The 55,398-nt window shown below is 65.2% G+C and carries 54 protein-coding genes and 2 tRNA genes (2 of these 56 running past the window's edge); 27 read left to right on the top strand and 29 right to left on the bottom strand.

Going from position 1 to position 55,398, the window contains the following annotated elements; genetic code table 11:
- On the bottom strand, positions 1–211 hold the beginning of the coding sequence (locus tag B2585_RS05635) for a type II toxin-antitoxin system RatA family toxin (RefSeq protein WP_292020896.1). 236 nt of this gene lie to the left of the window's left edge; 211 of the gene's 447 nt are visible here — the first part of the coding sequence; it begins with the start codon at positions 209–211; its stop codon lies off the left edge, out of view.
- Positions 212–281: 70 nt separating this feature from the next.
- On the opposite strand from B2585_RS05635, the gene hpt reads away from it, so the two are divergent.
- Positions 282–833 carry a hypoxanthine phosphoribosyltransferase gene (gene hpt, locus B2585_RS05640; protein WP_292020898.1) on the top strand — a complete coding sequence of 184 codons (552 nt, stop codon included), beginning with the start codon at positions 282–284 and terminating at the stop codon, positions 831–833.
- A complete protein-coding gene (locus B2585_RS05645; protein WP_292020899.1) occupies positions 830–1,018 on the top strand; it encodes a hypothetical protein in 189 nt (62 codons plus the stop codon). Before hpt ends, B2585_RS05645 begins: the two co-directional genes overlap by 4 nt.
- On the opposite strand, the gene B2585_RS05650 is transcribed toward B2585_RS05645, so the two are convergent.
- Entirely contained in the window at positions 1,008–1,871 is an 864-nt protein-coding gene (locus B2585_RS05650) for a LysR family transcriptional regulator (protein ID WP_292020901.1), read from the bottom strand. The genes B2585_RS05645 and B2585_RS05650 overlap by 11 nt on opposite strands.
- A gap of 93 nt (positions 1,872–1,964) precedes the next feature.
- Between B2585_RS05650 and B2585_RS05655 the strand changes: the two genes are divergently transcribed.
- Positions 1,965–2,438: a c-type cytochrome gene (locus B2585_RS05655; RefSeq protein ID WP_292020902.1), complete on the top strand. Its 474-nt coding sequence runs from the start codon at positions 1,965–1,967 to the stop codon at positions 2,436–2,438.
- A gap of 70 nt (positions 2,439–2,508) precedes the next feature.
- Positions 2,509–3,396 (top strand): c-type cytochrome, encoded by an 888-nt coding sequence (locus B2585_RS05660; protein ID WP_292020904.1) that lies wholly within the window; start codon positions 2,509–2,511, stop codon positions 3,394–3,396.
- Positions 3,397–3,401: 5 nt separating this feature from the next.
- Here the strand turns inward: B2585_RS05660 and B2585_RS05665 are convergent, their stop codons facing one another.
- Complete coding sequence (locus B2585_RS05665; RefSeq protein WP_292020906.1) at positions 3,402–3,818, bottom strand: PaaI family thioesterase; 417 nt, start codon at positions 3,816–3,818, stop codon at positions 3,402–3,404.
- Positions 3,815–4,765, bottom strand: coding sequence for a lipoyl synthase (gene lipA / locus B2585_RS05670; RefSeq protein ID WP_292020908.1), 951 nt, complete (start codon positions 4,763–4,765; stop codon positions 3,815–3,817). Before lipA ends, B2585_RS05665 begins: the two co-directional genes overlap by 4 nt.
- 235 nt (positions 4,766–5,000) lie before the next feature.
- On the opposite strand from lipA, the gene B2585_RS05675 reads away from it, so the two are divergent.
- Together B2585_RS05675 and B2585_RS05680 are read left to right on the top strand one after the other, a co-directional pair.
- Positions 5,001–5,546: a peroxiredoxin gene (locus B2585_RS05675; protein ID WP_292020910.1), complete on the top strand. Its 546-nt coding sequence runs from the start codon at positions 5,001–5,003 to the stop codon at positions 5,544–5,546.
- A gap of 145 nt (positions 5,547–5,691) precedes the next feature.
- Positions 5,692–6,834 (top strand): hypothetical protein, encoded by a 1,143-nt coding sequence (locus B2585_RS05680; protein WP_292020921.1) that lies wholly within the window; start codon positions 5,692–5,694, stop codon positions 6,832–6,834.
- A gap of 88 nt (positions 6,835–6,922) precedes the next feature.
- Here B2585_RS05680 and B2585_RS05685 read toward each other — a convergent pair whose 3' ends face one another.
- The 4 genes from B2585_RS05685 to B2585_RS05700 form a co-directional block, all read right to left on the bottom strand.
- Complete coding sequence (locus B2585_RS05685) at positions 6,923–7,618, bottom strand: DUF4167 domain-containing protein (RefSeq protein WP_292020923.1); 696 nt, start codon at positions 7,616–7,618, stop codon at positions 6,923–6,925.
- Positions 7,619–7,842: 224 nt separating this feature from the next.
- Entirely contained in the window at positions 7,843–8,682 is an 840-nt protein-coding gene (gene prmC, locus B2585_RS05690; RefSeq protein ID WP_292020925.1) for a peptide chain release factor N(5)-glutamine methyltransferase, read from the bottom strand.
- Positions 8,679–9,734: a peptide chain release factor 1 gene (prfA, locus tag B2585_RS05695; RefSeq protein ID WP_292020927.1), complete on the bottom strand. Its 1,056-nt coding sequence runs from the start codon at positions 9,732–9,734 to the stop codon at positions 8,679–8,681. The genes prmC and prfA overlap by 4 nt, the downstream gene beginning before the upstream one ends.
- Before the next feature lie 264 nt (positions 9,735–9,998).
- On the bottom strand, positions 9,999–10,421 hold the full coding sequence (locus B2585_RS05700; RefSeq protein WP_292020928.1) for a DUF1499 domain-containing protein: 423 nt from the start codon (positions 10,419–10,421) through the stop codon (positions 9,999–10,001).
- A gap of 56 nt (positions 10,422–10,477) precedes the next feature.
- Here B2585_RS05700 and B2585_RS05705 point away from each other — a divergent pair, with 56 nt between their 5' ends.
- Positions 10,478–10,822: a hypothetical protein gene (locus B2585_RS05705; protein WP_292020930.1), complete on the top strand. Its 345-nt coding sequence runs from the start codon at positions 10,478–10,480 to the stop codon at positions 10,820–10,822.
- Between the two features lie 149 nt (positions 10,823–10,971).
- On the opposite strand, the gene speB is transcribed toward B2585_RS05705, so the two are convergent.
- Entirely contained in the window at positions 10,972–11,931 is a 960-nt protein-coding gene (gene speB / locus B2585_RS05710) for an agmatinase (protein WP_292020932.1), read from the bottom strand.
- 109 nt (positions 11,932–12,040) lie between these two features.
- Between speB and mazG the strand changes: the two genes are divergently transcribed.
- Positions 12,041–12,871 carry a nucleoside triphosphate pyrophosphohydrolase gene (mazG, locus tag B2585_RS05715; RefSeq protein WP_292020933.1) on the top strand — a complete coding sequence of 277 codons (831 nt, stop codon included), beginning with the start codon at positions 12,041–12,043 and terminating at the stop codon, positions 12,869–12,871.
- 73 nt (positions 12,872–12,944) lie between these two features.
- Positions 12,945–13,946 carry a Fe(3+) ABC transporter substrate-binding protein gene (locus tag B2585_RS05720; protein ID WP_292020935.1) on the top strand — a complete coding sequence of 334 codons (1,002 nt, stop codon included), beginning with the start codon at positions 12,945–12,947 and terminating at the stop codon, positions 13,944–13,946.
- Between the two features lie 121 nt (positions 13,947–14,067).
- Here the strand turns inward: B2585_RS05720 and B2585_RS05725 are convergent, their stop codons facing one another.
- The 3 genes from B2585_RS05725 to B2585_RS05735 form a co-directional block, all read right to left on the bottom strand.
- A complete protein-coding gene (locus tag B2585_RS05725) occupies positions 14,068–15,423 on the bottom strand; it encodes a cytochrome P450 (protein WP_292020937.1) in 1,356 nt (451 codons plus the stop codon).
- The gene (locus B2585_RS05730) at positions 15,423–16,661 is read right to left on the bottom strand and encodes a hypothetical protein (RefSeq protein WP_292020939.1); all 1,239 of its coding nucleotides are present in this window, start codon (positions 16,659–16,661) and stop codon (positions 15,423–15,425) included. Before B2585_RS05730 ends, B2585_RS05725 begins: the two co-directional genes overlap by 1 nt.
- A 162-nt stretch (positions 16,662–16,823) precedes the next feature.
- A complete protein-coding gene (locus B2585_RS05735; RefSeq protein WP_292020941.1) occupies positions 16,824–17,576 on the bottom strand; it encodes a cytochrome c biogenesis CcdA family protein in 753 nt (250 codons plus the stop codon).
- Positions 17,577–17,672: 96 nt separating this feature from the next.
- Between B2585_RS05735 and B2585_RS05740 the strand changes: the two genes are divergently transcribed.
- On the top strand, positions 17,673–17,900 hold the full coding sequence (locus B2585_RS05740; protein WP_292020944.1) for a sulfurtransferase TusA family protein: 228 nt from the start codon (positions 17,673–17,675) through the stop codon (positions 17,898–17,900).
- Positions 17,901–18,121: 221 nt separating this feature from the next.
- On the opposite strand, the gene B2585_RS05745 is transcribed toward B2585_RS05740, so the two are convergent.
- From B2585_RS05745 to pdxH, 6 genes are all read right to left on the bottom strand, one after another.
- A complete protein-coding gene (locus B2585_RS05745; protein ID WP_292020945.1) occupies positions 18,122–18,412 on the bottom strand; it encodes a hypothetical protein in 291 nt (96 codons plus the stop codon).
- An 11-nt stretch (positions 18,413–18,423) separates the two neighbouring features.
- On the bottom strand, positions 18,424–22,125 hold the full coding sequence (locus tag B2585_RS05750) for a vitamin B12-dependent ribonucleotide reductase (protein ID WP_292020947.1): 3,702 nt from the start codon (positions 22,123–22,125) through the stop codon (positions 18,424–18,426).
- Positions 22,126–22,775: 650 nt separating this feature from the next.
- Positions 22,776–22,852, bottom strand: a tRNA-Pro gene (locus B2585_RS05755).
- A gap of 41 nt (positions 22,853–22,893) precedes the next feature.
- Positions 22,894–23,361: a DUF192 domain-containing protein gene (locus B2585_RS05760; RefSeq protein WP_292020949.1), complete on the bottom strand. Its 468-nt coding sequence runs from the start codon at positions 23,359–23,361 to the stop codon at positions 22,894–22,896.
- A 2-nt stretch (positions 23,362–23,363) separates the two neighbouring features.
- Complete coding sequence (locus B2585_RS05765) at positions 23,364–23,894, bottom strand: cold-shock protein (RefSeq protein WP_292020951.1); 531 nt, start codon at positions 23,892–23,894, stop codon at positions 23,364–23,366.
- A 113-nt stretch (positions 23,895–24,007) separates the two neighbouring features.
- The gene (gene pdxH, locus B2585_RS05770) at positions 24,008–24,613 is read right to left on the bottom strand and encodes a pyridoxamine 5'-phosphate oxidase (protein ID WP_292020953.1); all 606 of its coding nucleotides are present in this window, start codon (positions 24,611–24,613) and stop codon (positions 24,008–24,010) included.
- A 119-nt stretch (positions 24,614–24,732) separates the two neighbouring features.
- Here pdxH and fabI point away from each other — a divergent pair, with 119 nt between their 5' ends.
- Both fabI and gpt read left to right on the top strand, forming a co-directional pair.
- A complete protein-coding gene (gene fabI / locus B2585_RS05775; protein ID WP_292020955.1) occupies positions 24,733–25,542 on the top strand; it encodes an enoyl-ACP reductase FabI in 810 nt (269 codons plus the stop codon).
- 13 nt (positions 25,543–25,555) lie between these two features.
- Positions 25,556–26,062 (top strand): xanthine phosphoribosyltransferase, encoded by a 507-nt coding sequence (gene gpt / locus B2585_RS05780; protein WP_292020957.1) that lies wholly within the window; start codon positions 25,556–25,558, stop codon positions 26,060–26,062.
- Positions 26,063–26,229: 167 nt separating this feature from the next.
- Here gpt and B2585_RS05785 read toward each other — a convergent pair whose 3' ends face one another.
- From B2585_RS05785 to B2585_RS05795, 3 genes are read right to left on the bottom strand one after another with little or no spacing between them, the layout of a single operon-like run.
- On the bottom strand, positions 26,230–26,751 hold the full coding sequence (locus B2585_RS05785) for a gamma carbonic anhydrase family protein (protein ID WP_292020958.1): 522 nt from the start codon (positions 26,749–26,751) through the stop codon (positions 26,230–26,232).
- The gene (gmk, locus tag B2585_RS05790; protein WP_292020960.1) at positions 26,748–27,389 is read right to left on the bottom strand and encodes a guanylate kinase; all 642 of its coding nucleotides are present in this window, start codon (positions 27,387–27,389) and stop codon (positions 26,748–26,750) included. The genes B2585_RS05785 and gmk overlap by 4 nt, the downstream gene beginning before the upstream one ends.
- Before the next feature lie 9 nt (positions 27,390–27,398).
- On the bottom strand, positions 27,399–28,289 hold the full coding sequence (locus tag B2585_RS05795; protein WP_339718204.1) for a YicC/YloC family endoribonuclease: 891 nt from the start codon (positions 28,287–28,289) through the stop codon (positions 27,399–27,401).
- Between the two features lie 134 nt (positions 28,290–28,423).
- Here B2585_RS05795 and B2585_RS05800 point away from each other — a divergent pair, with 134 nt between their 5' ends.
- A complete protein-coding gene (locus B2585_RS05800; RefSeq protein ID WP_292020962.1) occupies positions 28,424–29,098 on the top strand; it encodes a PAS domain-containing protein in 675 nt (224 codons plus the stop codon).
- An 85-nt stretch (positions 29,099–29,183) separates the two neighbouring features.
- Here the strand turns inward: B2585_RS05800 and B2585_RS05805 are convergent, their stop codons facing one another.
- The gene (locus B2585_RS05805; protein WP_292020964.1) at positions 29,184–30,554 is read right to left on the bottom strand and encodes a class II 3-deoxy-7-phosphoheptulonate synthase; all 1,371 of its coding nucleotides are present in this window, start codon (positions 30,552–30,554) and stop codon (positions 29,184–29,186) included.
- Between the two features lie 179 nt (positions 30,555–30,733).
- On the opposite strand from B2585_RS05805, the gene B2585_RS05810 reads away from it, so the two are divergent.
- The gene (locus tag B2585_RS05810) at positions 30,734–31,720 is read left to right on the top strand and encodes a GlxA family transcriptional regulator (RefSeq protein WP_292020965.1); all 987 of its coding nucleotides are present in this window, start codon (positions 30,734–30,736) and stop codon (positions 31,718–31,720) included.
- A 9-nt stretch (positions 31,721–31,729) separates the two neighbouring features.
- Here the strand turns inward: B2585_RS05810 and B2585_RS05815 are convergent, their stop codons facing one another.
- The gene (locus B2585_RS05815; protein WP_292020967.1) at positions 31,730–32,839 is read right to left on the bottom strand and encodes a PQQ-dependent sugar dehydrogenase; all 1,110 of its coding nucleotides are present in this window, start codon (positions 32,837–32,839) and stop codon (positions 31,730–31,732) included.
- A gap of 168 nt (positions 32,840–33,007) precedes the next feature.
- Here B2585_RS05815 and B2585_RS05820 point away from each other — a divergent pair, with 168 nt between their 5' ends.
- From B2585_RS05820 to B2585_RS05860, 9 genes are all read left to right on the top strand, one after another.
- Positions 33,008–34,204, top strand: coding sequence for an ABC transporter substrate-binding protein (locus tag B2585_RS05820; protein ID WP_292020969.1), 1,197 nt, complete (start codon positions 33,008–33,010; stop codon positions 34,202–34,204).
- Between the two features lie 77 nt (positions 34,205–34,281).
- Complete coding sequence (locus B2585_RS05825) at positions 34,282–35,064, top strand: ABC transporter ATP-binding protein (protein WP_292020971.1); 783 nt, start codon at positions 34,282–34,284, stop codon at positions 35,062–35,064.
- The gene (locus tag B2585_RS05830) at positions 35,061–35,555 is read left to right on the top strand and encodes a hypothetical protein (protein ID WP_292020972.1); all 495 of its coding nucleotides are present in this window, start codon (positions 35,061–35,063) and stop codon (positions 35,553–35,555) included. Before B2585_RS05825 ends, B2585_RS05830 begins: the two co-directional genes overlap by 4 nt.
- Positions 35,552–36,370 (top strand): ABC transporter ATP-binding protein, encoded by an 819-nt coding sequence (locus B2585_RS05835; RefSeq protein ID WP_292020973.1) that lies wholly within the window; start codon positions 35,552–35,554, stop codon positions 36,368–36,370. The genes B2585_RS05830 and B2585_RS05835 overlap by 4 nt, the downstream gene beginning before the upstream one ends.
- 4 nt (positions 36,371–36,374) lie before the next feature.
- Positions 36,375–36,734: a hypothetical protein gene (locus B2585_RS05840; protein WP_292020974.1), complete on the top strand. Its 360-nt coding sequence runs from the start codon at positions 36,375–36,377 to the stop codon at positions 36,732–36,734.
- Positions 36,731–37,090, top strand: coding sequence for a hypothetical protein (locus B2585_RS05845; RefSeq protein WP_292020975.1), 360 nt, complete (start codon positions 36,731–36,733; stop codon positions 37,088–37,090). The genes B2585_RS05840 and B2585_RS05845 overlap by 4 nt, the downstream gene beginning before the upstream one ends.
- Complete coding sequence (locus tag B2585_RS05850; protein WP_292022742.1) at positions 37,090–38,100, top strand: branched-chain amino acid ABC transporter permease; 1,011 nt, start codon at positions 37,090–37,092, stop codon at positions 38,098–38,100. Before B2585_RS05845 ends, B2585_RS05850 begins: the two co-directional genes overlap by 1 nt.
- A complete protein-coding gene (locus tag B2585_RS05855) occupies positions 38,097–39,401 on the top strand; it encodes a branched-chain amino acid ABC transporter permease (protein ID WP_292020977.1) in 1,305 nt (434 codons plus the stop codon). The genes B2585_RS05850 and B2585_RS05855 overlap by 4 nt, the downstream gene beginning before the upstream one ends.
- Complete coding sequence (locus B2585_RS05860; protein WP_292020979.1) at positions 39,398–40,003, top strand: nucleotidyltransferase family protein; 606 nt, start codon at positions 39,398–39,400, stop codon at positions 40,001–40,003. The genes B2585_RS05855 and B2585_RS05860 overlap by 4 nt, the downstream gene beginning before the upstream one ends.
- Here B2585_RS05860 and B2585_RS05865 read toward each other — a convergent pair whose 3' ends face one another.
- From B2585_RS05865 to B2585_RS05875, 3 genes are all read right to left on the bottom strand, one after another.
- A complete protein-coding gene (locus B2585_RS05865; protein WP_292020981.1) occupies positions 40,004–40,696 on the bottom strand; it encodes a Hint domain-containing protein in 693 nt (230 codons plus the stop codon). It lies immediately after the preceding gene.
- Positions 40,697–41,256: 560 nt separating this feature from the next.
- Positions 41,257–50,205 carry an Ig-like domain-containing protein gene (locus B2585_RS05870; RefSeq protein WP_292020983.1) on the bottom strand — a complete coding sequence of 2,983 codons (8,949 nt, stop codon included), beginning with the start codon at positions 50,203–50,205 and terminating at the stop codon, positions 41,257–41,259.
- A gap of 1,035 nt (positions 50,206–51,240) precedes the next feature.
- Positions 51,241–51,326 (bottom strand) — tRNA-Leu (locus B2585_RS05875).
- A 169-nt stretch (positions 51,327–51,495) separates the two neighbouring features.
- Between B2585_RS05875 and B2585_RS05880 the strand changes: the two genes are divergently transcribed.
- Both B2585_RS05880 and B2585_RS05885 read left to right on the top strand, forming a co-directional pair.
- Positions 51,496–52,074 (top strand): YqaA family protein, encoded by a 579-nt coding sequence (locus tag B2585_RS05880; protein WP_292020986.1) that lies wholly within the window; start codon positions 51,496–51,498, stop codon positions 52,072–52,074.
- Entirely contained in the window at positions 52,071–52,535 is a 465-nt protein-coding gene (locus B2585_RS05885) for a disulfide bond formation protein B (protein WP_292020988.1), read from the top strand. Before B2585_RS05880 ends, B2585_RS05885 begins: the two co-directional genes overlap by 4 nt.
- A 119-nt stretch (positions 52,536–52,654) precedes the next feature.
- Here B2585_RS05885 and B2585_RS05890 read toward each other — a convergent pair whose 3' ends face one another.
- On the bottom strand, positions 52,655–53,404 hold the full coding sequence (locus tag B2585_RS05890; RefSeq protein ID WP_292020989.1) for an RNA methyltransferase: 750 nt from the start codon (positions 53,402–53,404) through the stop codon (positions 52,655–52,657).
- A gap of 46 nt (positions 53,405–53,450) precedes the next feature.
- On the opposite strand from B2585_RS05890, the gene B2585_RS05895 reads away from it, so the two are divergent.
- Positions 53,451–53,789, top strand: a complete 339-nt coding sequence (locus tag B2585_RS05895) for a TfoX/Sxy family protein (protein WP_292020991.1) — start codon at positions 53,451–53,453, stop codon at positions 53,787–53,789.
- A 53-nt stretch (positions 53,790–53,842) separates the two neighbouring features.
- Positions 53,843–54,463, top strand: coding sequence for a thiamine phosphate synthase (locus B2585_RS05900; RefSeq protein ID WP_292020992.1), 621 nt, complete (start codon positions 53,843–53,845; stop codon positions 54,461–54,463).
- Here B2585_RS05900 and B2585_RS05905 read toward each other — a convergent pair.
- Both B2585_RS05905 and B2585_RS05910 read right to left on the bottom strand, forming a co-directional pair.
- Positions 54,460–55,290: a lysophospholipid acyltransferase family protein gene (locus B2585_RS05905; protein WP_292020994.1), complete on the bottom strand. Its 831-nt coding sequence runs from the start codon at positions 55,288–55,290 to the stop codon at positions 54,460–54,462. The two genes, B2585_RS05900 and B2585_RS05905, sit on opposite strands and share 4 nt — an antisense overlap.
- Positions 55,287–55,398, bottom strand: the end of a protein-coding gene (locus B2585_RS05910; protein ID WP_292020995.1) for a GNAT family N-acetyltransferase. It continues 674 nt past the right edge of the window; 112 of the gene's 786 nt are visible here — the last part of the coding sequence; its start codon lies beyond the right edge, outside the window; the stop codon is at positions 55,287–55,289. The genes B2585_RS05905 and B2585_RS05910 overlap by 4 nt, the downstream gene beginning before the upstream one ends.

A 55,398-nucleotide genomic window follows, 5' to 3' on the forward strand; every position in this document is an offset into this window, starting at 1 on the left:
CATGGCTCCCGAACCGCTCGCGAAACACCCGGAACGAAATGACCAGATCGGCCTTCATCACCTTGGTCCCGTCGGGCTGTTCGTCCACGCTGCGCACACGGGCCGCCGAGTTCCACGGGAGGAACTCCGGATACCGTCCGACATCGGCCACGAGGTCATACATCTGCTCGGCCGTGTAGGGCATGACGCGCTTGTCGCTATGTGTCGGCATGTCGCCCTTTCGCTGCGTGACTCGGGGCGCTAATTCCATAGGATGCGCACAAGATGCAAGGGGGCGAGCCATGTCGCGGCCATATGTCATAGACGAGTTGATCTCGGCCAAGTCGATCGCAGCGCGGATCGAAGCGCTCGCGCGTGAGATCAAGACCAAGTTCCGGGGCACCGACAAACTGGTGGTCGTGGGCCTCCTGCGCGGCTCCTTCGTGTTCATCGCGGACCTTGTGCGCGAGCTCGACCTGCCGGTGGAGGTCGATTTCCTCGAAGCCTCCTCCTATGGCAATTCGACCGAATCGAGCCGCGAGGTGCGCATCCTCAAGGATCTGCGTGGCGAGATCGGGGGGCGCGACGTTCTGGTGGTCGAGGATATCGTGGACACCGGCCACACGCTCAAACACGTCATCTCGCTCCTGAATTCGCGAGAACCCGCGCGGCTGGCCTGCTGCGCCCTGCTGGACAAGCCGTCCCGGCGCGAGGTGGACGTGAAAGCCGACTGGATCGGGTTCGAAATTCCCGACGAATTCGTCGTGGGCTACGGCATCGACTTCGCGCAGCGCAATCGCAACCTGCCCTTCATCGGCACCGTACGCTTCACCGATACGCAGGACGAAACATGAACTGGAACATGCGCCATTTCTTCCGGATGGCGAAATGGGCGCGCAAGCCGCCGGGCGAGAAGCAGGTGAAGATGCTCTTCGCCGTGATCGCCGTCTGCCTTGCGCTTTTTGCCATCGAACGGCTGTTCGGCTGGCCCGACTGGCTCACGGTCGACGGGGCGCCGCGCACCACTCTCACGCGTTAGAGCCCAGAAGCCGGGGGCCTGCGCGCTCCAGCCCCGTGATGATGAGGTCACGCACGGCGCGGATGCGCGGCACTTCGGCCAGATCGACGTGGGACGCGACCCAGATCGGCACCGATGTCGGCGGAATGAGCCCATCCAAACGAACAAGCCGCGCATCGGCGTCACCAAGAATACACGGCAGGATCGCGCGCCCCTGCCCGGCCGCCGCCATTTCGCGCAGCACCGGAAAGCTGTCGCTGCGTGCGCCGACCCGCGCCTCGCCCGTCAGTTCCCCGATCTTCGCGCCCAGCGTTACCCGCGCGATACTGCCCGACAGGCCCAGCCAGGCGTCCGCGCCACCCGGTGCGGCATAGACCGACACGCCCAGATGCCCGGCAATCACCCCGGTCAGCTCCGGCGGCAGCTTGTCGGCCGGGCGCACCGCGATATCCGCATCCAGCCGCGCGAGGTCCGCGTGCTGGTTCTGCGAACTCAGCTCGATCTCCAGCCCCTCGGCCTGAAGCTGAAGCCCTGCAATGATCTCGGGCAGGATGCCGAGGCAGAAGGTATCGGTGGAGGTCACGCGCACCACACCCGCAAGCGGTGATCGCGCCGCCGTGATCGCGCGCTCGACCTTCAGCGCGGCCTCCTCGACCCCCCGCATCGCCTCGATCACCCGCCGCCTGCGCGGCGCGATCCGGTAGCCCCGTGCGGTCCTGTCGAAGATGGCCAGCGCCATGTTTTGCTCGAATCCGTTGACCCTGCGTAACACCGTCGCGTGGTTGACCCCCAGCTTGCGCGCGGCCCCGGACAGTGATCCCTCGTCCGCCACGGCAAGGACATAGCGCAGGTCCTCCCAATCCATCTGTTTCATTTTGCACAGAGCCTTTGCGATTTTCCTGACTTCCTCCAAGATACCTAACAGGTAGCGTGGCAAGCAGCCAACAACCCAACGGGAGAGACAGCCATGAAATCCGTCCGCACGATACTCCTCGGCCTTGCCGCCGCCGGCACGATCGCCGGGGGCGTGACTGCCGCCAGCCACGAGGCCGGCGTGCCCGCCTCGGTCAAGGCACGACAGGCCACGATGCAGCTTTACGCCTTCAACCTCGGCACCATCGGCGCGATGGCGCAGGGGAACATGGACTACGACGCCGAGGCCGCGACCGCCGCCGCGCAGAACCTCGTCAAGCTGTCCAGCATGAACCAGGGGCCGATGTGGGCGCCGGGCACCTCCACCGACGACATCGAAGGCACCCGCGCCCTGCCCGCCATCTGGACCGATATGGACGGCGTCATCGAGAAGGCCGTCGCGCTGAACGAGGCCGCCGCCGCAATGGAGACCGCCGCGGGCGAAAGCCTCGAATCCCTGCAAGGCGCGATGGGCGCTCTTGGCGGCGCCTGCGGAGACTGTCACAAAGCATACAGGCAGCCCGAGTAAGCTGCGCCAGTTTCGTTAACGCGGGCCGGGGTGGCGACGCCCCGGCCCTGCCCCTGTCCGGGAGTCCCCGATGCGCCTCGTCCTTCGCCTGATCGTCCTCGTCGTGATCGTCGCAGCCATCGGCCTGTGGTTCACCCGACCCAAGACCGACGGGCCAGAGGTGCTCGCGGGCCTGACCGCGGACCCCGCCCATGGCGAAACCGTGTTCACTGCTTCCGGCTGCGCCTCATGCCATATGGCCAAGGGGTTCGAGGGTGAGGCTAAGCTGGTGCTTTCAGGCGGTCAGGAATTCCCCTCGCCCTTCGGCACCTTCCATGCCCCCAACATCTCGATGGACCCGGACGCCGGGATCGGCGACTGGACGGCCATCGACCTCTGGAATGCGCTCCACCACGGCACCTCGCCTGATAACCAGCATTACTACCCGGTCCTGCCCTATGGCGCCTATATCCACCTCGACCCGCAGGACGTGGTGGACCTGCACGCCTACATGCAGGATCTGCCCGCCGATGCCACGCCATCGCAGCCCCATGACATAAGCTTTCCCTTCAACATCCGCCTCGCTCTGGGCGGATGGAAGCTCCTGTTCCTGAACGAGGGCTGGGCGATGGAGGGCGACCTGTCCCCCGAACTGACCCGCGGGCGCGAACTGGTCGAAGCGATGGGCCACTGCGCCGAATGTCACACGCCGCGCAACGCGCTGGGCGGGCTCAAGGAGGGTGCGAACTGGCTCACCGGGGCGCCGAACCCCGCCGGGCGCGGCACTTTCCCCGACCTCACGCCACCGGAAATGTCGTGGTCCGAGGCCGAACTGGTGGAATATTTCACCTCCGGCTTCACCCCGGAATTCGACACGGCGGGCGGGCATATGGCTTTGGTGGTGGAAAACCTCGCGGCGCTCCCGGAGGAGGATCGCGCGGCCATCGCGGCCTATATCAAGGCGTTGCCGATCCGGTAAGCGCGTCAGCGCGCGGCGCGCATGATGGTCCCCTGCGCGGTGGCGCAAAGCTTCTCCGCGCCACCCTCGACCGACAGCACATCAGCGCGCACGACGGCTTGGTTGCGCCCCGAGCCGACCACTTCGGACCGCGCAACCAGCGCCTCGCCCTTGCCGGGGCGCAGGAAGTTGATCTTGAACTCCTGCGTCACGCTCCCCTCACCCATGAGCAGCCCGCCCGCGAAGGCGAGCGCCATATCGGCGAGCGACGCCACGACCCCGCCATGCGCCATGCCCAGATGCTGGGTGTGCCGCTCCTCGAGCGGGAGCCGCAATGCGCAGGTGCCAACGGTGAGCGAAACGATCTCGACCCCGAGTGCGTTCGAGAACGGCTGCCGGGCGAGGATATCCTGCCCGATCGCCTCCGCCTCTTCAGGGGTCATGCGCGGCCGAGCTTGGCGTTGCGGGCATCACGCAGCCGCGCGAAGTCGTCGCCGGCGTGATAGGACGACCGGGTAAGCGGCGTGGCCGACACCATCAGGAAGCCCTTGCCATAGGCCGCGTTCTCATAGGCCTTGAACTCGTCCGGCGTCACGAAGCGGTCCACGCGGTGATGCTTGGGCGTCGGTTGCAGGTATTGCCCGATGGTGAGGAAATCGATGTCGGCGGCCCGCATGTCGTCCATGACCTGCGACACCTGCGCGTGATCCTCGCCCAGACCCACCATGATCCCCGACTTGGTGAACATGCCGGGGTCCAGCTCCTTCACCCGCTGCAAGAGCCGCAGGGAATGGAAATAGCGCGCACCCGGGCGCACCTCGGGGTAAAGACCGGGGACGGTTTCAAGGTTGTGGTTGAACACGTCCGGCTTGGCCGCGACGACCACTTCCAGCGCCTCGGGGGCGCATTTGAGGAAATCGGGCGTCAGGATCTCGATCGTCGTGTCCGGCGCATGACGGCGCACGGCCCGGATGGTCATGGCGAAATGCTCCGCCCCGCCATCTTCCACATCGTCACGGTCCACGCTGGTGATGACCACATGGTTCAGACCCAGCTTCTTCACCGCATCGGCGACCCGCCCCGGCTCGAACGCGTCGAGCGCATCGGGCCGCCCCGTGGCCACGTTGCAGAAGGTGCAGCCCCGCGTGCAGATCTCGCCCATGATCATCATGGTCGCGTGACCCTGGCTCCAGCATTCGCCGACGTTCGGACAGCCAGCCTCTTCGCAGACTGTCGAGAGCTTGTGCTCGCGCATGATCTTGTGCGTCTCGGCATAGCCCTTGCCACCCGGCGCGCGCACGCGAATCCAGTCGGGCTTCTTCGGCTGGGCGTTGTCGGGGCGATGGGCCTTTTCGGGGTGCCGGCCCTGCGGCGTCGTCAAGTCACGCATGTCATCCTCCGTCTCGGCCCACATATAACTTTTCCGCCACGATTGTCACCGCGAAATCCCGTTATCCGACATGACCGCGACACATGGCTCACGCCACGCAAGGCAGGTTTGCACTCGCTGCATACGAGCCATGACGCGCTGCGGCATTGTTTCTGCGGTTGCAGTATGTATCTACGGTCCATACCCCGGCGGGCCCGCCCGACCGGGCCGAATTTTGTCCAGACTGGAGAGACTCATGAACATCGGTGACCGCGTTCCCGCCTGCACCTTCCAGACCCGCGTCCGCGACGAAAGCGTCGGCGGACCCAACCCCTTCCGCTGGCAGGAAATGACCTCGGACGACTACTTCGCCGGCAAGCGCGTCGTGCTCTTCTCGCTCCCCGGCGCCTTCACGCCGACCTGCTCGACCTACCAGCTTCCGGGTTTTGAAAAGGGTTTTGGCGACTTTCAGGCCGAAGGGATCGACGACATCTACTGCATGTCGGTGAACGACAGCTTCGTGATGAACAAGTGGGCCATCGACCAGAAGCTCGAGAACGTGAAGGTCATTCCGGACGGCTCCGGCGCCTTCACCAAGGCGATGGGCATGCTCGTGGCCAAGGACAACTTGGGCTTCGGCGCGCGTTCGTGGCGCTACGCCGCCGTCGTGAACGACGGTGTGATCGAGGCGCTCTTCGTCGAGCCGGGCATGTCCGACAACCACGCCGACGACCCCTATGGCGAAAGCTCGCCCGAGAACGTGCTGAAATGGCTCAAGGAAAACGCGACGGCCAACGCCTGATCGCCCTGCCATCCCAGACGAAAGGCCGCCTGCGAGGGCGGCCTTTTTCGTTGGGGCCACCGCCTGCCTCGACCGGCCAGCGCCATCACGCTACGCTCGTGACAGCGAAGCGCGGATTTGCGGGCGGGGGGGCGAAACGGGCGACATGGACGCTGCCAGACATCGACTGATCGCCGCGCTGGCCTGCCTGATCCTCGTGATCTGCACGCCGGTCCGCGCAGAAGTCGAGGTTCACGTCATCGCCATCGGCAAGGGGCGCCAGACTGACGATTTCTACGCCCTGCCCGAATCCCGCGTTCTCGTCGATCGCCCGGATGCCGATGTCGCGCTCGTTCTGCTCGACGGGGGTGAGACGCACTGGCGGATCGAGACCACGCCGGAGACGCGGCTGGTCGAGGTTATCCGGGGCGGGCGCGAAACCGGGAACAGCCGTGTCACCCTGTCGGGCATCCCGATGGTCGGGGTCGCCACGCCGGACCTCCCCCTCGTCTACAAACCGGTGGGCGTCCATTTCCGCGCCCTGCTCACCTCCCTTACCCGGCGTTTCGGCACCGACCGGATCGCCAGCTTCCACGGGATGCACCGGGCCGGGTCCGCGCCGCTCCGGGTGGACCGGCTCGACACTGGGGCCGCTGCCCTGTCGCACGACTACCTCGCCACGCAAATCGGACGCACCGACGACCTGCCCGCCGCGCTGCGCGACAGGCCGGGTGCCACCGACACGGTCGGACACACCCTGACCTTCGACCAAAGCGGCATCACACTCACCGACCCCACGGGGGTCCGACACTTTCCCGTGCCCGACACGGTGCCGCCCGTTCTGCTGCCAGCCGCCAGCGTCCACGACCCCGCATCCGGCATGATCTACGCCCTGACCTACGGCGGCGTCGGGTATATCTACGGGGTGGACGGCCGAACCGGCGCGTGGCGCGTCGTGGCCGCGCTCGACGACTACGATGCTTCCGGCCTGATCTTCGATCCCGCGACGCAAACGCTCATCACCACCGGCGCCTTCTCCCGCCCCGGCGACATCCGAACCTTCTCGCTCGACGGCGCGCGGACCCAGGTGTTCGTCCCGACCACCCGGTTGCCCGGTCTCACGGACCTTTTCGACTACGGCAATGAGCACAGCCCGCCCCTGCGACCGCATCTCTATCGCGACGGCTGGCTCCTCGCCTCCGCCACCGCCGATCCCGCGCAGGCATATCCAGACGCGACCAGGTTCCGGCTCTACGCGTTCCACACGACGACCGGCGAGGTGCGTTTGCTGGCCTACGGGGACGATTGATCGCCGTTACGTCCGGCGACACACAAGCCCGGACCCCAAACGAAAAAGGCCGCCAGAAAGGCGGCCTTTTCTCGAACTGTCGGAGAGGTCACTCCGCCGCTTCGGTCGCGCCACCGTCGGGCGAGTCCTGCTGCGGCTGGGCCTCATCGCCGGCCTCTGCCTTTTTCGCGCGGGGTTTGCGCGGGGCGCGGGGCTTTTTCGGTTTCTCTTCCGAGCTCTCGCGCTTGCGCGCCTCTTCCGGCGTCTCGACCAGACCGCTGTCGGCCTCGGCCTCGATCACGTCGGGCTGGGGCGTCGCACCGGGATCGTCGTAATCCCTCTGGCGCTTCTGCTTTTCGTTGCGGCGCTGGGCGTCACGGTCCTTGCGCTCATTGCCACCGGACTGGCCGTTGTTGCCCTGCCCGTTGTTGCCCTGACCGTTCTGGCCACCGGTGTTCTGGCCGCCATTGTTCTGGCCGTCACCATTCTGACCGGCATTGTTGTTGCCGCCCTGGTTCTGAGGCTGGCCCTGCCCCTGCTGCTGACGCTTGCTTTCCGCGTCACGCTGGGCTTCGGACAGCAGGCGCGCATAATGCTCGGCGTGCTGTTGAAAGTTCTCGCCGGCCACGCGGTCGTTGCCCAGAAAGGCATCGCGCGAAAGCTGCGTGTACTTGTCGATGATCTGCTGCGGGGTCCCGCGCACTTTTCCCTCCGGACCGGACGAGTCGAACACCCGGTTGATGTTGTTGGAGGGGGAGCGGTTACGGTTGTTCTTCCCGCGCGAACGTGATTTCGAAGATCTCATAAGGTCCTGTATCCAGCCTGTTTTCTGGCTCTCGGTCCGCGCAGCTACTCCGCTGCGTCTCTGCGGTCCGGCTTGTCGGCTTGTCGCACCGAGAGGACGGGTCCTCGTCAGGTGCTGTCCTTGAGTAAACACGCAGATGCCTGCATGACAAGGGCATTTTCGGCGTTTCCGAACGATAACCGGGGAATCTTGCCACTTTGTGGCGTGAAAACCCTGAAATTTCGTTAGGAAGCGCCGTGACGGGCCGAAACGACCCTGTCTCTGTTATCCATGTCGGGGTGAACGCGCACGTCTTCAAGGCCTGCCTCGGTGAAAATCCCGGCCACGGCCGGACCCTGCCGGTGACCGATCTCGACCAGAAGACGACCGCCGGGCGCAAGATGCGCCCCGGCCCCGGCCGCGATCGCCCGATAAGGCCCAAGCCCGTCGCCGCCGGGACTGAGCGCAAGATGGGGATCGAATCCCAGAACCTCGGGCGCGAGCGACGGCATCTCGGAGGCCGCGATGTAGGGCGGGTTCGACACGATGAGTTCGAAAACGCCGTTCACCCGGTCGAACCAGTCCGACACCGCGAAAGATACCCGCCCGCCGACGCCATGCGTTGCAGCATTCGCCCGCGCAACCTCCAGCGCCGGGGGCGACAGGTCGGTCGCCATGACGCGCGCCTGCGTCCATTCGGCGGCCAGCGTCACGGCGAGGATGCCGCTCCCGGTCCCAAGGTCGAGCACACGCGCCGCCGGCCCGCCCTCCAGCGCCAGCGCGATCAGGCTTTCCGTCTCGGGCCGCGGGTCGAGCACGTCGGGCGTCACGGCGAAGTCACGCCCCCAGAAGGCGCGGTGGCCCAGGATCTTGGACACAGGCTCGCGTGCTTCGCGCCGGGCGAGATAGCCGTCGAGCCGCGCCGACGCGTCCTTTGCAACCGCCATGTCGCGCTCCAGCGTCAGGCGCAGAGCATCCAGACCCGTCGCATGTGCCACGAGCCGCTGGGCATCGCGCGCCGCGCCCTCGATCCCCGCACGGCGCAGCCGGTCGGTGGCCGCGGCCAGCGCCTCGCCCAGGGTCATGCGTCGAGTTCCGCCAGTTTCGCGGCCTGATCCGCTTCGATCAGCGCATCGATGATCTCGTCCAGCGCCCCCGCCATCACATCCGCCAGCTTGTAAAGCGTGAGGTTGATGCGGTGATCCGTCATCCGGCCCTGCGGGAAGTTGTAGGTGCGGATGCGCTCCGACCGATCACCCGTCCCCACCTGCGCCTTGCGGCTGGCGGCGCGTTCGTCATGCGCCCGCTCGCGTTCCATGTCGAAAAGCCGGGTCTTGAGCACCTGCATCGCGATCTCGCGGTTGCGGTGCTGGGATTTCTCGGAGCTGGTGACGACGAGGCCGGTCGGAATATGGGTGATGCGCACAGCGGAATCGGTCGTGTTCACATGCTGTCCTCCGGCCCCGGAGGAGCGCATCGTGTCGATGCGCAGGTCGTTTGCGTCGATCTGGATATCCACGTCCTCGGCCTCCGGCAGCACCGCCACCGTGGCCGCCGAGGTATGGATGCGCCCGCCGCTCTCAGTCTCCGGCACCCGCTGCACCCGGTGCACGCCGCTTTCGAACTTCAGCCGCGCGAAAACACCGTCACCGGAGATACGCGCGACCATGTCCTTCACGCCGCCGACTTCGGACAGGCTCTGCTCCAGAACCTCGAAACGCCAGCCCCGCGCCTCGGCATAGCGCTGGTACATCCGGGCAAGATCACCGGCAAAGAGCGAGGCTTCGTCGCCCCCGGTACCGGGCCGGATCTCGATCAGCGCCGGGCGCGCATCGGCCGTGTCCCGCGGCAGGAGCGCCACGCGCATCGCCTGCTCCATCTCCGGCAGACGGTCCTTGAGGCCCGGCAACTCGTCCTCGGCCAGCTCGCGCATCTCGGGATCGGCCAGCATCGCCTCGGCCTCGTCGATGTCGGACAGAAGCTGGCGAAAGGCCGCGATCTCCTCGACCACCGGCTTCAGCTCGGCATATTCCCGTCCGACCTCGGCGATCTGGTCGCCCGACAGGCCTTCGGACATGCGCGCCTCCAGATACTGGAAGCGCTGCGTGATCGCGTCGAGTTTGTCGAGAGGCACCATGCGGTCTCGTCGCCCAAAGCCGTGATTTGGTCAAGGGCGTGTTACGCGCTAGCATGATGCATGAACAGGTTTCTGGCCCTCTTCGCCCTCATCGCGGCGCCCGCTGCCGCCGACCCGGATTGCTTCTGCACCGACCGGACCGGCACACGCGTCGAGCTCGGTCAGGAGATCTGCCTCACCGTCGACGGCCGGGCCTTCATCGCGCGCTGCGAAATGACGCTGAACACGCCGTCATGGAAACCCACCGGCGCGGACTGCGTGACCTCAGGACTGGGACGCGAGCCGGTCGAACCACCGGCTGACCCGCGCCGCGTTCACGCCCATGTCGCCCTGCCCGAAAACGAGGTGGGAATAGACATGGAGATTGCCGCCCTCCACCCAGATCGTCGCGATATCCGGGAATGCCCACAGCTTTGACCGGGTGACAAAGGCCGCCGGGTCGTCCCCGTCCCCCACACGCTCGGTCCGGGGGGTGGCGGCGGCGATGGACGTCAGCGCCTCGAACGCATCCGGCGGCAGGTCGGCCAAGGGGCGCACCACCTTGATGCCCCCCGTCATCGGATGCGCGCCGGGCTCATTCGGCCCCGGTTTCTCGGCGAACCGGTCCGCCGGCAGCGGAGAGACGCGCACCCAGATGCCGAAAACGATAACAAGGGCGATCAGGACGGCGATGATTTTCAGGAGCATGAAGCCTCCGGGCTGTTAAGGTGCACCACAGGGTAACCGGAATTTCGGAGATTGGAATGATGATACGCGGCATATTGGTCGCCTGCTGCCTGCCCGGCCTCGCCGTGGCGCAGGCATATGACGGCATCTACAGACCGGCCGGCATGGATTGGTGGGATTGCACCAGCATCGGCATGGACGGCGGGGCGGTCGCCATCGGTGGCGGCGAGCTTCAGGGTGTGGAAAATGCCTGTACTCTGTCGGACCCGGTCGACGTGCGCGCCATGAGCGCGACGCTGTACGACATGGAATGCATGGGCGAAGGCATGTCCTCCACCGAGCGGGTGATGCTGATGACCTCGGATGCCGGGGTCTACGTCATCCGCGACGGGTTCGTCGCCGAGTGGGAGCGCTGCGAGTAGGCGGTGCCAGATCGTGCGGGCTGACGCCCGCGCAGGGTTTGCGCATCCCCGCCTTCGGCGGGCACACGCGGCGGGGGACCAGTCCCCCGGGGCCGCATTTGCAGGCAAATGCGACCTCCCCCTGAAGTATTTCGGGAACGAAGAAGGGGTCAGCGGCGCGTGTAGCCCCAGAGGCTGAGGATGTCCGTGGCCACATGCGCGGCGGCAATGGCCGTCGCGCCGGTTGTGTCGAATGGGGGCGACACTTCCACCACGTCGCCGCCCACGATGTCGAGTCCGGCCATGCCGCGCAGGATCGCCGCCGCCTGTCCAGACGACAGCCCGCCCCAGACCGGCGTTCCCGTCCCCGGCGCGAAGGCCGGGTCCAGCCCGTCGATGTCGAAGGTGAGATAGGCCGGGCCGGCCCCCACCGTCTCGCGAATACGCTCCACAACGGCGGCGGGCCCGATGCGGTGCACCTCCGGCGCGTCGACGATGGTGATCCCCATCGGATCCTCGTTCGTGGTGCGGATCCCGATCTGGATCGAGCGCGGCACGTCGATCAGCCCCTCCTTCACCGCCTTGTAGACGAAGGTGCCGTGATCCACGCGGGACGGGTCGTCATCCGGCCAGCTGTCCGTATGGGCGTCGAACTGCACCAGCGCGAGGGGGCCGTGTTTCGCCACATGGGCCCGCAGGATCGGCAGGGTGATCGAATGGTCCCCGCCCAGTGTGACTACCGCGCAGTCCTGTGCGAGGATGCCGGCGATATGCGCCTCGATCCGCTGCGGCACACCGGCGGGATAGGCATAGTCAAAGGCCATGTCGCCGTAGTCCGCGATGGCGAAGTCGCTCATCACGTCATAGCCCCAGCCATAGGGCGCATCCGGGGACTGGAGCGCCGATGCCTCCCGGATCGCGCGCGGGCCAAGGCGGGTGCCGGGCCGGTTGGTCACCGACTGATCGAACGGGATGCCGGTCACCGCCGCATCGGCCTGCGTCAGGTCCTTGGTGTAGCGGCGGCGCAGAAAGCTCGTCGCCCCGGCAAAGGTGTTCTCGAACCCCGGCCCCTTGAGGTCCGACCGGGTGAAGGCCGCGTCCACCTCGTTCTTTGCATCTTCGAGCGCCATGTCGCCTCCCATTCTCGGTGCGGCCACGTTGCCACCGCCCCTGCCCGCCCGCAAGCGCTGGCAGCGCCGCGCGCGCTTTGCTAGGCCTGTGGCGACCAAGGAGGTGCCCATGACCCGTTCCGACGACCTCATCCACGACCCCAAGGGCGGGATGCCCCGGCTGATCGAGATCATGCGCCGCCTGCGTGACCCCGAGACGGGCTGCCCCTGGGACATCGAGCAGGACTTCGCGACCATCGCGCCCTACACGATCGAGGAGGCCTATGAGGTCGCCGACGCGATCGAGCGCGAGGCGTGGGACGACCTCAAGGGCGAGTTGGGCGATCTGCTGTTCCAGTCGGTGTTCCACGCCCAGATGGCGGATGAGCGCGGCTGGTTCGACATCGACGACGTCGCCAACCAGATGTCCGACAAGATGGTGGCCCGCCACCCCCATGTCTTCGGCACGGAAAGCCGCGACAAGTCCGCCGAGCAACAGACCGCGGACTGGGAGACGATCAAGGCCGCCGAACGCGCCGCCAAGGCCCGAACGGGCGTGCTGGATGACGTGGCGTTGGGCCTGCCCGCCCTCCTGCGGGCGATGAAGCTCCAAAAGCGGGCCGCCCGCGTGGGATTCGACTGGCCCGAAATCGATCCCGTGCTGGACAAGGTGGCCGAAGAGGCGCGCGAGGTGGTCGAGGCGCGCGAAAGCCTCACCCATGCCGAGGTGACCGAGGAGATCGGGGACCTCCTGTTCGTGCTGGCCAACGTGGCCCGCCATCTGGACGTCGACCCGGAGGCTGCCCTGCGCGGCACAAACGCGAAATTCGTGCGCCGGTTTGGTCAGATCGAGGCCCGGCTCGCCGCGGCGGGCAAGCGGCCGGAAGACAGCGACCTCGCCGAAATGGACGCCCTGTGGGACGCCGTGAAAGCCGAGGAGCGGGCAGCGAAAAAAACCTGATTTCTTCACTCGGGTATTGACCCGACCAAAACACTCAGGTTTAACCGCCACCGAAAGCAAACGGGAGATTTCGATGCTTCGCACAACCATCACAACCGCCTGCCTCGCCGCCACCGCGCTCCCCGCCATGGCAGAGGTCAACGTCTATTCCTATCGCCAGCCCGAGCTGATCCAGCCGCTGGTCGACGCCTTCACGGAGGAAACCGGAATCGAGGTCAACGTGGCCTTCCTCAACACCGGCATGGTCGAGCGCCTTCAGGCCGAGGGCCAGCGCTCCCCCGCCGACGTCGTCCTGACCACCGACATCTCGCGCCTGTCCGAGCTGGTCGAGGCGGATGTCACGCAGCCGGTCGAGAGCGACGTGCTCGCCGACCAGATTCCGGCGGAATACCGCGATCCGGGCAACGAGTGGTTCGGCCTCACCCGCCGCGCCCGCGTCGTCTATGCCTCCCAGGAGCGCGTGGATGAGGGCGAGGTGACGACCTATGAGGACTTGGCCGACCCCAAATGGGAGGGGCGCATCTGCACCCGCTCCGGCACCCATGCCTACATGGTCGCCCTGACCTCCGCCGCGATCCATCACCTGGGCGAAGACGGTGCCAAGGAGTGGCTCGAAGGCCTAAAGGCCAACCTCGCGCAGAAGCCTCAGGGCAATGACCGCGCGCAGGTCAAATCCATCTGGGCCGGCGAATGCGACATCTCCATCGGCAACACCTACTACATGGGTGCGATGCTCGAGGACGAGGAACAGACCGAATGGGCCAATTCCGTGCGCATCGAGTTCCCGGAGTTCGAAGGCGCAGGCACCCATGTCAACGTCTCCGGCATGGCGCTGACCAAGGCCGCGCCGCACCGTGAGGACGCGGTCGCCTTCATGGAATTCCTCGCCTCCGATGAAGCGCAGGCGATCTATGCCGAAGCGGTCTACGAATACCCGGTGGCCGAGGGCGTGCCGAACTCCGACCTGGTTGATAGCTGGGGCGAGTTCACGGCGGACGACGTGAACCTCATGGACCTCGCGAAACTGCGCCCCGACGCGCTGCGCATCACGCAGGAAGTCGACTACGACGGCTGATCCGCCGACGGATCGACACAGAAAATCAGACGCGCCCCGAACGGACCGGGGCGCGTTTTTCGTTGCGAAGCAGGGAAATGGCGGCGAAACCCGACGCGCGCACACGCGGCGACCCCGCGCCTCAGCGTCGCGAGACTTTCAGCCAGATCCCGTCCCGCCCCCGCACCGTCAGATGCGCGACCGGCATCGCGGGTTTCTCCGCCACCAGCTCGAACCGGCAGGCGCGCAGGAGCATGGCGATGAGGAGCGGCCCCTCCACCATCGCGAAGCCCGCCCCGGTGCAGACCCGTTGACCTGCGGAAAACGGCATGAACGCCTCGCGCAGACAGGTCTTGCCATTCTCGGTCGCAAAGCGCCCCGGGTCGAAATCGTCCGGCCGGTCCCACAGCCGCTCATGCCGGTGCTGGTGCCACGGGCTCAGGACGATCTGGCTGCCCTTGGGCACCTCCCGGTCGCGGAAATGTTCCGGACAGGCGGCCTCACGCACCATCATCGGCACCGGCGGATAGAGCCTCAGCGCCTCGCGAAACACGTCGCGCGCCACGCTCAGCTTCGACACGACACCGAACTCCGGCGCCGTCCCCAGCCGCTCTGTCGCCTCCGCCGCCACCCGGTCCTGCCAGTCGGGAAACATGGCCAGCAGGTAGAGCGTCCAGGCCAGCGCCGAAGCCGACGTTTCATGTCCGGCGAGGAAGAAGATCGCGACCTGATCGACCATTTCCTCGGTATCGAAGGTCTCGCCCGTCACCGGGTCGGCGGTCGTCATGATCTTGGTGGCCAGATCGTCGGGCGCGGTCCCCGCCGCGATCTCGTCCATCCGGTCGGCCGTCAGCCGGGTAATGAGCGCCCGGATATCACGCGCCGTGCGCTTCGTCTCCCGGCTGTGAAAGCGCGGGAACCATTTGGGAAGGGGCAGCACGGCCCCGAGGTTCAAGACCGGCTGCGCGCGCTGGTGCTCCCGGAATTTCTCGAACACCGCGCTCGCCGTCTCATCCTCGATCGGAATCGAGAACAACGTGCGGAAAATCACGTCCGCCGCCGCATGGCTGGTCTCGGGCTCCACGTCGATCGATTCCCCGGCGCGCGCCGCCATCCGCGCCGCCGCGGCCTCGCCCGCCGCCCACATTGCCGGGAAGGTATCGCGCAGCCGCCCGCCCTCGAAGGCCGGGTCGATGATGCGCCGCTGCCGCTTCCACGTCTCGCCATTGGTCACGAAAACCGAATTGCCCAGAAGTGGCGCAAGCCCCTCGCGAATCCGGTTGGACTTGGGAAAATCGTCCGGCCGCTCCTTCAGCACCAACCGCGTCAAGACGGGATCGTTGCACAGGTAAGACCGGAAGAACGGCGTTCGGAATTCCGCCATCCAGGCGCGGTACAGATGCCCTGGCTGGGCCGACAGAATGTCCTGCCGAAACAGCCGCGCATAGCGGCGCAGCGACACCTTGCCGGGCCGGGGTGTTGGCTTTGGCGGCTGCATCACGGCGCCATGCTCGTGAATTTCGACGCCGCCCGCGTGATCCGGCTCTGCGACGGCGCGCGTCCCGCGTATCTTTCAGCCAGCGTCCTCGGCCCCGCCGTGATCCGGAAATAGTCGTAGTCGCCGGGCCGGTCGAAGGCGCAGAGATACTGGAAATGCAGCCGGAAAAACCGCCACCGCAACTCCGCCCACCGCTCGGGCGAAAGCGTCTGCGTGAAGGCGGCCGAGATGACCAGGGGCCAGCGCTGGCCCTCGGGCGCCACGCCCGACACGGCAACCGGGTCGCACAGCGCAAAGGCGCAGCCATCCCCCGGCGCGGTCACGTCGAGCCAGAACAGGCTGTCCGAGGTGGACAGATCATGCAGGTCGCGCCGCAGCCGCCCCGCATCGCGCAAAAACGACACCATCGGCACCACCTGCCCCAATGACAGAAACCCGAGCGCCGGGCCGTCCGCCGGAATCCGCCCCGCCCGGTCGAGGTCGGCCAGGATCGACACCCCCAGATGCGCACCCGAGGAATGGCCCACGACCAGCACCTCGTCCACGTCCTCCTCCAGCGCCGCCGCGATCTGGTCGGCGAAGACCGCCATCCGCCCCTCCAGCTCCGGTGGATTGGCCCCCTTGGAGCGCGCCGAATAGGCATAGTCATGCATCAGGTAGTAGACGAACAGCTTGTTGTCATAGCGCCGGAACGCGCGCAGCACCACGACGAGGACCGCTACAAAGGCCAGCCAGAACAAAAGGTTGGGCAGGACCCCTGCGACCAGAAGCCCCGCTGCCCAATGCAATACCTGCCCGACGATCCACCCGCCGAGACCGGCCACGACCATTTGCAGGATCAGCATCGCCACCGGATAAAGCGCCGCCAGCACCGGCCCCTTGCGCAGCCGCATCAGCCGCCACAGCGCCCCCGACCCGATATAGGTCCAGGCGGTGCGCGCCATCAGCAGATAGGTCTGGGGAATATTCAGCTCCATCGAATCGCGCACGATGTCTGACCAGACGAGCACGTCGAACTCCGCCTCGACCTCGCCCCCCTCGATCGCGCCATCAACCTGCCAGCCATAGGTCGCGCCACCCTGCCGGCCCACCAGCCCGATCCCATAGCCGGAAATCCCGGCCTGGGCCGCGCCTTCGCTCCGGTAAAGCTCGCGGTAGCGGCGCGGATGAATCGGATCATAGCCGGGGATGTAGAACACCCGCCGCCGCCTGACCGTCTGTCCCTGCCCGTCCGTCATGTCGCCTTGCCTCTCGCCGAAACGATACCCATCGTTTTCGACGAAAATAAGCCCCAACGGCGACAATCCGGGCGCGCGTCCCCTCTTCTTTGGTCCGAAAATACCTCGGGGGTGCGGGGGCAGCGCCCCCGCGCGGGTCGGCGCGCGCCAGCGCGGCGAAACTCAGCCCAGAACCGCGAGCGCCGGGAAGGTTTCGAGCAGCCAGTAGGAGAAGGCCGAGAAGCCGCCCGTGAGCATGAGCAGCCCGATGGTCCACAGAAGCAGCCCCATGATCCGCTCGATCCGCTCCATGTGCCGTTTCATCCATCCCATGACGCGCGTCATGCGGGGAAAGAACGCGGCGACCAGCAGGAACGGAATGCCCAGCCCGGCGGCATAGACACCGAGCAGCAGCGTGCCCCGCGCCACATCCGCCTCCGAAGCGGCAAGCGACAGGATCGCCCCCAGTTGCGGGCCGATGCAGGGCGTCCAGCCAAAGGCGAAGGCGAGACCCAGCAGATAGGCGCCAAAAGCCGATCCCCCCTGATCGCCCGCATCCAGCCGCGCTTCGCGGTTGAGGAAGGGAATCGTGAAGATGCCAAGGAAATGCGCCCCGAACACCATGACCACGATGCCGGCCACCGCGTTGAAAACGCTTTGGTTTTGCAAGAAAAACGCGCCAAAGGCCGACGCAGCGAATCCCATGAACAGGAACACCGTCGACAGACCCAGAACGAAAAACAGCGCCGCCAATGAGGCCTTGCGGGAGGCTTTCTGACCCTCCGACAACTCCGTGACGCTCACCCCCGACATATAGGCGAGGTAAGGCGGCACGATGGGCAGCACACAGGGGCTGAGGAAACTCAGAAGTCCCGCGACGAGCGCGATGAGGAGCGCGGGCAGAAGGCTCGCGTCGATGAGGTCTATCCCGAACATGGCCGATCCCTACCGCGCGCCGCGCGCGACGTCACCTGTCAAAGCGTCACATCCGGGCGATGGACTTGTAACACGCGCTGCGCTACGGACCGGGCCATGAAATTCGACGTGGAGATCGACGCGACGGGCCTCATGTGCCCCTGGCCCGTGCTGAAAGCGGGCAAGGCCCTGCGGTCGATGGCCGACGGCCAGATCCTGCGCCTTCTGGCCACCGACCCCGTGGCGGTGATCGACGTGCCGCATTTCTGCGCCGAACAGGGCCACGAGCTGATCGACACGCAAGAGGACGATGGCACAACCGCCTATATCATCCGCAAACGCTGACCCTCATGCGTCGCGCCAAACCGCGCCGACAAACCTTTGTCATTATTGGCAAATTCCGCCCGGACCTATCGCAATAGGTCGCCTGCGCCAAAGAAAAAGGGGAGCCCGAAGGCTCCCCAGTTTCGCTGATAAGGCTCATCGTTCGTACCGCCCGGTATCTTTCTGCCTGCGGCCCTATCCGCGTCAGGGGCGAGCGCACCCGCCCCGTGTCTCGTTCTCGTCTACCCGGCGTCGCGCGCCCTGGGCAGCGCGGGCACCTCGCCCTCGGTCAGGAAGTAGGCCACCCCCTGCGTCAGGTCGAACTCCCGCACGACGACGGTGATCTCGTCACCAGCCTCGGTCACGAAGGTCAGCGGACCGCCCGTCTCCGTGCCGATCATCGCGGCAGGCACGCGGAACGCGCCCGACCCGTGGGTTTCACCGCCGCCGATGGTGAGCAGGATGCGAAGGTCCATCCGGTCCGTCTCGCGACCGTCGATCCGGAAGGACCCCCTGAAATCTCTCAGCTCCATCGCCCGGCTCCTCAGCTGCACCCGCTCGTGGAGCCGCAGGTGTTGCACTTCATGCAGGTCCCGTTGCGCACCAGCGTGTAGTTGCCGCATTCGCCGCAGGCCTCGCCTTCATAGCCCTGCATCTTGGCCTTGGTGCGCGCGTCCATCGTCTGAACCCCGCCCGAGGCGAGCGCAGTGGACGAGCCCGAGAGCATCGTGCCCCCGGCCATGCCCGAAGAGGTCTCGGGCACCAGCGTGTGCAGCGCCGTCACCGGATCGCCGCCCGTGCCCGTGGCCTCCATGCCGCCTTGCAGGACGACAAGCTCCTGCGGAAGCCGCTTGCGCAGATAGCCGGTCGAGGACACCTGCTTGAGCATTTCGAGCGACCGGCTCGCCGCGGTCTCGGACATTTCCTTGACGTTGGCGACGCCCTCTTCCTGCCCGCGACCCAGATCGTCGAAGGTCGAGCCTTCGGGCTTCACATGGGCGAGGTCCGTGCGGTCGAGATAGGACACCGCAAGCTCGCGGAAGATGTAGTCGAGGATCGAGGTCGCGTTCTTGATCGTCTCGTTGCCCTGCACCATCCCGGCCGGCTCGAACTTGGTGAAGGTGAAGGCGTCGACGAATTCCTCCAGCGGCACACCGTATTGCAGGCCCACGGACACGGCGATGGCGAAGTTGTTCATCATCGCGCGGAAGCCCGCACCTTCCTTGTGCATGTCGATGAAGATCTCGCCCAGCTGGCCGTCTCCGTATTCGCCGGTGCGCAGGTAGACCTTGTGACCACCCACGATGGCCTTCTGGGTATAACCCTTGCGCCGTTCGGGGAGCTTTTCGCGCCCGGCCCGTGCCACTTCCTTGATGACCACCTTCTCGATGATCTTCTCGGCCAGCACTTCCGCCTTCTGCTGCGGCGTGCCGGTGGCGAGGGTCTCCTCGGCCTCCTCGTCGTCCTCGACAAGCGCGGCGGCGAGCGGCTGGGACAGCTTGGAGCCGTCACGGTAGAGCGCGTTGGCCTTGATGCCGAGGCTCCAGGACAGCTCATAGGCGCGCTGGCAATCCTCGATCGAGGCGTCGTTGGGCATGTTGATCGTCTTCGAGATCGCGCCCGAGATGAACGACTGGGCGGCAGCCATCATGTAGATATGCGCGTCCGTGGACAGGAACCGCTTGCCCTTCTTGCCGCAGGGGTTGGCACAATCGAACACCTTGTAATGCTCTTGCTTCAGGTGCGGTGCACCCTCCAGCGTCATGGTGCCGAGCGCGTGGTCGTTGGCCGCCTCGATGTCGCCCTTGGAAAAGCCCAGATGCTTGAGCAGGTCGAAGGCCGGATCGTTGAGCTGCGCATCGGTCAGGCCGAGGTCGTTCTTGCAGAATTCTTCGCCCAGCGACCACTGGTTGAAGATGAAGCGGATGTCGAAGGCCGAGGTCAGGCCTTTCTCGACCTTCTCGATCTCCGCCTGCCCGAAGCCCTTGTTCATCAGGGCCTGCGTGTTGATCCCCGGTGCGTTGCCAAGGCTGCCGTGGCCGACCGCATAGGCGATGATTTCCTCGATCTGCGCCGAGCCGTAGCCGAGCTTTTCAAGCGCCGCCGGCACCGACTGGTTGATGATCTTGAAGTAACCGCCACCGGCGAGCTTCTTGAACTTCACCAGCGCGAAGTCCGGCTCGATCCCCGTCGTGTCGCAATCCATGACCAGACCGATGGTGCCGGTCGGCGCGATGACGGACACCTGCGCGTTGCGGTAGCCGTGCTTCTCACCCAGCGCCAGCGCCTCGTCCCAGGCGGACATGGCGAGGTCGACGAGCTTGCCGTCCGGGCAGCCCGCGTGATCCAGCGGCACGGGCTTCACTTCCAGCCCTTCGTAACCGTCCTCGGCGCCGTAGGCCGCCGTGCGGTGGTTACGGATGACGCGCAGCATGTGCTTGGCGTTGCGCTTGTAGCCGTCGAAGGCGCCCAGCTCACCGGCCATCTCGGCGGAGGTGGCATAGGCCACACCCGACATGATCGCGCTCAGCGCCCCGGTCAGCGCCCGGCCCTCTTTCGAGTCGTAGCCGTAGCCCATGTTCATGAGCAGCCCGCCGATATTGGCATAGCCCAGACCCAGCGTGCGGAAGTCATAGGACAGTTGCGCGATTTCCTTGGACGGGAACTGCGCCATCGTCACCGAGATTTCCAGCGTCACGGTCCAAAGACGCGTGGCGTGCATGTAGTCCTCGGCCTGGAACTCGCCGTCCTTGAGGAAGGTCAGCAGGTTCATCGAGGCGAGGTTACAGGCGGTATCGTCGAGGAACATGTATTCCGAGCACGGGTTCGACCCGCGGATCGCCCCGTCTTCCGGGCAGGTGTGCCAGGCGTTGACGGTGTCGTGGTACTGGATGCCCGGATCGGCACAGGCCCAGGCGGCGTGACCGATGGTTTCCCACAGGTCGCGCGCCTTGATCGTCTTGGCGACGGACCCGTCGGTGCGCCGGATCAGCTCCCAGTCGGCGTCGTCCTTGACCGCCTTGAGGAAGGCGTCCGTCACGCGCACCGAGTTGTTGGAGTTCTGGCCCGAAACCGAGGCATAGGCTTCCGAATCCCAGTCCGTGTCGTAGGTCGGGAACTCGATGGAGGCATAGCCCTGCCGCGCATAATCCAGCACGCGCTTGATGTAGGTCTCGGGGATCGCGATCTTTTTCGCGGCCCGCACGGCCTCTTTCAGCTGCGGGTTCTCCTTGGGGTCGGTGGCGGCGTCGATGGAGCCGTCCCAGCCCTGGATCGCGGCGAAGATGTCGTTGAGGTGACGCTCATGCATCTTGGAGCCGGCGACGAGGCTCGCGACCTTCTGCTCCTCTTTCACCTTCCAGTTGATGTATTCCTCGATATCCGGGTGATCGGCATCGACGATGACCATCTTGGCCGCGCGGCGCGTGGTGCCGCCCGACTTGATCGCGCCCGCCGCGCGGTCACCGATCTTGAGAAAGCCCATGAGGCCCGAGGACTTGCCACCGCCCGAAAGCTGTTCGCCCTCGGCGCGCAGCGACGAGAAGTTGGTGCCGGTGCCGGAACCGTACTTGAACAGACGCGCCTCGCGGACCCACAGGTCCATGATGCCGCCGTCACCCACGAGGTCGTCACCGACCGACTGGATGAAACAGGCATGGGGCTGCGGATGCTCATAGGCCGAGGCCGACTTGGTCAGTTCCTTGGTCTCGAAATCGACGTAGTAGTGGCCCTGCGACGGGCCGTCGATGCCATAGGCCCAGTGCAGGCCGGTGTTGAACCACTGCGGCGAGTTCGGCGCGGCCTTCTGCGTGGCCAGCATGAAACGCATCTCGTCGAAATAGGCGTGCGCATCTTCCTCGGTCGAGAAATAGCCACCCTTCCAGCCCCAGTAGGCCCAGGCACCGGCGAGGCGGTCGAACACCTGCTTGGACGAGGTCTCGCCCGTAAACCGTTCATCGGCATCCATTTTTTCCAGCGCGGCCTCATCGGGAACCTGGCGCCACAGGAATTCGGGCACGCCGTCTTCCTTGACCGGCTTCAGCGCGGCGGGCACGCCGGCCTTGCGGAAATACTTCTGTGCGATGACGTCGGAGGCCACCTGGCTCCACGTCTCGGGCACTTCCATACCCTCGAGCTTGAAGACGACAGAGCCGTCCGGATTCCGAATTTCGGAGGTCGTCCGCGTGAAGGTGATCGCATCGTATGCGTCTTTGCCTGCCTCGGTGAACTTGCGTGCGATTTTCATCTTGGCCCCTGTATCTCAATCTAGCCGCTACTGGATGCAGATCCCTGCTCGCGCTGACCTGCGGTTCAATTCGTGCTGGCCGTGGCACCGGGAAAAGGAATACCCTCACGACAAGCGCAAATGTGCCTGCCGCAAATGATCCCCAACATGTGGGGCTCTGAATTGGGTAAATTGTCCCTTCCCGTCGGCTACCACTATATGTTGTGGCTTTCCGACCAGCACCAACAACCTGACGTGTCCGGCCCGAGGGGTCAACGGGATTTACCGCGCCGTTAACCTCTTTTTTCCGTTGACGATGCGCGAAGTCTTTTGGCCGGCAAAAGGTTAACGATTCATTCCCGAAAAAAGCCCTCGTTTTTTCAGGGCCTTCCCGCGACAAGCTGGCGTGTCGGGTGAAACCGGACCGTCATCGAAGTGTTACAAATGACCTATGGCAAGCGGGTCACAGTCCAGCACGGAGATGTTCGAAAAAGCATCGAATCGCGCAAAATTCACGCGAGGGCAGCACCAGATATATTGGGATCGGACGCGTCTACCCACCAGATATGGGTAGGTTGGAGGGCGGGGAACCCTGACCCCCAGAGAATCGGGGGGCGCGCCGCAAAGGCCGCCAGCGGGACTCTGCGGGTCACCGGCGATGTGTGGAGGAATGGTCGGGGCGGCGAGATTCGAACTCACGACCTTCTGTACCCAAAACAGACGCGCTACCAGGCTGCGCTACGCCCCGACGAGCGCCTCTCTACAAAGAGCGGCGCGCGATGGAAAGAGCTATTGCGCGCCGCAGGGCCAGACGCCGTCTTCGCCGAAGGCCGGATGGCGCATTTCGGCGCCCGCCTCGATCCCGATCGCACCCGCCAGCCCGCCCCGGATCTCCAGCACGGCGAGGATCTCGTCGCCGCCGAAGATCGGCGACAGGTCGCCGGGCACCGCGTTCTCATGCACGGAATCGACCACGCCATCCGCGCCGACGAACACCATGTCCAGCGGGATCAGCGTGTTCTTCATCCAGAACGACGCGGTGCGCGGCGCTTCGTAGATGAAAAGCATTCCCTGCCCGGACGGCAGGCTTTCGCGGAACATCAGCCCCTGCGCCCGTTCGGCGTCGTCATCGGCAATCTCGACCGAGAACCGCGCTGTCCCGAAATCGCCGCGCAGGTCCACCTGGTCAGGGCTGCACTCCTGCGCAGCCGCGGGGGCCGCGATGAGCGCGGCAAACAGAACACTCGAAATCTTCACGGTCACTCTTCTCCATCCAAAGCCGCGTCCCACGCGGTCACGAGCAGTGCCATACGCCCCCGCTCCCCCTTCGCCGCGCGAAGTCCGATAGCCTCGCCCGCCTGAAGATCGGCCAGACCGGACCGGCGCAGCACTTCGACATGTATGAACACATCTTCGGCCTTGCCAAAGACATTGGCAAACCCGAACCCCTTGCCCTTGTCGAACCACTTGACCCGCGCCGGCTCCAGCGGGTCGGCGCGCGACAGGTCGAGGTCTTCGGAAAACGTCGAAATATCTTCATCGTCGATGTCGGGTGCCGAGATCGACACCACTTCCACCGCCTGCATCCCGCGCGGCGTCTCCTGCACCACGATCTCGATCCGCGCCTGATCGGCGACCGAGCTCTGGCCGTAGTTGCGCAGGACGTTGGCGTGCAGGAGAATGTCCGGGCCGCCGCGGTCGGACACGACGAACCCAAATCCCTTCGAGGGATCAAACCATTTCACAAATCCCGTCAGCCTCAGCTGGCCCGACGTGTCGTCGTCATCCATCCTGAAAAGTTCCCAAGTCCGGCATCCCCGCTTGGAATGTGGCGCAGCCGGCTGTCCGACACAAGCCGTCCAATCCAGACTTTTTGGTCAGGTCTTCGCATATTGCGAAATCCTCAGGGATGTAAGCGCTGGATATTCCACGAACTTTGCAAATCGGCACGAGTCCAGCGGAACCGGTCGTGCAAACGAAATGCGCCATCTGCCCAGAATTCCATCTCGACGGGACGGATGCGGAAGCCACCCCAGAACGGCGGCCGCTCCGGATGTGTGCCGTGCTTCGCCGTCACCCGCGCGACTTCGGCCATCAGCGTCGCCCGGCTGTCGAGCGGCTGGCTCTGGTGCGAGGCCCAGGCCCCCAGCCGGCTCTTGAGCGAGCGCGAGGCGTAGTAGGCATCCGCCTCGGGCCCGTCTGCCCGCTCCACATGGCCCCGCACCCGGACCTGTCGCCTGAGCGACTTCCAGTGCATCACGAAGGCCGCTGTGCCCGCCGCGTCGATCTCGGCCGCCTTTGCCGAGCCGTAGTTGGTGTAAAAGACGAACCCGTCCGCCTCGATTTCCTTGAGCAGGACCATGCGCACATTGGGCATCCCGTGGGCATCGACCGTCGACAGGGCCATGGCGCTGGGGTCGTTCGGCTCGGACACCTCCGCCTCTGTCAGCCACGCCCGCGCGATGGCGAAAGGGTCGTCGCCCGCGAAAATTCCCGTCCTGTCAGTCATGCCGGTCCGTTCCCGTTTTGCGTGCCGCGTGGGCACCCTGCCTGTCCGGCAGGCTTGCGACCCTCCGGGCAATCTCATAAACCGGGCTAACACGAGAGCCACGGGACGGGGAACAGGCAATGTCGAGCGGATTGATGGACGGAAAGCGCGGGCTGATCATGGGGCTCGCCAATGAGAAGTCGATGGCCTGGGGCATCGCGAAGGCCTGCGCCGGGGCCGGCGCGGAACTCGCCTTCTCCTATCAAGGCGACCAGATGAAAAAACGCGTTCTGCCGCTGGCGGAACAGCTCGGCACCGATTTCGTCGTGCCCTGCGACGTGGCCGACGAGGCGTCCATCGACGCGCTCTTCGCCGAGATCGAGGAAAAGTGGGGCAAGCTCGACTTCATCGTCCACGCCATCGGGTTCTCCGACAAGTCGCAGCTGCGCGGGCGCTATGCCGAGACGACGCGCGAGAATTTCACGATGACGATGGACATCTCGGTCTATTCCTTCACCGCCGTCGCCCGGCGCGCGGCCGCCCTCATGCCCGACGGCGGCTCGATGGTAACGCTCACCTATTACGGCGCCGAACAGGTCATGCCGCATTACAACGTGATGGGCGTTGCCAAGGCCGCACTCGAAGCCAGCGTGCGCTATCTTGCCGAGGATTTCGGCAAGGACGGTATCCGCGTGAACGCGATCTCCGCCGGTCCGATCAAGACGCTGGCCGCCTCCGGCATCGGGGACTTCCGCTATATCCTCAAGTGGAACGAGCTGAACTCGCCGCTCCGGCGCAACGTGACGACGGACGACGTGGGCAAATCTGCGCTCTACCTGCTGTCCGACCTGGGCTCCGGCGTGACCGGCGAAACGCACCACGTCGACGCCGGCTACCATGTCGTCGGGATGAAGGCCGTGGACGCCCCCGACATCGACGCGACCAACTGACGGAACAAAGCACATGATCGACAACCGCCTGCCCCACGAAAAGGGGTTCCACGTCTCGTGGGACCAGATCCACCGCGACAGCCGGGCGCTCGCCTGGCGGCTCGACGGCAAGGGGCCGGACGACGGCGGCTGGAAGGCCGTGGTCGCGATCACCCGCGGTGGGCTGGCCCCGGCGATGATCGTGGCGCGCGAGCTCGACATCCGCACCGTCGATACGATCAGCGTGAAAAGCTACAACCACCAGACCCAGGCCGAGCCGGTGGTCATCAAGTCCCCGGACATGGAGGTCGTCGGCGACGGCACCGGCGTTCTGGTGGTCGATGACCTTGTCGATACCGGCAAAACGCTCGAAGTGGTCCGCGCCCTGATGCCGAATGCCCATTTCGCGACCGTCTATGCCAAGCCCAAGGGCAAGCCGATGGTGGAAAGCTACATCACCGAGGTGAGCCAGGATACGTGGATCTTCTTCCCGTGGGATATGGCGCTGCAATATGTCGAGCCGTATCGCGGCACCGACTGAGACGGGGCGCAGACAACGCGCAACGCCGCCGGGAAATCCTGATATTTCGTGAATGCCCCGACAACGGGCGCTGTGCACACGATCGTATGTACAGCGTGTGCACAGGGTGTGCACACATTGTGCCTCGCCCCCAAACTGCTGCGTAGGGTCACAAAGAAATCAGCGGGTTAGCCGATGGATTTCAGGCCTGACCTGAAGCGGCGCATGTTGTCCTGGTAGTGTTCGGCCGAGGCGATGAGCGCCTTGCGCTGCGCCTCGCCCAATTCACGCGCCACCTTGCCCGGCGATCCCAGCACCATCGACCCGTCAGGAATCTCCTTGCCTTCCGTCACCAGCGCCCCGGCCCCGATCAGGCAGCCCTTGCCGATCTTCGCGCCGTTCAGCACCGTGGCCCCCATGCCGATCAGGCTCCCGTCGCCCACCGTGCAGCCGTGAAGCATCGCCTTGTGGCCCACCGTCACGTTTTCGCCGATGGTCAGCGGAAAGCCGATATCTGTGTGAAACACGCAGTTTTCCTGCACGTTCGAGCCGCGCCCGACGGTCAGCCGTTCGTTGTCGCCGCGAAGGGTCGCGCCGAACCAGACGCTCGCCCCAGCCTCCAGCACCACGTCCCCGATCACGTTCGCATCCGGCGCGATCCAGGTATCCTCGTCGATCTGCGGGGCGATACCGTCGAGTTCAAAGATCATGTGTCTGCCTCCTCGAATTCGGTTTGCAGCCTGCGGATGAAGGGAAAAAGATCGGGCTGCTGCGCCTGACGTAGACGCTCCGCCTCGATGATGGTGGTGAGCTTGGCGAAGGTGGTGTCGAGGTCGTCGTTGACGAGCACATAATCGTAGCCGTGCCAGTGGCTTATCTCGTCCCAGCTCTTCTGCATCCGCTTGGAAATCGTCTCGGGCGAATCCTTGCCCCGGCTGACCAGACGGCGGTGAAGCTCGTCGATCGACGGCGGCAGGACGAAGACCGACAGCACATGGTCCTTGAGCGCCGACATCTTGATCTGCTCCGCCCCCTGCCAGTCGATGTCGAACAGCACGTCCCGCCCGCCTTCGATCGCCTCGCGCACCGGGGCTTCGGGCGAGCCGTAGAAATGACCGAAGACATGCGCATGTTCGAGCATCTGACCTTCGTTCACCAGCGCCCGGAACCCGGCCTCCTCCATAAAGCGATAGTCCTTGCCGTCCACCTCGCCCGCACGCGGCGGCCGGGTGGTGGCCGAGACCGAGAAGGTCAGCGTCGGGTCCCAGTCCATCAGCCGATGGGCCAGCGTGGATTTTCCCGCGCCCGAGGGCGAGGACAGGATGATAAGAAGACCGCGACGCTTCATGGTGCCACCTTATTCGATATTCTGAACCTGCTCACGCATCTGGTCGATCAGCGCCTTGAGGTCCAGCCCGATCCGCGTGAGTGGTTGAAATCCGGCCTTGGAGCAGAGCGTGTTGGCCTCGCGGTTGAACTCCTGCATGAGGAAATCGAGCTTGCGCCCGCGCGGCTCGTCCCCGTCCAGAAGGCTGCGCGCCTGCGAGACATGGGCCTTGAGACGGTCCGTCTCTTCCCGCACGTCCGATTTGACGGCGATCAGGGCAAGCTCCTGCTCCACCCGGTCAGAATCCACCCCGTCAGTATGGTCCATCACGCGGGCCAGCGCGGCCTTGAGCGTCGCGGCCTGATCCTCGGTACGGGCGTCGAGCAGCGCCTCGGCCTCTGTGACCAGCGCTGCGACCTGGTCGAGTTGGGTGGTGATGATGTCGCGCAACGAGGCCCCTTCATGGGCGCGCATCGCGTCGAAGGCGTCAAGCAGGGCGGGCAGTTCCGCCGTGAGCGCCTTAACGAGCGGCGCCGCGTCATCGTCGCCCTGTGCCGTTTCGACCACGCCGCGCATCCCGGCGATGTCCACGGCGCGACTTGGGGCCAGTTCCATACCGTTGCGCGCAGCGGTCGCGTCGATCTCGGCCAGCATCCCGAGCGCACGCTCCAGCGCGGCGGGGTTGAGCGCCAGCGCCCCCTCCTCAGAGTCGCGCTGAACGCGCAGCGAAACAGTCACGTTGCCCCGCGCGACCGAGGCCGACACCGCCTTGCGCACCGCAGGCTCCAGCCCGTCGATCCAGTCCGGCACCCGGATACGCATGTCCAGCCCGCGCGCGTTCACAGAACGGATGTCCCAGCTCCAGCTCCATGGCGGCAGCGCCCCCTTCAGCGCCGCGAACCCCGTCATCGACTTGGTCACGCGTTAACCCTTTCTTCAGGTTTCGCCCCAATTTGGACGAGATTGTGGCAAATTAAGGCATCGGTAAGGAACACCGACCATTCGTTAACAGAGGGTGCATCAGGGGGCAATAAAGCCCCGGCACGAAGGAAACCATGAAGATCGACACGAACTCCGGGTCCAACGTCATTTCCATCGGCGCGATGCGCGCGGAGGTGCATTTCCCCTCGATCGCGCGGGTCGAGGCCTATTGGGACGCGCTTCGCAACGGTCGCCTCATGCCCTCGCGCGGCGATGTGGACCCGCGCGGTATCTCGGACGTACTCGAATTCGCTTTCATCCTCGAAAAGATAGCGCCCGGTGTGGCGCGGCTGCGGCTTGCTGGAATGCATCTCAACGACATCATGGGGATGGAGGTGCGCGGGATGCCGATCACGGCCATGTTCCTGCCGGAGGCGCGGCGCGCGCTGCAATCGACGCTGGAATCGGTGCTGGAAAGCCCGGCGACCGCACGGCTCACGCTGGAGTCCGACAGCGGCCTGACCCGGCCCAAGCTGGAGGCGCAGATGGTGCTCCTGCCGCTCAAGGACGAACAGGGCCGGCCCACACGAGTGCTGGGCGCGTTGCAGGCCAAAGGCAAGATCGGCCGCGGACCGCGCCGCTTTCACATCACGTCGAAACAGATCGACCCCATACTCGGTGACATGCCAGACCGTTTCCCGGCCCCCGAAGAGGGCGCGGCCCAGCCCCGCGGCGCGACGAAAAAGCCCCAAGCCGACAGCGCACCCTTTCTGCGCCTCGTGCATGACGCGGAAGGCAGCGAGGGGTAAGAACCTCCGCACCCGAAAAAGCTGAACCCCAAAGAAAAAGCCCCGCGACCTGCGCGGGGCTTTCCTCATTCGAGTGCTGCGAGGCTCAAGCCGTCGCGGCCGCCGCCTCGGCCTTGCCCCGGTTCGACAGTTCCTCGGCCACGAGGAAGGCCAGTTCCAGCGACTGCGACGCGTTGAGGCGCGGATCGCAGGCCGTGTGGTAGCGATCCGAAAGATCCTCGTCCGTCACGGCGCGCACGCCGCCGGTGCACTCGGTCACGTCGCTGCCGGTCATCTCGAAATGCACGCCACCCGGCACGGTGCCGTGGTCGCGGTGAACCGCGAAGAACTCCTGCACTTCCGACAGAACCGCGTTGAACGGGCGCGTCTTGTAGCCCGAGGGCGACTTGATCGTATTGCCGTGCATCGGGTCGCAGGACCAGACCACGTTGGCGCCTTCGGATTTGACCGTTTCCACGAGACGCGGCAGATGCTCCGCCACCTTGCCCGCGCCGAAGCGTGCGATCAGGGTCAGGCGCCCGGCCTCGTTCTCCGGGTTCAGCTTTTCCATCAGGACCTTGAGGTCCTCTTCCGTCGTCGTCGGCCCGCATTTCAACCCGATCGGATTGATGACGCCGCGCGCAAATTCGACATGCGCGCCGTCCGGCTGCCGCGTGCGGTCGCCGATCCAGATCATGTGACCGGAGCCCGCGACCACCTGGCCGGAGGTGGAATCGACCCGCGCCAGCGCCTCTTCATACTCGAGCAGAAGCGCCTCGTGGGAGGTGTAGAAGTCCACGGTGGACAGTTCGTGGTTCAGGTCAGACGTCAGGCCCGCAGCACCCATGAAGTCGAGCGCATCCTGGATACGGCTTGCCATATCCCGGTACTTCTCGGCCTCATCGCTTTCCGTGAACCCCAATGTCCAGGCGTGAACGCGGTGAATATCCGCGAAACCACCTGTCGAAAAGGCGCGCAGCAGGTTCAGCGTCGCCGCCGACTGCGTGTAGGCCTGGAGCATCTTGCCCGGATCAGGCACCCGCGAGGCTTCGGTGAATGCAAGCTCGTTGATGATGTCGCCCCGGTAGCTGGGCAGTTCGACGCCATCCACGGTTTCCGTGGGGGCCGAGCGCGGCTTGGCGAACTGGCCCGCCATGCGGCCCACCTTCACCACAGGCACCTTGGCACCGTAGGTCAGGACCATCGCCATCTGGAGCATCACCTTGAAGGTGTCGCGGATGTTGTCCGCGCCGAATTCGGCAAAGCTCTCGGCGCAGTCGCCGCCCTGAAGCAGGAACGCCTCGCCGCGCGACGCGGCCCCGAGTTCACGCTTCAGCCGGCGCGCTTCCCCCGCAAAGACGAGCGGCGGATACTTAGAAAGCTGGGCCTCGACCTCGGCCAGACGGGCGGGGTCGGTGTAATCGGGCATCTGAACACGCGGCTTGTCGCGCCAGGCCGATTTGCTCCACTGAGTCATGTCTTCCTCCATCGCTCGGTCCGGAAGCGTGTGTTAGCGTCAACATTTCCGGGAAACACGGGCGGTATAGCCGTCCGGTGCCTTATTGGCAAAACAAACTTGCCCGGCCCTTGCCGCACGGCGCGAAAAGTGGTCCTAATTCTCAACCCTGACGGGGAGTCGAAGGAAAAGACGCGCCCATGCCCAGCCAAGACACCACCAAGAAAACCCGGCGTTTCGTCTTCGTGCTGATGCCGGAGTTCACGCTCCTGAGTTTCGCAGGGGCGTTGGATGCGCTGCGGCTGGTGAACCGGCAGCTCGGATTTCCCGCCTATGAATGGCGGCTGATCGGCGAAGGGGGTGGCACGGCGACCTGCTCGGCCGGGTCGAGTTTCTCGCTCGACGGCGACCTCGAAGAGCTGCGCCATGACGACACGATCCTGCTGTGTTCCGGCACCAACGTGACGCGCCACACGTCGCCCAAGCTCATTTCCTGGCTGCGGCGCGAGGCGCGGCGCGGCGTTACCGTGGCCGGTCTTTGCACGGCGGCCTATGCGCTGGCCAAGGCGGGGCTTCTGGACCAGAAACGCGCAACGATTCACTGGGAGAACCACGACGGCTTCCTGGAGGATTTTCCCGAGGTGGACCTGACCAAGTCGATCTACGTCATCGACGGCAAGATCATCACGACCGCGGGCGGCACCGCCTCGATGGACCTGATGCTCACGCTCATCAGCCGGGACGTGGGCGCCGACGTGGCCAACGCGGTGGCCGATCAGCAGATCTACACCTCCATCCGCACCGACCGGGACTCCCAACGCCTTTCGGTCCCGACCCGGATCGGCGTGCGCCACCCCAAGCTCGCGACCGTTATCCAGAAGATGGAAACGCATATCGAGGACCCGATCAGCCCCGCGACGCTCGCCAACGAGGTGGGGCTGTCGACCCGGCAGTTGGAGCGGCTCTTTCGCCGCTACCTCAACCGATCGCCCAAGCGGTATTACATGGAGCTTCGGCTGGGACGGGCGCGCAACCTGCTGATGCAGACCGAGATGAACGTCATCAACGTGGCGCTCGCCTGCGGGTTCACCAGCCCCTCGCATTTCTCGAAATGCTACCGCGCGCAGTACGGCACGACGCCCTACCGCGAACGCGGCAGTCACGCCGGGGCGGACCCGGCGGGCTGACGCGCCGGGTCAACTCTCCGGTGCCATCCGGTAGATCGCGCCGTTGTCTTCCGAGATGAACCAGATCGACCCGTCGGGCGCCTCGGCCACGTCGCGCACGCGGCGGGTTTCGCGGGTCTTGATCTTTTCCTCGCTCCAGTCGGAGGGATCGAGCACCGAGAGGTAGTCGAATTTGAGGCTGCCGACGAAGATATGGCCTTCCCACGCCGGAATGTCCCCGGACTGGATCGCCATGCCAGAGGGCGCGATGGACGGGTCCCAGAAGAACTCCGGCTGCGCCATGCCCGGCGCGTCGGTGCCCACGCCGATCTCGGAGCCGTCGTAATTTGTCCCGAACGAGATTTCCGGCCAGCCGTAGTTGGTGCCGGGTTCGATCCTGTTGACCTCGTCCCCGCCGCGCGCGCCGTGTTCGACGACCCAGAGCGTGCCGTCGTTGTCGAGCGCGGCGCCCTGCGGGTTGCGGTGGCCGTAGGACCAGATTTCCGGCAGCGCGCCATTTTCCCCCACGAAGGGGTTGTCATCAGGCACGCCGCCGTCGCGGGCCACGCGGATGACCGAGCCGTTGTGCTGGCCAAGGTCCTGAGCCTGCTCTTTCTGCCCCCGGTCGCCCACGGTGACGAAAAGCGCACCGTCCGGGGCCTCGACCACGCGCGAGCCGTAGTGGCGGGTCGTATTGCCGCCGTCGGCCATCTCGAACAGGACACGCCCGCCACTGAGCGCGTCGCCTGCCTGGTTCAGAACCGCGACGCTGAGCGCCGTGCCGGCCCCGTTCCCCTGCGCTTTTGAATAGGTCAGGAAGATCTCGCGCGTTTCCGCAAAGTCGCGAGCCACGGCAACGTCAAGCAGGCCGCCCTGCCCCTGCGCCACCACATCCGGCACGCCGGACACCTCGATCCGGTTGCCGGCCTCGTCATAGCGCCACAGACGCCCCTCGATCTCGGTGACGAGGAAGCCGCCGCCCGGCAGGAAATCCATCCCCCAGGGCATGTCGAGGCCGTCCACGACCTCGCTGATGTCCATCGGACCGGCCTTGGTCTCGACGGTCGCGGCGGTGGCGGGGAGCGCGGCCATGAGGGCGAGCGCGGCGGTGGCGGGGCGAAGGGCACTGAATACTGTCATACCCCGACGATGTGCGCCCGAAGCCCCCCGCACAATCGGCGCGCACGCGAACGTGACCATGCGTAAGGCGGCTTTGCAGGATGCGAAGGACCACACGGACCCCCCTTTTCATTCGCGAAATCCGCGCTAGGGTAGCGGCAGGACAATGATCCAACTGGGAGAACACAAATGAAAAAATTGCTACTCGCGACTGCTGCAACGTCTCTCGTTGCCACCGGCGCGCTGGCGGAAAGCCACATGTCGGAAGCCAAGATCGGCATTCTGCTGGGCTTCACCGGCCCGATCGAATCCCTGACGCCCCACATGGCAGAAAGCGCCGAGCTGGCGCTGAAGGAAGTCAACGATTCCGGTAACTTCCTCGAGGGCGTGATGCTCGCGTCCACGCAGGCCGACACGACCTGTGTCGACGCTGCCGCCGCTACGGCCGCAGGCGAAGGCTTGGTGTCGAACGAAGGCGTCATCGCGATCATGGGCGCGGCCTGTTCGGGCGCGACGACCGCGGTTCTGGCCAACGTGGCCCTGCCGAACGGCGTTCCGATGATCTCGCCGTCCTCCACTTCGCCAGCGCTCACGACCGTCGAAGACAACGGCCTGTTCTTCCGCACCGCACCGTCGGATGCGCGTCAGGGTGAAGTTCTCGCCCAGGTGCTCGCCGACAAGGGCGTCACCTCGGTCGCCGTGACCTACACTAACAACGACTACGGCAAAGGCTTTGCCGATGCGTTCAACGCGGCCTTCGAGGCGACCGGCGGCTCGATCACGGCCACCGTTCCCCACGAAGACGGCAAGGGCGACTACTCGGCCGAAGTCGGCTCGCTCGCCTCGGCGGGTGGCGACGTGCTTGTCGTGCTCGGCTATGCGGACTCCGGCGGGAAGGGCGTGATCCAGTCGGCCATCGACACGGGCGCCTTCGATACCTTCGCCATGGGTGACGGCATGTATGCCGACTCGCTCATCGCGGATCTCGGCGACATGCTCGTCGGCTCCTACGGCACCATCCCCGGCGCGGCGGGCGAAGGCATGGAAGCCTTCGTGAAGATCACCGACGAAGCCGGCATCAACGGCTCCTCCGCCTTCACCCGTGAAAGCTACGACGCGGCGGCCCTGCTGGCGCTCGCAGCCATGAAGGGTGGCGAAGCGACCGGCGAAGCCATCGCGGCGAACGTGATGGACGTGGCCAACGCACCCGGTGAGCAGATCCTTCCGGGCGAACTGGGCAAAGCGCTCCAGATCCTCGCGGACGGTGGTGACGTGGACTACGTCGGTGCCTCGGGTGTCGAGCTGATCGAGCCGGGCGAAGCCGCCGGGTCGTACGAAGAGTACGAGATCAACGAAGACGGCTACTCGACGGTTCAGTACCGCTGAGCGCCTTTTCCTAGACAAACGGCCCAAGCCCGGGGACACTTCTCCCCGGGCTTGGTACATACGGAGGTGGGCGGTCCGTGATCACGGTTGAAAACCTGCACAAACATTTCGGTGGCTTTCATGCGGTCGACGGCGCGAGCCTGACGATCGAAGGCGGATCTATCACCGGCCTCATCGGCCCGAACGGCGCCGGAAAAACCACTCTTTTCAATGTGATCGCCGGCGTTCTTGAGCCGACATCAGGCCGCGTCCTGATGGAAGGCGAGGACATTACCGGCCTTCCGCCGCACACGCTGTTTCACAAGGGCCTGCTGCGCACCTTCCAGATCGCGCATGAATTCGGCTCGATGACATGCCGGGAAAACCTGATGATGGTGCCCGGCGGTCAGGCGGGTGAACGGCTCTGGGACACATGGTTCGGGCGCAAGCGCATCGCGGAAGAAGAACGCGCCCTGCGCGCGAAGGCCGACGAGGTGATGGAATTCCTCACCATCGAGCAGATTTCGGACCAGCGCGCGGGCCAGGTGTCCGGCGGGCAGAAGAAACTCCTCGAACTCGGGCGCACCATGATGGTGGACGCCAAGATCGTCTTTCTCGACGAGGTCGGCGCGGGCGTGAACCGCACGTTGCTTTACACCATCGCGGACGCGATCAAGCGACTCAACGTCGAGCGCGGCTATACCTTCGTGGTGATCGAGCACGACATGGATTTCATCGAGAAACTCTGCGACCCGGTCATCTGCATGGCCGAGGGCAAGGTGCTGGCCCAAGGGACGCTGGCCGAGATCAAGGCCAATGAACAGGTGATCGAGGCCTATCTGGGCACCGGTCTCAAGAACAAGGAGCAGATCGGCGCATGATCCGTTCCGCCCTCGTGATGCTCCTGCTGACCGCCGCCCCGGCACTCGCGCAATCCTGCGACACCGTGGGCGACGGCGTGCTGTTCTGCCCCGATGGCGGGGTCTGGGACGGGGTGCGTGGCGCCTTCGACGGCGAACTGGGCGTTACGATCTATCACAAGGGCCAGGTCATGCTGCTGACCGGCCCGCTCCCGCCCTTCGCCTATGACACATGGGTCGCCACGCCCGGCGACGTGGCGTTGGCGGCCGCGAGCTTCCCGGCGCAGGAGCGCGTGGACATCCTCGATCGCCCCGCGCCCATGCTGCCTGGCATGACCGCCGAAACGCTGCTCTATCAGGCGCAGCCGGATCTCATCTCGCTGGTCACGGTGGCCGATCTGTCGGGCGTGCCGCACATGGTACAGACGGTCGACGAGGGCACAAACCTGACAAATGCACATGAGGCATTGCATCGTTCGGCGCTGATGGCGCTGGTGGAGGACGGGCTATGAGCGACGCATACGGCGGACGCGGCAACAAGGACCGCTCGGTCACGAAAGAGGGCGGCGCGACGATGACGCCCGGCCCCCAGCACGGTAAGGCCCGCCCCGCGCCCGGCGGCCCCTTCCTGATCGGTGACACGATGACCGGCGGCTACGGCAACGGTCCCGACATCCTGCACGACTGCACCATCGCGGTAGACGAGGGCGAGATTGCGGTCATCGTCGGCCCGAACGGCGCAGGCAAGTCCACGGGGATGAAGGCGCTCTTCGGCATGTTGAACGTGCGCGCGGGAACCGTGCGGCTCGACGGTGAGGATATCACCGACCTCAGCCCACAGGACCGGGTGAAGAAGGGCATGGGCTTCGTCCCGCAGACCCACAACATCTTCACCTCCATGACGGTCGAGGAAAACCTCGAGATGGGGGCGTTCATCCGCACCGACGACATTCGCCCGACGATGGAGCAGGTCTATGACCTGTTCCCGATCCTCAAGGAAAAACGCTACCAGCCCGCGGGCGAACTGTCCGGCGGTCAGCGCCAGCAGGTGGCGGTGGGGCGCGCGCTCATGACCCAGCCGAAGGTTCTGATGCTGGACGAGCCGACCGCCGGCGTGTCGCCCATCGTGATGGACGAGCTGTTCGACCGGATCATCGAGGTGGCCCGCACGGGCCTGCCCGTCCTGATGGTCGAACAGAACGCGCGACAGGCGCTGGAGATCGCCGACAAGGGCTATGTCCTCGTGCAAGGCGCGAACGCGCATACGGGCACCGGCAAGGAGCTTCTCGCCGACCCCGAAGTGCGTCAGAGTTTCCTTGGAGGATAATGCCGTGCGCAACGCCCTGATCGCCCTCGCCCTCACCCTGCCGCTTCCGGCGGCTGCCGATATGTACGACTGCCTGATGGTCGAGGAATGTCAGGGCTCCAACGCCTGCACGTCTTCCGACTGGGAGTTCTCAATCGGCACGATGGAAGACGGTGCGATGCTCATGTCCTCGATGGCGGGTGAGAACCTGTACAACCTGATCGCCGAGGACGGCGGGTATTTCGCCTATGCCTCGGCCAACCTGGCGACCGGCGTGGTCGGGTTGATGACCCTCTCGCCGGACCTGATCCTGGATGTGGCCGAGCTGGGAATGTACGACGGGGCCGAGCGGACCTCCTATGCCGGACGGTGCGCGCCCCGATGACGAGAACCGCCGCCCTCCTCGCGCTCGCCGCCCCGCTCGCCGCACATGGCGAGGGCGCGCGTCTTGCGCTTGATTGCGCGGGCGCAGACGACACCGCCCGCACGTTCGTCTTTGCCCCCGTCGAGGTCGACGCAGAGGGCATCGGGCGCATCACGGTCGGCGAAGACGCACGACCCGGCATCGCCGCCGGGTTCTTTGGCCCGTGGAGCTGGACCGCCGACAAGGTCAGGACCACGCTCATGGTCAACGGCGACGCCGGCGATGACGGCGTTCCAATGCTGCTCCACGAACTCGACACCACCACCACGCCATTCACGGCGACCCTCACCGAATTGACCTGCGAGGCCCCGTTTTGATCGATGTGCTGAACGCGATCGTCGCGTTTTTGAATTTCGTCTTCATCCCGGCCGCCGCCTACGGCAGCCAGCTCGCCCTCGGCGCGCTCGGTGTCACGCTGATCTACGGCATCCTGCGGTTCTCGAACTTCGCCCACGGCGACACGATGTCCTTCGGGACGATGGCGGTGATCCTGTTCACATGGCTGTTCCAAAGCTGGGGGCTGAGCCTCGGCCCGCTGCCCGTGGCGCTGCTCGCCCTGCCCTTCGGCATCGTCATCACGGCGCTGCTCGTGCTCGGGACGGACAAGCTGGTCTATTCCTACTACAGGCGGGTGAAGGCCAAGCCCATCGTGCTCGTCATGGCGTCAATCGGTGTGATGTTCGTGCTGAACGGCGTGGTGCGCCTCATCATCGGGCCGGGGGATCAGAACTTCGCGGATGGCGAGCGGTTCATCATCAATGCGCGGGAGTTCAAGGAATGGTCCGGGCTGGCCGAAGGGCTCGCCTTCAAGACCACACAGGGCATCACCATCGTCACCGCCGCGATCGTCGTGGCGCTGCTGTTCTGGTTTCTCAACCGCACGCGCACGGGCAAGTCCATGCGCGCCTATTCGGATAACGAGGATCTCGCGCTGCTCTCGGGCATCAACCCCGAGCGCGTGGTGATGATCACATGGATCATCGTCGCCGCCCTCGCCGCCATCGCGGGCACGCTTTACGGCCTCGACAAGAGCTTCAAGCCCTTCACCTATTTCCAGCTCCTGCTGCCGATCTTCGCCTCGGCCATCGTTGGGGGTCTGGGGTCGCCGCTCGGCGCCATCGCGGGCGGCTTCGTCATCGCGTTTTCCGAGGTGATGGTGACCTATGCATGGAAAAAGGTCGTGACCTATCTCGTGCCTGAGGCGTGGGAACCGTTGAGCCTGCTGCAACTCCTGTCGACCGACTACAAATTCGCGGTCTCCTTCGCGATCCTCGTGATCGTGCTCCTGTTCCGCCCAACCGGCCTCTTCAAAGGGAAATCCGTATGACCCTGAACTGGCGCAATATCGGGCTCTTCGCCCTCGTCGCCCTGCTGATCCTCGGCACGGGCATGTTCCAGAGCTGGAACCTTGCCCTCACGATCCTGAACATGGGGCTGGTCTCGGCCATCATGGCGCTCGGCGTGAACATGCAATGGGGCTATGCCGGGCTGTTCAACGTCGGCGTGATGGGCTTCATCGCCTTGGGCGGGCTGGCCGTTGTCGTCACTTCGGTCCCGCCGGTGGGTGAGGCCTGGGCCGCGGGCGGTGTGCGCGTCATCATCGCGCTTCTCGTCGGGCTCGCGGTGATCCTCGGGGGCGTTCAGATCTACAAACGGATGACGCCGGGCAAGCTGCGGTCACTGGCGCTCGTCGTCTTTCTGGTCGTCGGCTTCTTCGTATACCGCTGGATCTTCGACCCGGCGGTCGAGGCGATCGAGGCGGTGGACCCGGCCGCGACCGGCTTCCTCGGCGGGCTCGGCCTGCCCGTCCTTCTCGCCTGGCCTGTGGGCGGCGCGCTGGCGGCCGCCGCGGCCTGGGCCATCGGCAAGACCGCGCTCGGCCTGCGCTCCGACTACCTCGCCATCGCCACGCTCGGCATCTCCGAGATCGTCGTGGCCATGATGAAGAACGAGGACTGGCTCGGGCGCGGCGTGAAGAACGTGGTGGGCCTGCCTCGCCCCGTGCCTTACGAGATCGACCTGCAACGCTCCGAAGGCTTCGTCTCCTGGGCGCAGGGCTGGGGCGCGGACCCGGTCGTGGCCTCCTCGGTCGTGGTCAAGCTGGGCTATGCGGGGCTCTTCCTCGTGGTGCTCCTGATCCTCATCTGGATGTCCGAAATGGCGCTGCGCTCGCCCTGGGGCCGCATGATGCGCGCGATCCGTGACAATGAGGTCGCCGCCGAAGCCATGGGCAAGGACGTCACGCGCCGCCACCTTCAGGTCTTCATCCTCGGCTCGGCCGTGGTCGGCATCGGCGGCGCCATGATGACCACGCTGGACGGACAGATCACCCCGGCCTCCTACCAACCGCTCCGCTACACCTTCCTCGTCTGGGTCATGGTGATCGTCGGCGGCTCCGGCAACAACTGGGGCGCGGTGCTCGGCGGCTTCCTCATCTGGTTCTTCTGGGTGCAGGTGGAGCCGATGGGTCAGGCGCTCATGCAGTTCGTGACCGCCGGCATGGCGGACGGATCGGCGCTCAAGGACCACCTGCTCGGCAGCGCGGCCCAGATGCGCCTCTTCACGATGGGGGTCATCATGCTCCTCGTGCTCAGGTTCAGCCCACGCGGGCTGATTCCGGAAAAATGACCGGCCTCGCGCTCCCCGTCCTCATCCTTGCGGCGGGGATGTCGAACCGGATGGCCGGGCGTGACAAGCTGATGGAAGAGGTGGACGGCACGCCGCTCCTCCTCGACCGGGTGGCCGCCGCCCGTGCGACGGGTCAGCCGGTGCTCGTCACCCTGCCCCCGCGCGATGCACGCCCTGAGCGGTGGAACCTGTTGGACGACTTGCCCGTCGCGGCGATCGAGGTGCCGGATGCCGAGGACGGGATGGCCCGTTCCCTCGCCGCCGGGATCACCGCCTTGCCCGAGGGGGCGGTCGCCGTGATGATCCTTCTGGCTGACATGCCCGAGATCACGACCGAGGATATGCGCCGCGTGCTGGATGCCTTCGATGGCGACATGATCCTGCGCGGCGCGACGGCCGACGGCAAGCTGGGCCATCCGGTCGTCTTTCCGTTCCGGGATTTCACGGCGCTTCGCTCGCTCGAAGGCGACAGCGGCGCGCAGGTGGTGCTTGATGAGAACGCGGATCGCGTCAGGGCCGTGTCGCTCCCCTATTCGCACGCGCGCACGGACCTCGACACGCCCGAAGCGTGGGACGCCTGGCGGGCGGGTCGGGAAAGCTGATCAGATCAGGTCGAGAAGCCGGGCTTCGCGCGCGTCCACGGACATGCGCGGCGAGATGTAGTTGGCATCGCCATTCTCATACCGAAGGCGCGGAACGCATTCCGTGATCTCCGCCCACTGCTCGGGGAACGCGACGCGGATCGACCACATCTCGGGCGAGAAGCTCTCCATCCAGACGCCGTTGGCGCGGATGAGTTCGTGGGTGTCGAGCAGAACGTGCTTGAAGCGCATCACTGAACGCGGGACGAAGTCGATCCCGTCAAGATGCGTCAGGTCGCCCACTTCCGCCATAACCTCGTCCGTGCCGAAGTAAAGCTCGTTGAGCGGATTGCGCACGAGGACGCGGTGACCGGCGTTCAGCACGAGGTTACCCGCTTCCGGGTCCGTGCCGCAGGTGCCGGCCTTGATGCGCACGGGGCCGCGCTCATCATCCTGGGCGCTTTCGTTTTCATTGTCGTAGACGGACATGCTCTCACCGACCCAGCGCACGGCGGCCGTGCCGTGGTCGCGGGTGATGACCTCATCCCCGGCCTTCAGATCACGCGACAGGACCGGACCGTTCACCGTCTCGATGACGGCGGACGGCGCGAAACCGGACGTCGAGAACGTCGTCAGCGGGGACGATCCGCGCGCGTCGAACGGCAGGCTGGGGTCTAGGTCGCGATCTACGGCAGGAGAGCGGAAGTGCAACATGGAGGACGTCCAATCGGTCTACGCAAGAGTTCGAGGTTCAAGCTAGACGGCAATGGTGCCGGAAATATGAAGCAAATCAGGAAAATGCGACGCAGTTTCGAGCCCCGAATTCCCTTGTTTTGTTGGTCCGCGCATCCCGATTGACACAAATTCGCCCGATTTCGCCACATTCCGGCCCGCCCGCGCCCCACCTTCTGCGCCCGTGCAGCCACCGCGGCATGAGGCCCCATATCACGCCGAAAGGCCTTCTTTTGCGGGCGATTCGGGGGACAGGACGAGAGTTTGTCCGCGTTTCGGAAACAATACCGGCAATTGTTTCGCATTAGGGACTGTGGCGAAACAATGGCGACACTGCGACGCCGGTGTCGAAATTGCTAACAGGCAAATCGCCGGGGGCCAAACCAAAAACAACCCTGCGACCCAGCCGCAAGGTTGCCTTCGGAACACTGAAACGTCGGACCAAGCATGCAGGCCTAAACGCGATCCGTCATGCGGACCGGGGGCAGCCCCTCCCCTTCCAGGTCAGGTCGCCCGCCGGGTTACCCCGGCGGGCCGCTGCGTTACTTGCGAAGCATCTTGGCTTCGTGTTTCTTCAGGATCCGGCGGGCCGAGGTGAAGTCCTCGATCCCCTCGCGGGTCTCCAGCTCCGGGAACAGTTCGAACAGTTCCTGACGCTGGGCGTTTCCGATCCCCTTGAGCGAGTAGTCGCCCGGCTGGAAGCTTTCCGACCATGTGCCATCCGACAGCACCACCTCGTGGTGATCGAAGAGGAAGTGGATGTAGGTCACCTCCTTCACGTCCACCACCTGGATGCCGTTGGACACGAGGTGCTTGGCCGAAGCCAGAACCTCACGCTCGTCGAAGTAGAGCGCCGTGCGGTCGTTGGCCACGAGCATCCGGTGGTTCGGCGACACGAGCATGTCGCGCTCCGGAAGTCCGTTTCCAAGGCTCCCCGCCTTGATCAGCACCGGCTTGAGATGCTGCGAGCGGTTGAGCTCCTGCCAGCCCATCGACTTCTGGCCGATCCAGCGAATTTCCTGGATGCCGTTGTCGCGGGTGATGATCCGGTCGCCCTCGCCCAGCTCTTCCACCGGCACTTCGCCCTTCGGCGTCGCGATCAGCGTGCCGGGCGTGAAGCAGGGAACGATGTCCTCGATGTTCACGAAGTTCATCGTGCCGGTCTTGGCTCCGGTCGAGTCGAAGAAGTCGACGAAGCCGTTCTCCGGGTTGCCACCGATACCCTTGGTGATCTGGATCGAACCACCGGTCGGCTTGGTGCCGGTCAGGTCGAGCGTATCGTAGTCGTCGCCACCCTCGCCGCCGTCCACGAAGTCACCCGGTCCGACATTGACGAAGTAGTCCTTGTCGTCGCCGCCGTAGGCTTCGTCCACACCGTCGCCGCCGTCGATGTAGTCCTGGCCCTTGCCGCCGTAGAGTTCATCGTCGCCGTCGCCGCCGTAGATCTCGTCGTCGTCGATCCCGCCGTCGATGTAGTCGTCGCCGGCATCGCCGTAGAGGACGTCGTCGTCATCCTGGCCATAGATCTTGTCGTTGCCGTCACCGCCGCGGATTTCATCGATCCCGTTGTCGGGCCGCGGGTCGAGGAAGGACGGGATCGGGCTCAGCGGATCGTTGGTATCCGCGTCACCGTAGTCGTCCACCGGGTAGGCATCGTCCTCGAGATCGAGGATATCCGGCGTGATCGGGCCGAGCCCGCCCCAGATCTCGTCATCGCCGTCATTGCCTTCGATCGTGTCCGAGCCGTGGCCGCCGATGATGTAATCGTCGCCCTCGCCACCGGTGATCGTGTCGTCGTCGAGACCACCGTCGATGGTGTCGTCGCCGGTCCCGCCGTCGATGACGTCGTCGTCGTCGCCGGTGGTGATCGTGTCGTCACCGGCACCGCCAAAGACCGTGTCCTTGTCGTTGTCCTCGTCGAGGTCATCCGGCACGAGCTGTGCGGGCGTCAGCGGCGAGAACGGCCAGTTCGGAACGGTCTCGCCGGGGGCGAAGCCGTAGTCCGATGCCTCGGTCGGTGCCGAGGTGTCGATGATGTCGTCACCGTCCTCGCCATAGACCGTGTCAGCCCCGTCGCCGGTTGTGACGTCGTCATCGCCGTCGCCGGCATAGACGGTATCGTCACCCTCGTAGGACTCGATGATGTCGTCATCCGGCCCCTTGCCCGGGAAGATATTGTCCCCGGCATCGACCATGTCGCCCTCGGGATCACCGGTGTAGTTCGTGTCGATGAGGTCATCGCCACCGGTGCCTTCCACGATCCCGTCGTTGACCAGCACCGTCACGGTGGCCGTATCGGTCAGCCCGTCTTCGTCCTGGATCGTGTAGTCGATGGTGATGTAGCCATCGACGGCCGGGGTGTAGGTCAGCGTGCCATCCGCATTGATGACCACGGTCCCTTCCGACGGCGTCGCCGCGATCACCTTCAGGTTGGCGTCGTCGCCGTCCGGGTCGGTGTCATTGGCCAGCACGTCGATCGTGACCGTGTCGTTGATCGGCACGTTCGCCGTGTCGTCCGTCGCGACAGGAGCGACCAGCGGGGCGTTGTTCGACGTCACCGAAACAGTGACGTTCGCCGTGTCGGTGTTCCCGTTCCCGTCTGAGATCGTGTAGGTGAACGTGTCGTTGCCCGTGAAGCCGGCATCCGATTGGTAGCCGAACGTCCCGTCCCCGTTGTCAGTAATTGTGCCATTCGACGGATCCGTGCTGTCGATCACCGTCAGCGGATCGCCCTCGGGATCGAAGTCATTTGCCAGCACGTCGATGGTGATCGGCTGTTGCGTGAGTGCCGATGCCTGATCGTCGACCGCGTCGGTGTCGAAGACCGTGCCCACGTTGATCGTGACCGTGGCCGTGTCGGTCGCACCGTTCTCGTCCTGCAGGACGTAAGTGAAGGTGTCGGTCCCGGTGAAGCCGCCATCGGGCACATAAGTGAACACGCCATCCGAATAGCCGGTGATCGTGCCGTTCGACGGATCCGTGTTTGCGATGATAAAGAAGTCGTCGCCTTGGGGATCGGAGTCGTTCGCCAACGCATCGATGTCGACAGATTGTCCGGCATTCGTGTTCGCCGCGTCGTCCAACGCGACGACCGTGTTCTGGTTGCCGCCGTCATCTTGGACGACCACCGTCACCGTGGCGATATCCGTCGCCCCGTTGCCGTCCGAGATAGTGTAGTCGAACGTGTCGGTGCCGGTGTAATCGGCATCCGGCGTGTAGGTCAGCGTGCCGCCCGGCCCGTCGGTGACCGTGCCGTTCGTCGGCTGGTCATAGGCGGTGATGGTGAGCGGATCGTTGTCGGCATCCTCGTCATTGGCGAGGACGTCGATGTTCACCGGCGTGCCTTCCTCGATCACCCGCACATCGTCCTCGGCATCCGGCGCGTCGTTCACCGGGGCCATGTTGACGGTCACGGTCGCCGTGTCGGTGGCGCCCTTGTCGTCGGTCACAGTGTAGGTGAACGAGTCCGTCCCGGTGTAGTCGAGATTCGGCTTGTAGGTCACCGTCCCGTCCGGGTTCAGCGTCGCGGTGCCGTTCGCGGGCGTGCCCACGCTCGTCACCGAGAAGTCGTCGCCCTCGGGGTCCGAGTCGTTCGCCGTCAGGTCCACGATCAGCGTCGAGTCCTCGTCGATGTCATAGCTGTCATCGACCGCATCCACCGTGTTCATCGGACCCACGCCCACCGCGATCGTCACGGTCGCCGTGTCGGTGTTCCCGAAGTCGTCCTCGATCGTGTAGGTGAAGCTGTCCACACCGGTGAAGCCGGTGTCGGGCTGGTAGTCGAAGGTGCCGTCGCCGTTGTCGGTCAAGCTCCCGTTGGACGCGTTGGTGTAGTCGACCACGGTGAACGGATCGCCCTCCGGGTCGCTGTCGTTGGCGACCACGTCGATCGTCACCTCGGTATCCACCGGCGTCGTCGCCGCGTCGTTCACCGCATCCACCGTGTTGCCGTCGTCCTTGACCGTGATGGTCACGACCGCCGTGTCGGTGGCACCCTGGTCGTCCTGGATCGTGTAGCTGAAGCTGTCCACGCCGGTGAAGCCGAAGTCGGCAGTGTAGTCGAACGTGCCGTCGCCGTTGTCGATCAGCGTGCCGTTGGACGGGTTCGTGTTCGCGATCACCGAGAAGGTGTCGCCTTGCGGGTCGCTGTCGTTGGCCAGCACGTCGATCGTCGTCGGTGTGTCCTCGACAACCGTGGCGCTGTCATCGCGGGCGATGACCGAGTTCATCTGGCCGTCGCCGTTCACCACCACCGTCACGGTCGCCGTATCCGTCCCGCCGTTTCCGTCGGAGATCGTGTAGTCGAACGTGTCCGTCCCGGTGAAGTCGTCCATCGGGTCGTAGGTGACCGTGCCGTCGCCGTTGTCGGTGACCGTGCCGAAGCTCGGCGTGGTCACATCCGTCACGGTCAGCGTGTCGCCGTCCACGTCGGTGTCGTTGGCGAGCACGTCGATCACAAGCGGATCGGTATCGTCGGTGACGCGCACGTCATCCTCGGCATCCGGATTGTCGTTCACCGGACCCACGTTGATCGTCACGGTCGCCGTATCGGTGGCGCCCCGGTCGTCGGTCAGCGTGTAGGTGAAGGTATCGACGCCGGTGAAGTCGGCATCGGGCTTGTAGGTTACCATCCCGTCCGCATTGAGCGTCGCCGTTCCGTTCGTGGGCGTGCCCACGGCGGTGACGGAGAAGTCATCGCCCTGCGCGTCGGTGTCGTTGGCCGTCACGTCCACGATCAGCGTCGAGTCCTCGTCGATGTCATAGGCATCGTCCACCGCGTTGGTGGTGTTCTGCCCGCCGTCGCCCTGGACCACGACCGTCACCGTGGCGATATCCGTCGCCCCGTTGCCGTCCGAGATAGTGTAGTCGAACGTGTCGGTGCCGGTGTAATCGGCATCCGGCGTGTAGGTCAGCGTGCCGCCCGGCCCGTCGGTGACCGTGCCGTTCGTCGGCTGGTCATAGGCGGTGATGGTGAGCGGATCGTTGTCGGCATCCTCGTCATTGGCGAGGACGTCGATGTTCACCGGCGTGCCTTCCTCGATGACTGTGATGTCGTCCTCGGCATCCGGCGCGTCATTCACCGGGGCCATGTTGACGGTCACGGTCGCCGTGTCGGTGGCACCTTTGTCGTCCGTCACCGTGTAGGTGAAGCTGTCGGTGCCCGTGTAGTCCTGGTTCGGCTTGTAGGTCACCGTCCCGTCCGGGTTCAGCGTTGCAGTGCCGTTCGCGGGTGTGCCCACGCTCGTCACCGAGAAGTCGTCGCCCTGCGGGTCGCTGTCATTCGCCGTCAGGTCCACGATCAGCGTCGTGTCCTCGTCGATGTCATAGCTGTCATCAACCGCGTCCACCGTGTTCATCGGACCCATGCCGACCGAGACGGTGACCGTCGCGGTATCCGTCGCGCCCTTGTCGTCCTGGATCGTGTAGGTGAATGTGTCCGTCCCGGTGAACCCGGCATCCGGCTGGTAGTCGAAGGTTCCGTCGCCGTTGTCCGTCACAGTGCCGTTCGCGGCATCCGTGTTGGAGATTACCGCGTAGCTGTCGCCCTCCGGATCGCTGTCGTTCGCGAGCACGTCGATCGTGACCTCGGTCCCGGCGGTGGTCGACGCCATGTCGTTGACCGCATCCACCGTGTTCACGCCCTGCTGCGTGACGTTCACCGTCACCGTCGCCGTATCCGTCGCGCCCTTGTCGTCCTGGATCGTGTAGGTGAAGCTGTCCATCCCCGTGTACCCAGCATCCGCCGTGTAGGTGAAGGTCCCGTCGCCATTGTCGACGACCGAGCCGTTGGACGGGTCGGTGTTCGCGATGACCGAGAAGGTGTCCCCCTGCGGGTCGCTGTCGTTGGCCAGCACGTCGATATCGACGACGTTGTCGCCCATCGTGTCGGCACTGTCGTCGCGCGCCACGACCGAGTTCATCTGACCGTCGCCATTCACAACGATGGTCACGGTCGCCGTATCCGTCCCGCCGTTTCCGTCAGAGATCGTGTAGTCGAACGTGTCCGTCCCGGTGAAGTCGTCCATCGGGTCGTAGGTCACAGTGCCGTCGCCATTGTCGGTGACCGTGCCGAAGCTCGGCGTGGTCACATCCGTCACGGTCAGCGGGTCGCCGTCCACATCGGTGTCATTGGCCAGAACGTCGATCACCAGCGGATCGGTGTCGTCGGTGACGCGCACGTCATCCTCGGCATCCGGATTGTCGTTCACCGGTGCCATATCGACAGTCACCGTCGCGGTGTCGGTCGCGCCTTTGTCGTCCGTCACCGTGTAGGTGAAGCTGTCGGTGCCCGTGTAATCCTGGTTGGGCTTGTAGGTCACGGTCCCGTCTGCATTGAGCGTCGCGGTGCCGTTCGCCGGCGTTCCCACGCTGGTCACCGAGAAATCGTCGCCCTGCGGGTCCGAGTCGTTTGCCGTGAGATCCACGATCAGCGTCGTGTCCTCGTCGACGTCATAAGCATCGTCGACGGCATCGACCGTGTTGGCCTGCCCCTCGTTCACGGTCACCGTCACGGTCGCCGTGTCGGTCGCGCCCTGGGAGTCCACGATGGTGTAGGTGAAGGTGTCCACGCCCGTGAAACCGGCGTCCGGGGTATAGGTCAGTTGACCACCGGCATTGGCCGTCACCGTGCCGTTCCCACCATCCGTGAACCCGGAGATCGAGAAGGTGTCGCCTTGCGGGTCGGTGTCGTTGGCCAGAACGTCGATGGTCACCGGCTGCGGCGCCGTCGTCGTGCCGGAATCGTCCACGGCGTCGACCGTGTTGTCGTCCACGTCGCCCACCACGACCGTCACGGTCGCGGTGTCGGTGCCGCCGTTGCCGTCGGAGATGGTGTAGGTGAACGTATCCGTGCCGGTGTAGTCGGCATCCGGTGTGTAGGTCAGCGTGCCGCCGGGTCCGTCCGTGACGTCGCCGTTCGTCGGCTGGGCATAGTCGATCACGGTCAGGGTGTCGCCATCCGGATCGCTGTCGTTGGCCAGCACGTCGATGTCGACCGCGACGCCTTCGTCCGTGAGGGTCACGTCATTCTCGGCGTCCGGATCATCGTCCACCGCGCCCACGTTGATCGTGACGGTCGCCGTGTCGGTCGCGCCCTGATCGTCGGTGATGGTGTAGGTGAAGCTGTCGGTTCCGTTGAAGTCGTCGTTCGGCTTGTACTGCACCGTGCCGTCGCCCAGGAGCGTGGCCGTGCCGTTGGTCGCCGCCCCGACCGACGTGACCGAGAAGTCATCGCCCTGCGGGTCCGAGTCGTTGGCTGTCACATCGACGATGAGCGTGGTGTCCTCGTCGATCGTGTAGGTGTCGTTCACAGCGTCGACCGTGTTGTCGCCGCCATCGTTGACGTTGACCGTCACCGTCGCGGTGTCCGTGCCCCCGTTCCCGTCGGAAATCGTGTAGGTGAAGGTATCCGTCCCGGTGAAGCCCGCATCTGGCGTGTAGGTCACTGTGCCGCCGCCGTTATCCGTCACCGTGCCGTTGGACGGATTCGTCCCGGAGATGATCGTGATCGTGTCGCCGTCGGGATCGCTGTCGTTGCCGAGCAGGTCGATGATCACGGCCTCGTCTTCCGTCGTCGTGGCGGTGTCGTCCACCGCGTCCGGATCGTCGTTCCCTCCGTCGGTGATGATTTCTTCGATCTGGCTGAAGCTCAGCGTCTGGCCATCCTCGAAGACCACCGTGCCCTTGAAGGCATCCGCGTCGGTCTCATCCGCCGTGGCATTGATCGTGACGGGCCCCGCACCGGTGAGGTCGAGCACGTCGTAATCCGTGTTCTGGTCCGGGCCGTTGCCGCCCACGACCTTGTCGTTCGCGGCATCGTCGGCATTGTCCACGATGAACGTGTCGTCGCCGTCGCCGCCGTAGGACTCGTCGCTTCCCTCGCCGCCGGTAAGGGTATCGTCGCCGTCCTCACCATAGATCAGGTCGTCGCCCTCACCGCCGAGGATCGTGTCATTGCCCGCGGTGCCGGGATCACAATCGCCGCCATCGGTCGTGTAGACCAGGTTGTCGATCGCGGCCGAGCCCACGAGGGTCACGGTCATCTTGGACACGCCGTCGACGTTGATCGACGCGACCTTCTGGCCTTCCGCCGCGGTCGGATCGACCGTCTGCGTGCCGGTGAGGTTGCCGTCAGCATCGTAGAAACGCAGCGTCGCCGGGCCTTCGTCGTTGTCGAGGAAGGTCAGGCTGTCCACGCGCACGTCGCCTTCGAAGTCGAAGATGTAGGTGCCGCCGCCCTGGTTGTCGTCAGGATCGTTGGAATCCCCGTCCTCGGACAGGATCAGCACGTTGCCGAGGTTGTCGGTGGCGAGGTCGTCGTCACCGCCGGTCGGGTTGTCCGTGTCGAAGATCATCGCCGGATTCGCGCCCGAGGCGGACGAGATCGTCACGCCGTCATACTGCCCCGACACGATGTCGCCGGACGACAGGTCGTTGAAGTCGATGGTCACGGTCTGCGGGCCGGTCGTGCCGTCCTGGCCGTGATCGCCGTAGAGCACGTCGTCGCCGCCGTTGCCCTCGATGTAGTCGTCGCCGCCTTCGCCATAGATGGTGTCGTTGCCAGCACCGCCGAGAAGCGTGTCGTCGCCCGCATTCGCGGTCACGTCGCAGTCGCCGCCGTCCACGTCGCCCTCACGGGTTTCGCTGTCGCCACGGATCATGTCGTCGCCGTCGCCGCCTTCGACGTAATCGTCGCCGTCGCCCGCGTAGACCTCGTCATCGCCATCGCCCGCGAGGATCGTGTCGTCGCCGCCCATCGCATAGACGATGTCGTCGTCGCCGCTCTCGCCCGGCAGGATCGCGTCGTCATTGTCGATCATGTCGCCATGCGGATCGCCGTCGTAATTCTCGTCGATCAGGTCGCCGTCGTCGTCGTTCTGGACGATCCCGTCGAGGTCGCCGCCGCCATCGGGGTCGCAGTTGAAGCCCATGTCGGTCAGGCGGACCACGCCGCTTTCGTCGTCTTCCCCGCCGCTCTCGTGCACGATGACCAGCTTCACGACCGGACCCGCGACCTTGACGGTCACGTTGTCGCGCGAGGTTTCGCCGTATTCGTCGAGGTGTGCGTTCCCTTCGACCGAGTTGCCGTCCACCTCGTGCGAGGAATGGAGGTCCGAGAAGTCGACGTCCAGCAGCTCGCCGTTCGGCCCATAGGCGTAGACGGTGACCTTGTCGTCGAAATCGTGCTTGCCCTTGTAGGTGTCGAGCTTGCTGTCCACGTCCTCGATCTGGAAGTTGAGGTCGGTGACCGCCTGACCGAACTCGATGGTCGTCTCGTTCGAGGTCTTCACGTTGTCCGCGCTCTCGAGCTTGCCCTGGTCGAGCGTGAATTGCTCGCCGGCGCCGTTCTGCGGCGTGGAGACGGAGACCATGACGTCCTGGTTCCCCAGCGAGGACACGAGCGAGGCAGATCCGTCCGCGCCGGTGAGATCCCAGTCGAGGCGGTATTCGCCGGTCGGCTGCCAGTTGGAAGTGTTATTCGAGTAGGTCATTTCACTTGTTCCCTTGCTCAAGTCCGCGGCGGGCGTGGCTGTTGGCAGCTCCGGTACGCGCAATGATTTCAATCCGATCCGAGTCCGAACCGGATTGGTCGTCGCTCAATTCGTTTGGTTGGAATAGCCGAACGCCGAAGGCGCCCGTGCGCGTTGCACAGGCGATCTGTCTGAAATCGGTCAAAGACGTCATGTCTTGTCTGTCCCCTCACCTTAGGCGTTCGTTCCTACCCAAGCGTCGAGCGACATCGCGTAGCCACGGGATAACCGCACACATCTTGGTCACACCTGCCGAATGAGGAGAGAGCGGGCCCGTTCGGGACCCGGCAGGCCTGGCGCTTCATGTGGAACCCCCCGATCCCGCACGCATCGCCCGCACTGCTTGCTGACCACCCAACAGAGCAGTCGGCACACACCTCTACCCCACAGCAAACCGTGGTTTCGTGTGCGGCCGCCCCCGTGGCCTTCAGACATCGCCCCCCAGTTGGGCAAGATTGAAGGTAGCCCCGGACCGGTGTCCAAAAAAGGGAATTCTCAGGAAATCACATCGGCGTGCGCGCCGCATTGGTTAATACTTCATCACCAAGATCGCGCGGCACATGGGTGAGGATACCCCCCATGTTTCCGATTGCGGAACAATTACAACCATTACGGGTATGCGAAACCGGCAGTCTCACCTAGTTATCCACAGGAATTGTTGACTTATCCCCAGATCGCGCCGAAATCGGGCGCAAATCCCGCTGATTTTTGTTTCCCTAACGACAACAGTAGAATTCAGCGCCCGATGAGTTGTCGCGCTGTGGAGCGACCGTCGATCAACCAAGTGCCTGACTTGGTTAACGTTCTCATTTCGGCGTCAATCCCACCGAATCCGCAGAATAAATGCGGATCGGGGAAATCAGGACCTTAAAAAAACCCGAATCAACCGCAGGGATTTGAGTCGGTTGGCCCGTTCAGCACAACCATCCGGGCGGTTCGGCCAGACCCATGCGCATGCGTGAACAATCGACCGTCGGGTCGCGATGGAGAGAAAAGTGGTGCCCGAGGTCGGACTCGAACCGACACGATATTGCTACCGGGGGATTTTGAATCCCCTGCGTCTACCATTCCGCCACTCGGGCACGGGGCACCGTCTAGCCGCGCGGGGCGTCTCCGTCAACGGCGCACGAACGCGCCTGCGCACTGCGCGGCCCTCACGCGCCGGTGACACGCGCGACACCGCAAAGCGCCCCGATCTGCTTGACCCCCGCCCGGTTTTGGGTGCTTGTGTTCGGCAAAAAGGGGCCGGGCATGTTGAGACGACTTTACGACTGGACCATTGGTCTTGCGCAATCGCCTTACGCGCTTTGGGGGCTGGCTCTGGTGGCCTTCCTCGAAAGCTCGGTCTTTCCGATTCCGCCCGATATCCTGATGATCCCGATGATCATCGCCGCCCCGCGCCGGGCCTTCCTGATCGCCGGCGTCGCGCTTGTGTCCTCTGTCGCGGGCGGAGTCGCGGGCTACTACATCGGCTGGGGCCTGTTCGAGTCGGTGGGCCGCCCGGTACTCGAGTTCTATGGCAAGGACGCCTATTTCGACGAATTCGCCGTGCGCTATAACGAATGGGGCGCGTGGATGGTGCTGATCGCGGGCGTGACGCCCTTCCCCTACAAGGTCATCACGATTCTGTCGGGCTCCACCGGGCTTAACTTCGGCGTCTTCATGATCGCGTCGGTGATTGCCCGGGGGCTGCGCTTCTTCGTGGTCGCGGGCCTGCTTTGGAAATTCGGCGAGCCGATCCGCGACTTCATCGAGAAGCGCCTGACCCTGATGTTCACGCTTCTGGTCGTGCTGCTGATCGGCGGTTTTTATGTGGTGAGATACCTATGACCCTGACCTGGAAACACTACGCGCTCATCGCGACCGTGGGCTCGATCGCCCTGCTTGGCGGTGCCTTCATCTTTCAGGCGCTCGGCTACGCGCCCTGCAAGATGTGCTACTGGCAGCGCTATCCCCATGCCGTTGCCATCGTCATCGGTGCGCTCGCCCTCGCCCTCGGGCGGCGCTGGCTGTGCTGGTTCGGCGCGCTTGCTGCGGCCACCACCGGGGGGATCGGGATCTTTCACTCGGGCGTCGAGCGCGGGCTGTGGGAAGGTCCGGCAAGCTGCACGGGCGGGCCCACCGCCGGGTTGTCCGCTGAAGACCTGATGAACCAGATCATGTCGGCGCCCCTCGTGCGCTGCGATGAAATCCCGTGGGAACTGCTGGGCGTGACGATGGCCAATCTGAACGCGCTGATCTCGCTCGGTCTTGCCGTGGTCTGGGTCATCGCGGCGCGGCGTCCGGCCTGACATCGAACCGGGCCTGCGCCCGGTCCGACCAGGGCGGGGGCTCTGCCCCCGCACCCCACGATCAAGCGGGGGCTCTGCCCCCGCACCCCCGGGATATTTCGGACCGGAAAGACGGGGCGTCAGTCGCCCAGCTTGCGGAAGATCTGCCGGATCATCCCGTGAAACATCTGCACATCCGCCCGGGTGAGCGGCAGACGCGTCCAGGCGTTGCGCAGCACCACCTTCATCCCCGCCGCCTTCGTCTCGGGAAAGAAGTAGCCCACCTCGTCCAGCCGCTGTTCATAGTGGTTGGCCAGCGCCTCGACCTCGGCATGGGTGGCAAAATCGGTCTTGGCGAGATTGACCACCTCCGGCGCCGCCTCGATCGTCTGGCGGCCGTATTCATAGGCGGTGAGCAGCACGGACTGGCCAAGGTTCAGCGAGGCGAACTCCGGATTGACCGGGACCGTGATGATCGCGTTGGCCCGGCTCACATCCTCGTTCTCTAGCCCGGCGCGTTCCGGGCCGAAGAGCACCGCGACCTTCTTGCCCTCCGCCCGCATCGCGCGCGCCTCTTCCATCGCCCGCTCCGGCGTGCGCACCGGCTTGGCAAGCTCGCGCGCCCGCGCCGTGGTGGCATAGACGTAATCGCAATCGGCCAGAGCGCCCGCGAGGTCGTCATGCACCCTCGCCGCGTCCAGCACCCGCCCCGCGCCCGAGGCCATCGCCACCGCTTTCGGGTTCGGCCAGCCATCGCGCGGGGCCACGATCCGCATCCGCTCCAGCCCGAAATTCAGCATCGCGCGCGCGGCGGCGCCGATGTTCTCGCCCATCTGCGGGCGCACCAATACGAAGACCGGCTGCGGTCCTGTTTCACCTTCGTCGCTCATGGCGGCCGTGTTACGCTGTGCGCGCGAGGCGGGCAAGGAGGGTCGGATGGCGTATGACGACGGCGAGGCGGAAATCCTGCGCACCGACCTTGGCGGGCTCGCGGGCCTGAGCGAACAGGCGATGTTCGGCGGCCTGTGCTTCTTTCAGAACGGTCACATGATCGGCGGCGTGCGCCGCGCGTCCGAAGGCGGCGCGCTGTTTCGCGTGGGCAAGGAAAACGCCCCGGCCGCCCTCGCCCTCGACGGCGTGACCCCGATGGTCATGGGCGCGCGCACGATGGGTGGCTTCGTATCCATTAGCAGCGACGGGCTGGCCGACGACCTGTTGCGCACGAAGCTGCTCGACATGGCCCTGAGCTTCATTGCGACCCTGCCACCGAAGTAGCCTTTCGCGCCAAACGCTTGTAGAACACCGCGACTCGCAACCGAGGACGCCACATGGCCGATACCGACCTGCCCCAGCTTTATCTCGTGACCCCGCCGCAGGTGGAGCTCTCGACCTTCCCCGACCAACTCGCGCGCACGCTCGACGCCGTCGAGATCGCCTGTCTCCGGCTGGAACTCGCCACACGCGACGAGGATGCGATCGCGCGCGCGGCGGATGCCTGCCGCGAGGTGGCGCACGCCCGCGACGTGGCCTTCGTCATCACCGATCATGTGCTGATGGTCGAACGCCTCGGCCTCGACGGCGTGCATTTCACCGATGGCGCGCGCCATGTTCGCAAGACGCGCAAGGATCTGGGCAAGGATGCCATCGTCGGCGCCTTCTGCGCCGCGTCGCGCCATGACGGGCTCACGGCGGGCGAACAGGGCGCCGATTACGTCAGCTTCGGGCCGGTGGGAACGACCGGTCTGGGCGACGGCACCGCCGCCGAACGCGAGCTTTTCGACTGGTGGTCGCAGATGATCGAAGTGCCGGTGGTGGCCGAAGGGGCGCTGACCGAAGCGGTCGTGCGCGACTTCTCCCCGGTCACCGATTTCTTCTCGCTGGGCGAGGAGATCTGGACCGCCGAAGATCCGGTGGCCGCGCTCACCGCACTGGCCGCCGCACGCCACTAACCCGCGAGAGACTCCAGCACCGGACCACGCACCGCCGCCTCGCAATGGGCGGCGAGCGTCTTGCGGTTGGCGAAATCCGCCACCCGCACCGGGTCGTGATAGGTCAGTTCCACCCGCCCCTGCGGAAAGGTGCCCAGCACTGCAAGCAGATGGGGGCCAAGGTCCATGTCCCCCCACCAGCCGTAAAACCGCGCATCGCGCCCGCGCGGCGCATGATAGACCACGCTCACCGGCTGAACCCGCATCGTCTCGCGCAGCGCATCGTCGAAAAAGGCCGCGAAAAGCGTCGTCTTGAAGGTGAGCACGCGGCGGCTGTCCGTCGACGTACCCTCGGGAAAGAACAAAAGCCGGTGACCCAGCGCCAGACGCCTGCGAAACACTTCGACCTGCCCGCGCGCCTCGCGCCGGTCGCGCCGGATGAACACCGTCCCGGTCGCCTTGGCCAGCAGCGAGATACCGGGCCAGTCCGCCACCTCGGCCTTGGATACGAAATAGATCCGCTTCGGCGCGTTGAGCGCAAAGATATCGAGCCATGAGGAATGGTTGGCCACCACCGCCCCCGGCCCCCGCATCGGCGTGCCGCGCACGGTCAGGCCAAGCCCCATCAGCGCCAGAACCGACAGGCACACGGCCCGCGTGATCGTGGGCGTGACCGGCCGCCCCTCACCCGCGACGAGCCGCTCGAACGGGCGCACGAGCGCGGTGAGCAAAAGGCCCACGAGCAGAACAAGGATCACCGGAACACCCCGCACCACGGCAATGACCCAGCCCAGCGGCCCGACCGACAGGTCCGGCTTGGGGGCCACGTCGTCCCAGGTGTCGCTCACGCAGAAGCCTCGCGCCGGGCCAGACGCTCGTACATCGCGCGTTGCTTGGCGGGCACCTTGGCCATGTCCACGATGATGCAGACATCCGTGGTGTTGAAGGCCGCGTCC

It is taken from the genome of Maritimibacter sp. UBA3975 (genome assembly GCF_002384975.1).
GTDB lineage: Bacteria > Pseudomonadota > Alphaproteobacteria > Rhodobacterales > Rhodobacteraceae > Maritimibacter.

What these genes read in the sequence shown, in the direction of transcription:
- B2585_RS05650 (WP_292020901.1), bottom strand. Translation starts at nt 1,871, where the DNA reads ATGAAACAGATGGATTGGGAGGACCTGCGCTATGTCCTTGCCGTGGCG.
- gmk (WP_292020960.1), bottom strand. Translation starts at nt 27,389, where the DNA reads ATGAAGCGTCGCGGTCTTCTTATCATCCTGTCCTCGCCCTCGGGCGCG.
- B2585_RS05860 (WP_292020979.1), top strand. Translation starts at nt 39,398, where the DNA reads ATGACCGGCCTCGCGCTCCCCGTCCTCATCCTTGCGGCGGGGATGTCG.
- lipA (WP_292020908.1), bottom strand. Translation starts at nt 4,765, where the DNA reads ATGCGTGACTTGACGACGCCGCAGGGCCGGCACCCCGAAAAGGCCCAT.
- B2585_RS05705 (WP_292020930.1), top strand. Translation starts at nt 10,478, where the DNA reads ATGATGATACGCGGCATATTGGTCGCCTGCTGCCTGCCCGGCCTCGCC.
- B2585_RS05785 (WP_292020958.1), bottom strand. Translation starts at nt 26,751, where the DNA reads ATGATCTTTGAACTCGACGGTATCGCCCCGCAGATCGACGAGGATACC.
- B2585_RS05745 (WP_292020945.1), bottom strand. Translation starts at nt 18,412, where the DNA reads ATGGAGCTGAGAGATTTCAGGGGGTCCTTCCGGATCGACGGTCGCGAG.
- hpt (WP_292020898.1), top strand. Translation starts at nt 282, where the DNA reads ATGTCGCGGCCATATGTCATAGACGAGTTGATCTCGGCCAAGTCGATC.
- pdxH (WP_292020953.1), bottom strand. Translation starts at nt 24,613, where the DNA reads ATGACTGACAGGACGGGAATTTTCGCGGGCGACGACCCTTTCGCCATC.
- B2585_RS05895 (WP_292020991.1), top strand. Translation starts at nt 53,451, where the DNA reads ATGGCGTATGACGACGGCGAGGCGGAAATCCTGCGCACCGACCTTGGC.
- prfA (WP_292020927.1), bottom strand. Translation starts at nt 9,734, where the DNA reads ATGGTGCCTCTCGACAAACTCGACGCGATCACGCAGCGCTTCCAGTAT.
- B2585_RS05845 (WP_292020975.1), top strand. Translation starts at nt 36,731, where the DNA reads ATGACGAGAACCGCCGCCCTCCTCGCGCTCGCCGCCCCGCTCGCCGCA.
- gpt (WP_292020957.1), top strand. Translation starts at nt 25,556, where the DNA reads ATGATCGACAACCGCCTGCCCCACGAAAAGGGGTTCCACGTCTCGTGG.
- B2585_RS05660 (WP_292020904.1), top strand. Translation starts at nt 2,509, where the DNA reads ATGCGCCTCGTCCTTCGCCTGATCGTCCTCGTCGTGATCGTCGCAGCC.
- B2585_RS05740 (WP_292020944.1), top strand. Translation starts at nt 17,673, where the DNA reads ATGAAATTCGACGTGGAGATCGACGCGACGGGCCTCATGTGCCCCTGG.
- B2585_RS05730 (WP_292020939.1), bottom strand. Translation starts at nt 16,661, where the DNA reads ATGACGGACGGGCAGGGACAGACGGTCAGGCGGCGGCGGGTGTTCTAC.
- B2585_RS05680 (WP_292020921.1), top strand. Translation starts at nt 5,692, where the DNA reads ATGGACGCTGCCAGACATCGACTGATCGCCGCGCTGGCCTGCCTGATC.
- B2585_RS05720 (WP_292020935.1), top strand. Translation starts at nt 12,945, where the DNA reads ATGCTTCGCACAACCATCACAACCGCCTGCCTCGCCGCCACCGCGCTC.
- fabI (WP_292020955.1), top strand. Translation starts at nt 24,733, where the DNA reads ATGTCGAGCGGATTGATGGACGGAAAGCGCGGGCTGATCATGGGGCTC.
- B2585_RS05665 (WP_292020906.1), bottom strand. Translation starts at nt 3,818, where the DNA reads ATGACCCCTGAAGAGGCGGAGGCGATCGGGCAGGATATCCTCGCCCGG.
- B2585_RS05685 (WP_292020923.1), bottom strand. Translation starts at nt 7,618, where the DNA reads ATGAGATCTTCGAAATCACGTTCGCGCGGGAAGAACAACCGTAACCGC.
- B2585_RS05700 (WP_292020928.1), bottom strand. Translation starts at nt 10,421, where the DNA reads ATGCTCCTGAAAATCATCGCCGTCCTGATCGCCCTTGTTATCGTTTTC.
- B2585_RS05820 (WP_292020969.1), top strand. Translation starts at nt 33,008, where the DNA reads ATGAAAAAATTGCTACTCGCGACTGCTGCAACGTCTCTCGTTGCCACC.
- mazG (WP_292020933.1), top strand. Translation starts at nt 12,041, where the DNA reads ATGACCCGTTCCGACGACCTCATCCACGACCCCAAGGGCGGGATGCCC.
- B2585_RS05885 (WP_292020988.1), top strand. Translation starts at nt 52,071, where the DNA reads ATGACCCTGACCTGGAAACACTACGCGCTCATCGCGACCGTGGGCTCG.
- B2585_RS05800 (WP_292020962.1), top strand. Translation starts at nt 28,424, where the DNA reads ATGAAGATCGACACGAACTCCGGGTCCAACGTCATTTCCATCGGCGCG.
- B2585_RS05725 (WP_292020937.1), bottom strand. Translation starts at nt 15,423, where the DNA reads ATGCAGCCGCCAAAGCCAACACCCCGGCCCGGCAAGGTGTCGCTGCGC.
- prmC (WP_292020925.1), bottom strand. Translation starts at nt 8,682, where the DNA reads ATGACCCTGGGCGAGGCGCTGGCCGCGGCCACCGACCGGCTGCGCCGT.
- speB (WP_292020932.1), bottom strand. Translation starts at nt 11,931, where the DNA reads ATGGCGCTCGAAGATGCAAAGAACGAGGTGGACGCGGCCTTCACCCGG.
- B2585_RS05815 (WP_292020967.1), bottom strand. Translation starts at nt 32,839, where the DNA reads ATGACAGTATTCAGTGCCCTTCGCCCCGCCACCGCCGCGCTCGCCCTC.
- B2585_RS05805 (WP_292020964.1), bottom strand. Translation starts at nt 30,554, where the DNA reads ATGACTCAGTGGAGCAAATCGGCCTGGCGCGACAAGCCGCGTGTTCAG.
- B2585_RS05900 (WP_292020992.1), top strand. Translation starts at nt 53,843, where the DNA reads ATGGCCGATACCGACCTGCCCCAGCTTTATCTCGTGACCCCGCCGCAG.
- B2585_RS05675 (WP_292020910.1), top strand. Translation starts at nt 5,001, where the DNA reads ATGAACATCGGTGACCGCGTTCCCGCCTGCACCTTCCAGACCCGCGTC.
- B2585_RS05830 (WP_292020972.1), top strand. Translation starts at nt 35,061, where the DNA reads ATGATCCGTTCCGCCCTCGTGATGCTCCTGCTGACCGCCGCCCCGGCA.
- B2585_RS05880 (WP_292020986.1), top strand. Translation starts at nt 51,496, where the DNA reads ATGTTGAGACGACTTTACGACTGGACCATTGGTCTTGCGCAATCGCCT.
- B2585_RS05855 (WP_292020977.1), top strand. Translation starts at nt 38,097, where the DNA reads ATGACCCTGAACTGGCGCAATATCGGGCTCTTCGCCCTCGTCGCCCTG.
- B2585_RS05890 (WP_292020989.1), bottom strand. Translation starts at nt 53,404, where the DNA reads ATGAGCGACGAAGGTGAAACAGGACCGCAGCCGGTCTTCGTATTGGTG.
- B2585_RS05655 (WP_292020902.1), top strand. Translation starts at nt 1,965, where the DNA reads ATGAAATCCGTCCGCACGATACTCCTCGGCCTTGCCGCCGCCGGCACG.
- B2585_RS05765 (WP_292020951.1), bottom strand. Translation starts at nt 23,894, where the DNA reads ATGGATGACGACGACACGTCGGGCCAGCTGAGGCTGACGGGATTTGTG.
- B2585_RS05735 (WP_292020941.1), bottom strand. Translation starts at nt 17,576, where the DNA reads ATGTTCGGGATAGACCTCATCGACGCGAGCCTTCTGCCCGCGCTCCTC.
- B2585_RS05810 (WP_292020965.1), top strand. Translation starts at nt 30,734, where the DNA reads ATGCCCAGCCAAGACACCACCAAGAAAACCCGGCGTTTCGTCTTCGTG.
- B2585_RS05865 (WP_292020981.1), bottom strand. Translation starts at nt 40,696, where the DNA reads ATGTTGCACTTCCGCTCTCCTGCCGTAGATCGCGACCTAGACCCCAGC.
- B2585_RS05645 (WP_292020899.1), top strand. Translation starts at nt 830, where the DNA reads ATGAACTGGAACATGCGCCATTTCTTCCGGATGGCGAAATGGGCGCGC.
- B2585_RS05750 (WP_292020947.1), bottom strand. Translation starts at nt 22,125, where the DNA reads ATGAAAATCGCACGCAAGTTCACCGAGGCAGGCAAAGACGCATACGAT.
- B2585_RS05835 (WP_292020973.1), top strand. Translation starts at nt 35,552, where the DNA reads ATGAGCGACGCATACGGCGGACGCGGCAACAAGGACCGCTCGGTCACG.
- B2585_RS05870 (WP_292020983.1), bottom strand. Translation starts at nt 50,205, where the DNA reads ATGACCTACTCGAATAACACTTCCAACTGGCAGCCGACCGGCGAATAC.